Here is a 46807-nt window from a genome sequence, read left to right as displayed (position 1 = left end):
AACTCCCCCTCCTACTCGATTTGCTTCGGGCGTCTGACCGCTCAGGCCACGTACATCACCAGGTTCTCTGCCACGCAGGCAGGCTTGTCCTCTCCACGGATTTCCACGGTGGTTCGGTAGGTGGCCAGCGTGCGCTGATCATCCACCCTGGACACATCCAGCAATTCCATCTTGCTACGGATATCCGCCCCGGATTTCACCGCCGCAGGAAAGCGCAGTTTGTTGATGCCGTAATTAATGCTGGCGCCTTTGCCCTGCACGTCAATCACCTCCTGATTCAGCAGTGGAATCAGCGACACGGTCAGAAACCCATGGGCGACGGGGCTCTTCCACGGCGTTTCCCGCGTGGCCCGCTCCACGTCCACGTGAATCCACTGATGATCGCCCGTGGCGTCCGCAAACGCCTGAATCATCTCCTGGGTGACGGTTTTCCAAGGGCTGTGGCCAATGGTAGTGCCGCAAAAATGTTCAAGATCGTTTAATTCAACAGAGAGCATATCTGCTTCCATGGTGCACAAGGTGCAAAGTCAGAGACTCAAACAGCGTACCCGGGATTCTTGCTATCCAGAAGCCGAACCAATGCGGGCCAGGTCAACGCCGCCGCACTGCCAAGTTCCTGAGACTGGTCAGCGGTTGTCTGAATGGCCTGCTCTGACGGCATGCAGGTTGGCCCACAACTCTGGGCTTTGACCTGAATCTCGCAGGCCTTCATCAGAAAATACAGATAGGTGAACGTCTCCGGCACGTCCTTGCCCGCCGTCAGCACCCCGTGATTGCGCAGCATCATCATCGACTTGTCACCCAGATCCCTGATCAGCCGCTCCCGCTCATCCAGGTTCAGCGCCACACCTTCATAATCGTGATAGCTCAGATGATTCAGGCACAGCATCGCTGTCTGGCTCAGGGGCAACAGACCATCCCGGTGCGCCGACACAGCCACCCCATCCGGCGCGTGCAGGTGCATCACCGCTCCGGCATCCTCGCGGCCCATGTGAACGGCACTGTGAATGGTAAATCCAGCCGGGTTGACACGGGCGAGGCCGCCAGACTCCGCCACCTGGCCGTCCTTATCCACCTTCACCAGTGACGACGCGGTGATTTCATGGAACAGAAGCCCATAGGGGTTGATCAGGAAATGATGATCCGGCCCCGGCACCCGTGCCGAAAGGTGGGTGAACACCAGATCGTCCCAGCCAAACAGCGCCACCAGGCGATAGGCGGCGGCCAGCTCGGTACGGACCTTCCATTCGGCTTTTCTCAGATCCCGTTGTGATGACTGATCGTCTGTTGTCGTCATGATGAGAGCCTCAGCTGTCAGCCTGCCTGCAACAAAGTGGCGTATTGCTCCAGATGGTAATCGTCATCCCCCAACTGGTGATTGATGGCGATCAGCCGCTTCGCGTAGTGGGCAAAGTTGTACTCCCAGGTCATGCCGATACCACCGTGGGACTGAATGCCGGCCTCGGAGATGAATTGACCGGCACGGCCAATCACGTTCTTGGCGGCGGCCAGCACGCGGCGGCGTTCATCACTGGGTTCGCTGTCGGCGACGCTGGCGGCAAGAATTGCCATGGAACGAGCCTGCTCCAGTTCCGACATCATATCCACCATACGGTGCTGCAACACCTGGAACCGGCCGATAGGCACGCCAAACTGCTTGCGCTGTTTGAGGTAGTCCAGAGTCAGCTCATTGGCCATTTCCATGACACCCACAGCCTCGGCGCAGATGGCGGCGATAGCGCGACCGGCCTGATACTCGATCACCCCGGCAGCCTTGCCTTCTTCTCCCAGCAACGTGTCGGCACCGACCTGGACGTTGTTCAAGGTAATGTCACAGCCGCGGGAGCCGTCGATAGTGGGGTAAGCTCGGCGCTCAACGCCAGCGGTATCCGGGCTCAGGGCAAACAGGCTGATGCCGTCGGCATCGCGGGCGTCGCCTGAGGTGCGTGCGGACACCACGATCAGGTCGGCACAGTGGCCGCTGATCACCACGGCCTTGCGGCCGTTCAGAGCATAGCCCTCGCCGTTTTTCTCGGCACGGGTTTCCACGTTATTCAGGTCATAGAAGCTCTGGGGCTCTTGCAGGCCTACAGCGGCTTTCAGTTCGCCGCTGGCGATGCCGGCCAGCCAGGTGTCTTTCTGGCTGTCGTTGCCTGCCTGGCCAATCAGGCCGCCGCCCAGAATAATGGACTGCACATATGGCTCCAGGCAAAGCCCGCGGCCCAGCTCAGTCATAACGGACTGAACTTCCACACCGCTGCCGCCAAAGCCACCGAGTTCCTCGGAAAAAGGTACAGCGGTCAGGCCCAGCTCGCTAAGCTGCTGCCAGAAATCGGCGCTGAAGCCCAGTTCCGTCTCACTGAACGCCAGTCGTTTTTCAAAACTGTACTCACCGCGCACCAGCCGTTCCACGGTGTCCTGCAGCATCTGCTGCTCTTCATTAAGTCGGAAATCCATGGTCGTCTCCTTAAAGCCCGAGAATCATTTTCGACACGATGTTCTTCTGGATCTCATTGGATCCGCCGAAGATCGACAGCTTGCGGTTGTTGAAGTACTGGGCCGACAGGGGAGCGGCATCTTTATCCGACAGGAAGTCGCCCTCGTAATCCATATCCATCTCCTCTTCGAGGAACGGCAGGGCATAGGGCCCGATCGCGCGGCGGGCGAGATCATTGATGGCCTGGCGGATCTCGGTGCCTTTTACTTTCAGCATGGAACTTTCCGCACCCGGCACACCGCCACCTTCAACAGAGGCAATAATACGCAGGTTGCTGATGGCGGCTGCCGTGAGGTCGATTTCCACTTTGGCGATGCGCTGACTGAATGAGGGGTCCTCAAGCAGCGGCCGACCGTTTTTCAGGCGGCGTGATGCCAGGTTTTTCAGGTGCGACAGTGCTGCCTTGGACATACCGATACCGGCCAGGCCGGTGCGCTCGTAAGTCAGAAGATACTTGGCATAGGTCCAGCCTTTATCCTCTTCGCCCACCAGGTTCTCAACCGGCACCTTCACGTCCTCGAAGAACACTTCGTTAACTTCATGCTCACCATCCAGAGTGATGATGGGGCGCACGGTAATGCCCGGTGTGTCCATATCGATGAGCAGGAACGAAATACCTTCCTGGTTCTTGACCTCGGTGTTGGTACGCACCAGGCAGAAGATCATGTTGGCGTGCTGGCCCAGGGTGGTCCAGGTTTTCTGGCCGTTAACAATGTAATGGTCGCCATCACGCACAGCACGGGTTTTAAGAGACGCCAGGTCAGAGCCCGCGCCGGGTTCGGAATACCCCTGGCACCACCAGTCCTCGCCGCTGAGGATGCGCGGCAGGTACGTCTGCTTCTGTTCCTCGCTGCCGAACTTGATGATCACCGGCGCCACCATATTCACCCCGAACGGGATGGAGCGGGGAACGCCGTAACGGCAGGATTCTTCGTCCCAGATGTGCTTTTGCACGGGCGTCCACTCTACACCGCCGTACTCTTCCGGCCAGTGGGTCGCGTACCAGCCCTGCTCGCAAAGGATTTTCTGCCAGCGCTGATGGTCCTCTTTGGACAGGCGGCGGAATCCTTTCACTTTGGCGGCGATGTCGGCCGGCAGCTTTTCATCCAGGAACGCACGCACTTCGTCACGGAAGGCGAGTTCCTCGGCGGTGTAGTTCATGTTCATCGAATCAACCTCGTTAATGCATTACAGCGAAAATATATACCGCATAGCAGAATTACTCAATGATCTTTCATGGGTTGCTCGTCTGTCAATGCTAATGAAACAACAAAACACAGAGTAATTACCGATTTCATTAAAATTTGGTTTCACTCATTTGTTGATAACAAAAGTATTGTCTATATTCGAAAAAACGGAAGCTGGTACTGCTATGCGAAACCTAACAATCACAAAATACCGCACAGTGAAACAGCGTGATTGATTTGGTGTGTCCCAGTGCCGGCACCGGAACGTCCAATAACAACGACATGAAATCAACTCCGTTAAGAGGTTTGAGATGACAACAACAATACCTTCCCAAGTGCGTCCCTTGCTCCGAGCCGTGGTTATTGCCGGGCTGCCGCTGATGGCCATCGGTTCCGGCTCCGCGCTGGCGCAAAGCACTGAGCTGGACGAGCTGCGAGAGCGGGTCCAACAGCTGGAAAACAAACTGGAAGGCGCGGTGTCTACCGCGCCTGAATTGACAGAAGACAACCCCTATTTGCTGCGAGACGGCGACGGGATCAAGATTGGAAGCACAACGATTTCATTCGGTGGTTTTATCAAGGCCGACGCTATTTTTGGTTCCCACGGGAATGGCAGCCTGAACAGCTACAGCATTGGTTTGCCGAGAACCTTCGCGAGTGCCGCGGCTTCGGATGAAAGCGACTGGAAGACCGGTTTCTCGGCCCGGGAATCACGGATCAGTATCGGCACCAAAACCGAGGATGTCGTCGGTCACACGCTGACCACCTACCTGGAGATGGACTTTAACCAGGACCTTAACGACGGCATGAATGAAACCGGTAACGAGATCGTGTCCAACAGTTATTCCCCCCGTTTGCGCCAGGCCTACGGTTCCTGGAACGGCTGGGATTTTGGTCAGACCTACACCACGTTCACCGACCTGGCGGCCATGCCGGAAATCCTTGATCAGGGCAAGCAAGCGGCTTTTATCTACGCAACCCAGCCCATGATTCGCTACAACATGGCTGCGCCAGGCGGGAAGCTAATGGTTTCCCTGGAGAATCCCGAAGACGGCTACTACGGCAACTCCTACGACGATCAGTCCTACCCGGATCTCGCAATGCGGTATCAGATTCGAGGTAACTACGGGTTTTACTCCATTGCCGGTTTGCTGCGGAATTTTGAAGACAACGCAGCGGATGAAACCATAACTGACGGAGCCGTATCTTTGAGTGCCCGCATTCCGACGGTTGGCCGTGATGATCTGCGCCTGCAGTACAGCTATGGCGCGCTCGGCCGGTACATGGGCCTGCTGACTTACCCGGACGTGGATCTGGCAGCTCTCGCCCAAGGCGATGTCGAACCTCTCAAGACCTATGGTGCCACAGCGGCCTATCGCCACTTCTGGTCGCCTGCATGGCGTAGCACCCTGACGGTCTCGCACACGGAAATTGTTGATGATCTGGTCGCACCGCCTGCCGGAACGTTGAGTTACTTCGACTCGTCGACCTCGGTTCACGCCAACATACTATGGTCTGCCCACCGCAATCTGACGCTGGGGCTGGAGTACGCCTATTGGGATTTCGGTGAGATTGCCACCAGTAGCAGCATGCAGTATGAGCAGGTCATGGCCTCCGCGAAATTGAGCTTCTGATCGATAAACGTCTGACATAAACCAATTCTAAGGTGCTTTTATGCATCCTTGCCTCGGAGTGCTCCCCCGCTCCGGGGCTTTTTTGTGGGCATAAAAAAAGCAGAGCCGGAGCTCTGCTTTTTGGAGCTATGGGCAGCAGGATCAGCTGAAAGCCTGAATCCCGGTCTGTCCGCGGCCCAGAATCAGGGCGTGGACATCGTGAGTACCTTCATAGGTATTCACCGCCTCCAGGTTCATCACGTGGCGGATGACATGGTATTCGTCGGCGATACCATTGCCGCCGTGCATGTCACGGGCTACCCGTGCGATGTCCAGGGCCTTGCCGCAGTTGTTGCGCTTGAGCATGGAGATGGCGTCCGTCGAGTAGTTGCCGGCGTCTATCATACGGCCCAGTTGCAAGGCGCCCTGAAGGCCCAGGGTGATCTCGGTCTGCATATCCGCCAGCTTCTTCTGGATCAGCTGGTTGGCCGCCAGAGGCTTGCCAAACTGCTTGCGCTCGAGCGTGTAATTGAGGGCCGCGTGCCAGCAGAACTCGGCAGCGCCCATGGAGCCCCAGCTGATGCCGAAACGGGCCTTGTTCAGGCAACTGAAAGGACCTTTCAGACCTTCTACGTCGAGCTTGTTCTCGTCCGGGACAAAGACTTCGTCCATAAAGATGGACCCGGTCTCGGAAGCCCGCAGGGAAAACTTACCCTCAATCTTCGGCGTGTCCAGGCCCTTGGCACCTTCGCGTTCAATCACGAAACCGGTGATTTTGCCCTCGAGCTTGGCCCAGACCACACAAACATCGGCAATGGGGGAGTTGGTGATCCAGGTTTTGGAGCCACTGACCAGATAGCCGCCGTCGACTTTCTTGGCGCGGGTTTCCATGTTGCCCGGGTCAGACCCATGGTTGGGCTCGGTCAGGCCAAAGCAGCCCACTTTTTCGCCGGATGCCAGTTGGGGCAGGATGCGTTTTTTCAGGGCTTCCTGGCCAAAGGCGTGAATCGGGTGAATAACCAATGACGACTGGACACTCAGGGCTGAACGATAGGCGCTATCAACCCGTTCCACTTCGCGGGCAATCAGGCCGTAGCACACGTGGTTCAGGCCGGGGCCGCCGTATTCTTCCGGCAGGGTAGCGCCGAGCATGCCCAGATCGCCCATGTCGGTAAAAATGGAACGGTCGAACTTCTCATGCCGGTTCGCTTCGGTAATGCCGGGCATCAGGCGCTGATCGCAGAACGAACGGATACTGTCACGTACCTGACGCTCGGTTTCATCCAGTTGCTTGTCGAACTGCAGCAGGTCATCCCAGGGTGCGGAAGCCATGGTGTGTCTCCTCAGAAAATTAGTCGGTTGCTCTTTTAATCAGATACTCGCTCAATAACAGCCGCAATGCCTTGGCCAACGCCAATGCACATGCTGATTAATGCGTAACGTCCGCCACTGCGTTCAAGCTGGCGGGTGGCGGTCAATGCAATCCGTGCACCGGACGCCCCAAGGGGGTGGCCAACCGCAATGGCGCCACCGTTGGGGTTCAGCCTGGAATCGGTCGGGTCGATGCCCAGTTTGTGGGTGCAGCCAAGAACCTGGGCCGCAAAGGCTTCGTTGATCTCGATGACGTCCATATCGTTGATGCCAAGGCCCGCGCGGGCGAGGGCCTTCTCGCTGGCGGGTACCGGGCCGTAGCCCATGACCTGTGGCGGAACACCGGCGATCGCTGCGGATACAATACGGGCACGGGGCTGAATACCGGCCTTTTCGCCGGCTTTGCGAGAGCCGATGATCAGGGCCGCGGCGCCATCGTTGATGCCCGAGGCGTTGCCGGCAGTCACCACGCCTCCTTCGAACAGCGGGCGCAGGCCGGCCAGTGCCTCGTGGGTGGACTGAGGCCGCGGATGCTCATCGCTGTTCACGCTGACGGGTGGTTTTTTCCGGCCCTGAGGGACGTCAATGGGCATAATCTCTTCATTATAGAAGCCATCTTTCAGGGCAGCGTCGTATCGGGCCTGGCTCTGAGCGGCAAACTGATCCACGGTGTCCCGGCTGAGGTTGAGCTCCCTGGCAATGTTGTCGGCGGTTTCGGGCATGGTGTCGGCACCGAAGTCGGCCTCAATGCGAGGGTTGGGGAAGCGGGCCCCGATGGTGCTGTCAAAGGCACGAAAGTCGCGGCTGAACGGGCTTTCGCTCTTGGCCATCACAAACGGTGCCCGGCTCATGCTTTCAGCGCCGCCGGCGACAAACAGCTCGCCCTCATCGCAGCGAACCGCCCTGGCGGCGTCGATGATGGCTGCCAGGCCAGAGCCACACAGGCGGTTAACGGTCAGGCCACCGGTTTCAACAGGAAGGCCGGCCAACAGCCCGGCGTGGCGGGCCAGGTTTCGGGCGTCCTCGCCGGCCTGGTTGGTGCAACCGGCAATAACGTCTTCGTAGGCCTCAAGGGCAAAGGCGTTGCGCTCAACCAGCGCTTTGATAACGCTGGCCAGAAGGTTGTCGGGGCGAACCCTGGCCAGTGCGCCGGCGTGTCGACCGAAGGGTGTTCGTAGCCCATCGTAGATGAAAGCGCTCATGGCATCTCCCATTTGATCAGACATGGTTCCCATTGTGATCTTCCGTTTGTAAGGAGGGAAGGGGTGGGCTTGTCATGTCATTAGTGTTGATATAGTTTCGTATAGCGGAACTAAGTTTTGTATATTGGTTGTTGAAGACTAATCCGGGTCTGTTTGAAATGCAACCGATACCACCAACCAAGGTCAGTAATCTGCTATGAGCCGTTTTCTGGTTCCTGCTGCGGTTTTTCTGGAGCTTTTGGCGCTTTGCCTTTCCAGCATAAAGGTCAGTGCCTTTGCGGGTGTGTTGTTTGTGCTTTATTTCACGCTGGCGCTGAGGCGGCTGCAATCGTATTCCCGTTACCTGTTCCTGATCTCGCTGGTTGTGATCGGTTATCTGGGGTTTATCCGGCAACTGGCCGCCGAGGATCTGATTCGTGCCGCGTCCAACGCTGCCTTTTATGCAGCGTTCCTGGGAAGCCTGGGGATGATGCAATGCCTGGTTCGACGGCTTGAGGTGCTGCAGCGTATACACGACGTGTTGCTGGGTGGTCGCCCGGCGTTGCTGTACCCGAAATACGCGGTAGTGAGTTGTGGCATTGCATCAGTGCTGAGCTTCGGCGTGATGAACCTGCTTTGCGGTACGTTGTCGGATACCCTGCGGCAGCGGGGTATTACCGGGGCTTCGCGGGTGCGCTGGTTGCGCAGTGTGCTGATCAGTACATTGCGAGGATTTGCGCTGGTGCCGCTGGTTGCACCAACCAGTGTTGCGGTCGCCATTATTACCCGTGAAGTGCCCTCCCTGAGCTGGTCGGGCCTGCTGCCCTATGGCATTGGCAGCGCGGTGTTGCTGGTTCTGGTGGGGTGGGGGTTGGAGCACAAGCGTTTTCGTCGGGTCAGCGGTGAGCGCGAACCGCTGGAAGCCTGGCCGGCTGGAAGTGGGCGGTTGTTGTTGCTGGTATTGATCATCTTCACGGCGATGGGCCTGCTGGTGCAGTTAACGGAACTGAAAGTGTCAGTGGCCGCGATGCTGACGGTGCCGGTGGTCACCCTTCTTTATATGTTCTGGCACGATCGCTCGCCAGCTATGGCGGTACGTGAAGCCACCGACAATATGCTCGGTATGAGCAACGAAATGTCGATCTTCGCAGGTTCCGCCGGGTTGGGCGTGGCGTTGGTCTCGGTGATTCCGGCGGATGCCCTGGCAGGCATGGCGACTGGTGAGCTGGGCGTATTTTTACTGGCTGTGGGTGGGTTATTGATGATGCCGATGCTCTCAGCCATCGGCATCATCCCGATTACTGTGCTGAGTGTTCAGGCAGGGTTGATGCCGCAATTGGTCGCCGAGGGCGTGAACCCCCTGCCGATTGCGGTCGCCCTGGTGATTGGTTTCTCCCTTGCCATGATGCTGTCGCCGTTCGGCCCGGCCGTTATGCTGCTGTCACGATTCGGGCAGGTGTCACGCTGGGTGGTGGCGTTTGGTTGGAACGGCGCTTTTGTCCTGCTCTCCATTCCGTTGTTATTGCTGATGCTGTGGGGGATATTTGTGGTGGCGCCGGCCACTGGCTGACCGGCGCAAATGTATAGGGTTTCAATATCCTCGGCTGGGGTCCACGATGCCGGAAATCGGCTGACCGTTGTGGTGTGCCTGGATCTTACCGGTGATCTGCTCCAGGGTGGCCTCCCTCAGGGTGCGCGCCGAGATATGTGGCGTAATGGTGATCTCCGGCCGCTGCCAGAAGGGGTGATCCGCGGGCAGGGGTTCCTGGCGAAACACATCCAGGGACGCCCGGGCGACATGGCCGTCTTCGATGGCTTTGATCAGGTCCTCTTCCACCAGGTGTTCTCCCCGGCCCACGTTGATCACCACGGCATTGGGCATGAGTTGGCTGAGGTGCTTATGATTGAGGATGTCCCGGGTTTCGTCGGTCAGTGGAAGAGTGTTCACCAGAACCCTGGTTGATTGCAGGAAATCGGTCAGGTTTTCGGTACCGGAAAAGGTCGAGACGCCGTCCAGGTCGTGCTTGCTGCGGGCCCAGCCGTTGACCCGGTAATCCAGGCCGGCGAGGGTGCGCGCCACCCGCTTGCCAATATGGCCAAGGCCCATGACGCCTACGGGCCACTCACTGCGCTTGATCGGGCGATGGATTTTCCAGATACCCTGGCGTTGCTGCTCGCGGTAGGTTTCCATGCCCCGGCTGGCTTCCAGTAGCTGATGCAACACGTATTCCGCCATTTGCGCGGACATGCCGGCATCTTCCAGGCGCACGATGGGCAATTGAGGCGGCAGATTGGGCACGGCCAGCAACCCATCGATTCCCGCGCCCAGGTTAAACACGGCTTTAAGCTTTTTCTCGCGCTCAAACAGTTGTTCCGGTGGTTGCCAGACAATGGCGTAATCGGCATCCACCGCCGGGCCGTTGGCGTCCCATACGTGAACCTCGGCTTCCGGAAGCAGCTCCTTTATGGGAACGGTCCAGCGCTCCGGTTTGGGGTCTCCTGCGACAAATAGAACTTTCATGTGCTCTCCGGGGTTGTCATCGGCTTCTAATTCAGTTACCAAGTTTCACATTGCAGAATAATATACCGCAAACTATCCGTAAACCCGGGGTCTTGTGTCGCGATATTGGAAGAGAATTGAAACATAAAGGAAGAGTGTTTCATATTTGGCACGACTTTTGATAATGGTTTCTGGTACTTGATATCTGCAGCGATTAAAATACCGCATCTTTTCTTACTATCCGAACATAGCCCCGGTAGTCCGGGCACAGCGGATCAGGCGCAGCTGTTGGAGGACGCCCGTTTATGACAAAAGCACAAGCTACCCCGCCGGAACTCCTGGCAGCATCCGGTGATGGTGAACCGGTAAAGCCTGAGAAAGATCGCAAGTTTGTAGAGGCACTTTCCCGTGGCCTGGATGTGCTTCGCGCCTTTAGCCAGGGCTCGGTGATTCTGGGCAATCAGGACATCGCGCGCCTGACCGGGCTGCCGAAACCCACCGTTTCGCGCATGACCTACACCCTGACCAAGCTGGGTTACCTCAGTTATAACGCCCAGTTGGAAAAGTACCAGCTCAGCTCCGGTGTATTGGCTCTTGGTTACGCCTACGTTTCCAACCTTAAAGTGCGCCAGCTGGCTAAGCCTTACATGGACGAGTTTGCCCGTCAGACCAACATGTCCGTGGGCCTGACGTGCCGCGATCGTCTGCACATGATCTATGTGGAAAATCGCCTGCCGCCGGAAGCATCGCTGCTGCGTATGGATATCGGTCTGAAGCTGCCCATGGCCACGACATCGGCCGGGCGAGCCTACTACTGTGCCATTTCGGATAAAGGCCGCAAGGTCATCACGGACGCCATGGAAGCCAAATATGGTGACGCCTGGCCTGAGAAGCAGGAGGGCCTCGAACGTTCTATGGAAGACTACAAGAAGTATGGCTTCTGCCTGTCGCTTGGCGAGTGGGATCGCAACATCAACTCTGCGGGTGTGCCCATTCACCTGCAGGATGGCACCATTATGGCGCTGACTTGTGCGGCGCCTTCCTATCTGATTTCCGGGGAAAAGCTGCGGGAATCCATTGCTCACCAACTGGCGATGCTGGCCAGCGATATTGAATCGCTTGGTGTTTGATTTTGCGGGCTAACTGATAAAGCGTGGACCCGGACGGGGATCTCTCTCCGAAACCGTGCGGAGCCATGGATGGCGGAGCCGAGCGTACAGGGATGTATTTACAGCGTGTTTCGGAGAGAGATCCCCGTCCGGGCCTTCCCCGAGCCGATTTTCTCGAAAACCCCAGAATTCGTTCTGGGGTTTTTTTATGCCTGCATTTTAGTTCATGGTTGAAACCTGCCGAAAACTTGTATTAAATCGTGACTATGTTTCGCTTGTTAAAACTACATTCCATATATGGCGAGGAGATATTATGTCTGAGGTCGTGACTTATAACCGGGAAGGCTCCATTGGCGTGATCACCGTGAACTATCCGCCGGTGAACGCCCTCAGCCATGCGGTTCGTTCCGGCCTGGTGGCTGCACTGGAGCAGGGCCAGAAAGACGCCGACGCCAAGGTACTGTTGCTGGTGTGCGAAGGCCGCACTTTTATTGCCGGGGCCGACATTAGCGAGTTCGGCAAGCCCATGCAGGATCCGGGGCTGCCGTCCGTTGTTGACCAATATGAGAACTGCGACAAGCCAATTGTTGCGGCAATTCACGGCACTGCGCTGGGCGGTGGCCTGGAAACCGCTTTGGGTTGCCATTACCGGGTGGCCTTGAGCAGCGCCAAGGTGGGATTGCCGGAAGTAAAGCTGGGCTTGTTGCCCGGAGCCGGGGGCACTCAGCGCCTGCCACGTTTGACGGGTGCGCAGAAAGCCCTGGAAATGATCACTTCCGGTGAGTTTGTTGGCGCTAAAGACGCTCTGGCCCTGGGCATTGTTGATGCGGTTAAAGATGGCAATGACATCAAGGCCGTTGGCCTGGCCTACGCACAGAACATTGCCGATGAAGGAAAGCCAGTTCGTCGCGTACGGGATCTGACCGATAAGCTTGAGGCCGACAAGGGTAGCGAGGTGTTTGAACAGTTCCGCGCTGGCCTGCAGAAGAAAGCTCGGGGCCAGTTTTCCCCGTTCAAGTGCGTGGATGCGGTGGAAGCCGCCTTCAGCCTGCCCTTTGAAGACGGTATGAAGCGTGAGCGTGAACTGTTTATGGAGTGCATGGAGTCCCCACAGCGTGCGGGCCTGATTCATGCCTTCTTTGCCGAGCGGGAAGTCGCCAAAGTGAAAGGTCTTCCCAAGGAAACACCTGTTCGTGACATCCATAAAGTGGGTGTTATAGGTGCAGGCACCATGGGCGGCGGCATTGCCATGAACTTCGCCAACGCCGGGATACCCGTGACCATCGCCGAGGTCAAGCAGGAGGCGCTGGACAAGGGTCTGGCAGTGATTCGCCGAAACTACGAGAACACCGCGAAGAAAGGCCGTATCACCCAGGCCCAGGTTGAGGAGCGCATGAGCCTGATCAGCGGCACCCTGACCTATGACGATTTCAGCGATGTGGATCTGGTGATCGAGGCGGTGTTTGAAAGCATGGACCTGAAGAGAAAGATCTTCGGTCAGTTGGACGACGCCTGCAAACCGGGTGCGATTCTGGCGTCCAACACCTCCACCCTCAGTATTGATGACATTGCGGCGGCAACGAAACGTCCGCAGGACGTGATTGGCCTGCACTTCTTCAGCCCCGCCAACGTGATGAAGCTGCTGGAAATTGTGCGCGGCGAAAAAACCTCTGATGAGGTCAAGGCCACCGCCATGGCGCTGGCGAAGAAGATTCGCAAGGTCGGGGTCATGGTGGGCAACTGCTATGGCTTCGTTGGCAATCGCATGCTGCACAAGCGAGGTGCAGAGGCCATGGCGCTGGTCAACGAAGGTGCGAGCCCGGAACAGGTGGACAAGGTACTGACCGACTTGGGCTTCCCCATGGGGCAGTTTGCGATGTCGGACCTGGCCGGTATCGATATTGGCTACAGCATCCGTCAGGAACGTCGCAAGGCAGGTGAGGACGTGCCGGCGAGCTGGATGGATAAGCTGGCGGAGCAGGGGCGCCTTGGCCAGAAGACTCAGGCGGGCGTGTACAGATACGAAGAGGGTAACCGCAAGCCGATTCCCGATCCGGAAGTGGACCGGGTTATTGCCGAGTTCCGTCAGGAGCAGGGTATCAAGTCCCGCGAGATCACCGACCAGGAGATTCTGGAGCGGTGCATGTACGTGATGGTCAATGAGGGTGCCAAGATTCTGGAGGAGGGCATTGCGGACCGGTCTCTGGATATCGACATTACCTGGATCTATGGCTATGGCTTCCCGGCCTATCGGGGTGGGCCGATGTTCTGGGCGGATCAGATTGGTCTGGACAACATACTTGGCACCGTTGAACAGTTCTACGATGACCTGGGGGGCGATCAGTGGAAGCCGGCGGGGTTGTTGCAGGAACTGGTCAGTGAAGGACGCAAGTTTTCGGACCTTTAAAAGCCTGGCCTGCTGGTTTTGGGGCTGATCCCGAGGTTTGAGCCACCTACACGTTTACGAAGGAGTTTGTTATGTCTGATGCCGTTATTGTGTCCACTGCCCGTACCGGTCTTGGTAAATCCTACCGTGGCGCACTGAACAACACCCACAGCGTGGATCTGGCCGGCCATGTGATCCAGCAGGCTGTGCAGCGTGCGGGTATCGACCCGAATATTGTTGAAGATGTCATCCTCGGCGCTACGTTCCATGAAGGCGCCCAGGGCAAGAACATCGCTCGGCTGGCGGCGATTCGTGCCGGTCTGCCGGTGACGACGGCAGGGCTTTCGATCAACCGTTTCTGTAGTTCCGGCCTTCAGTCCATCGCTATTGCTGCCCAGCGGGTGGTGTCGGAGAAGGTACCGGCCATGGTGGCGGGTGGCGTCGAATCCATTTCCATGGTGCAGAACGAGAAGCTCAACAGCTTCCACGCTACCAACGATTGGCTGATGAAGAACAAGCCCGAGTTGTATCTGGCGATGATTGAGACCGCCGACATTGTCGCGCAGCGCTATGGCGTTAGCCGTGAGGCTCAGGACGAGTACGCGTTGATCTCCCAGCAGCGCACCGCCGCAGCTCAGGAAGCGGGTCGGTTTGACGATGAAATCGTGCCCTTTGACGCCACTATGATGGTGAAGGACAAGGAAACGGGGGATGTCAGTTATAAGGACGTCACCCTGACCCGTGACGAGTGCAACCGCCCCAACACCACTCTGGAAGGCCTCCAGGGCCTGAATCCGGTGCGCGGAGACAATCAGTTCGTCACCGCCGGTAACGCGTCCCAGCTGTCTGACGGTGCGTCCGTGTGTACGGTGATGAACAGCGCCTATGCCGAGAAAAACAACATCGAGCCCATGGGTATTTTCCGCGGCTTCGCGGTGGCGGGCTGTGAGCCGGATGAGATGGGTATTGGCCCTGTTTTCGCGATTCCACGCCTGTTGGAGCGGAATGGCCTGAAGATGGACGATATCGACCTGTGGGAATTGAACGAAGCCTTCGCGTCGCAGGTAGTTTACTGCCGTGATCGCCTGGGCATTCCCATGGAAAAGCTGAACGTCAACGGCGGCTCTATCTCCATTGGCCATCCCTACGGTGTCACGGGCTCTCGTTTGGCCGGTCATGCCCTGATCGAAGGTAAGCGCCGTGGTGCCAAGTATGTGGTCGTAACTATGTGCATCGGCGGTGGCCAGGGCGCGGCTGGTCTTTTCGAGGTGGTGTAAACAGAATGGACAGAAAAGCCAAAGCCGTCGTCTGCCGCGAATGGGGCCAACCCGTTCAGGTGGAAACCATTACCGTGGAAGGTCCGAGGCGGGACGAAATCACCATCAGGATCGGAGCCTGTGGCGTTTGCCATAGTGACCAGTCCGCCACCACCGGCAAAATTCCCTACCCCGCGCCCCTGGTGCTCGGTCACGAAGCCGCCGGTGTTGTTATTGAAGTGGGCGAGGGTGTCACCGCCTTCAAGGAAGGCGACCACGTGGTCAGTTCCTTTATTTCCATGTGCGGCAAATGCCGTCAGTGTGTTCGTGGCCGCCCGGTGCTCTGTGAAAACGCCCGGAAAGCAATGTTTACCCTGCCCGATGGCACTGTTCGCACCAAAGGCGCGGATGGTGAGGATCTCAACGTGTTCGGCGCCTGCGGCGTGATGGCGGAATATGCCACCATGCACGTGGACAACTGCGTCAAAGTGGATGAATCCGTGCCCATGCAGAACGCCGCTCTGGTGGGCTGCGCGGTGATGACCGGCGTTGGTGCCGTGTTCAACACCGCCAACGTTGAACCGGGGTCCCGCACGGCGGTATTCGGTATAGGCGGCGTGGGGCTGAACGCCATTCAGGGCTGCGTCACCGCCGGCGCGGAAATGATCGTGGCAGTGGACAACAACGCGAAAAAGCTGGAAATGGCCCGTGAGTTCGGTGCCACGCACACCGTCAATATCAGCGAGGTGGAGGACGGCGCCAAAGCCGTGAAAAAACTCACGGGCGGCGTGGACTACGCCTTCGAATGCGTGGGCGCCGGCGCAGTGGTTGAACAGGCCTACAAATGCCTGGGTCGGGGTGGTACCGCCGTGGTGGTGGGCGTTTCAGACCCAAAGGATAGAACTTCTATCACCACATTGACGCTTCCAGCCGACGAGAAAACCCTCAAGGGCAGCTGGCTGGGCTCCGCACGTCCACAATACGATTTCCCACGTATCCTGGGGCTCTACAAAGCGGGCAAACTCAAACTCGACGAACTTGTCACCCGCACTTACCACATTGATGACGCACCCCAGGCCTTCGATGATATGTTGGCTGGCAAGAACGCCCGTGGCGTGATCGTGTTCGACTGATTCAGGAGCAGAACCATGAATGATCTCAGCAAAAACTACATCAACGGCCAATGGCAGAACTGGAATGGAGAGACCATTGATGTTCACGAAGCGGCCACTGGCGACGTGATTGCCAAGGTTCCCGCCTCCGGTCGCGAGGAAATGGAAAAGGCCATCGCCGCTGCCAGCACTGCTTTCGAAAGCTGGTCGGAAAGCACACTGGAAAAGCGATTGCACGTTCTGGAGCAATTGCATGCCGGCCTGAAAGAACGGGCGGGTGAGATAGCCGAAACCGTATGCCGGGAAGTGGGTATGCCCATCAAACTGGCCACCGGCATTCAGGCGGGGCTGCCGGCCACCATCACCAAAAGCTACCTGAAAATGCTGCCCGAATTCACCTTTGCCGAACAGGTCGGCAACTCCGAGGTGCAGTACACGCCGGTGGGCGTGGTGGGATGCATCACCCCCTGGAACTACCCTCTGCACCAGGTCATCCTCAAGGTGGTTCCGGCCATTGCCGCCGGTTGCACGGTGGTGCTCAAGCCGTCTGAAATCGCGCCCCAGAGTGCCTATATCCTGGCGGATATTCTGGACCAGACAGACCTTCCCGAGGGTGTCTTCAATCTCGTCTGCGGCGAAGGCCATACAGTGGGCGACACGCTGATCAAGCACCCGGATGTCAACATGGTGTCGTTCACCGGCTCCACCCGCACCGGCAGCCTGATTGCCCACGCTGCCGCCGATGATTTCAAGCGCTTTGCCCTGGAGATGGGCGGCAAATCTGCATCGGTTATCCTGTCGGATGCTGACCTGGCGAAAGCGGTCAAGGGAACCGTCAACAACTGCCTGCTGAACTCAGGCCAGACCTGCACGGCGCTGACCCGCATGCTGGTTCCGGCCCAGAAGCATGACGAAGCCTGCGAACTGGCCGCTAACGCGGTGGCGAAAATGACGCCGGGCAATCCGCTGGAAGAAACCACACGCCTGGGCCCGCTGGCTTCCGCTCAACAGCGGGACAAGGTCATCGACTTTATCAACATTGGTATCAAAGAAGGCGCCACCCTGGTTGCTGGCGGCCCAGAAGCTCCGGAAGGCTGCGACAAGGGCTACTTCGTGAAGGCCACGGTGTTCGGTAACGTCAAACCCGACAGCCGCATTGCCCAGGAGGAAATCTTCGGCCCTGTGCTGTGCGTGATTCCTTATGAGGACGAAGCCGAGGCCATCGAGATCGCCAATGGCACCGCCTATGGCCTGTCCGGCGCTGTCTGGTCGGCCGATGACGCCCACGCGAAAAAAGTGGCAGGTAAACTGCGCACCGGGCAGGTGTTCGTCAACGGCGGGGACTTCAACCCGTTGGCGCCGTTTGGCGGCTTCGGCCACTCCGGTATCGGCCGCGAATTCGGCAAATGGGGACTTGAAGAGTTTCTGGAGGTGCGGTCCCTGCAGCTTTAAGCCTGCTCGTCAGCGGGCTGGGCCCGAGGTGGTGCCCTTTTCTTCTGGGAAAAAGAACTCGCTTCGCTCAGACATCTTTTTCCCGGCAGAAAAGGGCCCCACCCCGTGCCTGACGGACTTTGGCGGATAGGTCTCTGTTCAGGCTGTTCCGCCAAGCATTACACGAACAGCGGTACAGGCGTCCTCCAGTTCCTCTTCACGAGGTTCGCGGCCGTTAATGATGTCGCTGTACAGGCAGGATTCGGCCAGGCGCACCATGAAGTAGGACAGGCTGTTCACGTTCAGGGGTGGATTAATATGTCCGCCCGCAATCTGATCCCGAAGGGTGCGGGTGTTGGCCTCAACAGTACGGCTGTGAAGCGTGGACTGGGATGACGTCAGGATTTTGAGTGCGTACTCCGGGTCTTCGCGGATAAACCGCCGCAAAGGTTCAGAGTGCAACAGGGTGGAGTTAATGTGACGGTATACCCCGACGACAAAGTCGACGCCGTTCCCCGGTGTTGCGTTCAGCGCTTCCAGCCTCAGGGGTTCGTAGAGTGACCAGAGCACTTCCCCCAGCAGTAAATCCTTGTTGCCAACCCAGCGAAACAGGGTGGCCCTGCCAATATTCAATTCTGCAGACAGCGATGCCAGATGAATTCGTTCACCTTTCAGCCACATTCTCCGTGCACGCCGGAAGGCATCTGCTGGTGTCGCCCTTGTTGTTGTTTTTTCTGTCACTGCAACCTCGTATCGGTACTCGATTTCATTCTAACGACAAAACAGGAAGCCCGCTATGAAGACCAGAATCACCGAATTGTTTGGTATCCGTCACCCGATTATCCAGGGTGGCATGCATCACGTGGGTTATGCAGAGCTGGCAGCAGCCGTCTCCAACGCCGGTGGCCTTGGTATAATCACCGGGCTGACCCAGCCTACCCCGGAAGACCTGTCTCGGGAAATTGCACGTTGTGCTGAGATGACCGACCAGCCTTTCGGAGTAAACCTGACCTTCCTGCCATCCTTCAAGGCGCCCCCCTATCCGGACTATATCCAGGCCATTGTCGACGGTGGCGTCAAGGTGGTGGAAACCGCCGGGCGCAGTCCCGAGCAATACATGCCGCAGCTCAAGGCCGCGGGTATCAAGGTTATCCATAAATGCACCTCGGTGCGCCATGCCCTGAAGGCCGAAAAAATTGGTTGCGATGCGGTCAGTGTGGACGGCTTCGAATGTGGCGGCCACCCGGGCGAGGATGACATTCCCAACTTTATCCTGCTGCCCCGCGCTGCGGAAGAACTCACCATTCCATTTGTTGCGTCAGGCGGTATGGCGGATGGTCGCAGCCTGGTAGCCGCGATGGCACTGGGTGCAGAGGGCATGAACATGGGTACCCGTTTTCTGGCCACCACAGACGCCCCCATCCACAATAACGTCAAGCAGGCCATTGTCGAAGCGGACGAACTCCAGACCCGCCTCATTATGCGGAACCTCCGTAACACCGAGCGGGTAATGAACAACGCTGCCGTGGAAGAAATCATCCGCATCGAGCACGCGAAAGCCGGCACCGAAACCATTGATGACATTCGCCATCTGGTCACCGGTGTGAAAGGCAGATTGGTGCTTCAGGAAGGTAAGATGGATGAGGCCGCCTGGAGCTGTGGCATGGTGGCGGGGCTGATTCACGACATTCCCAGTTGTGAGGAACTGATTGGCCGCATTATGGATGAAGCAGACAATATTATCCGTCAACGCCTGCTGGGCAGCCTGGAGGCCTGATATCGGCGTGATACATTTGTGAACTTTTGGCTCTACACTGGTATCAACTAACGGTAATTTGCGAGCTTCCAGAGCCAGTAACTTATGACACGAAACGTACTGATTGTTGAGGATAACCCGGGTATCGGGGAGCTGGTGCGAATGCACGTGGCGGACCTTGGCATGAATGCCGTTCTCTGTGACCGGGGCGATACCGGGCTGGAGCGTTTTCGCGAAGGGGACATCGACCTGGTGGTGCTTGATCTGATGTTGCCTGGAATGGACGGTCTCTCGGTGTGTCGGGAGATTCGCTCCGGCCCCGGGTATGTGCCGGTGCTGATGTTGACAGCGAAAAGCACGGAGCTGGATCGTGTACTGGGGTTGGAGATGGGGGCGGACGATTACCTCACCAAACCCTTCAGCGTGGCCGAGCTGTCGGCACGGGTGAAAGCCCTGTTCCGGCGGGTGGACGCCATGTCGAGTTCGTCAGGCGAAACGTCCGGGCCCGAAGAGTTGGGTGAGTTGGACACCGAAGGCTTGCGTATCGATCCGGCCCGGCGCCGAGTGTTCGTATGGGAACAGGAGGTGGAACTGACGGCCCGCGAGTTCGACCTGCTCTGGCACTTTGCCAGCCACCCGGGACGTGTGTTCAGCCGGGTTCAGCTGCTGGACAAGGTCTGGGGCTATAACCACGAAGGGTACGAGCATACCGTCAATACCCACATTAACCGTCTGCGCGGCAAGATTGAGCAAGACCCGGCGCGACCGGAGTTTATCGAAACCGTCTGGGGGGTGGGCTATCGCTTCCGGGACTGAACCATGCTGAAGACACTCTACACCCGGTTGACGTTAGGTCTTTTCCTGCTCCTGTTGGCCGTTGGTCTGCTGTACACCTTTTTCAGCTTGTATTCCCTGCGGGAGTACAACGCGTCTGTTAATCAGGAGCTGCACCGGGATCTGGCGAAAGACCTGGTGGCAGACAGGAATCTGGTCAGTGAAGGGGAACTCGACCGCGGCGCCCTGAAAGAACTCTTTGCGCTGTACATGACCATCAATCCCAGCATTGAAATCTACCTGCTGGATTTGGACGGCACCATCCTCTCTTACTCCGCTGATCCGGCGAAGATCAAACGCAAGCAGGTCTCGCTCGAACCCATCCGCCGCCTGATGAACGATATGGACAGCTACCCGGTACTGGGCGACGACCCCCGCAGCCATGACCGGCAGAAAGTCTTTTCCGTAACACCGGTGCCGTCGGCTGAAAACCCTGAAGGGTATCTCTATGTGGTGCTGCGCGGCGAGGAATACGATGCTGCCGAAACCATGGCCCGGGGTGGCCAGTTGGTGGAGCTGAGCGCCTGGGCTCTGATTATCAGTCTGGCGGTGGTGATGATTGCGGGGCTGGCGGTCTTCCGGCTGCTGACACGCCGGCTGACCTTGCTGACCCGGCTGGTGGAAGATTTCGAGCACAGTGACATGAGTCGACAGGCCCTACAGAGCACCTGGCGGGACCGACGGCCAGTGGTGCGCGACGAAATTGACTACCTGGGTGCCACCTTTGATGACATGGCCAGCCGCATTGCATCCCAGATCGAACTGCTGACGGAAAAAGACGCCCAGCGCCGGCAACTGGTGGCCCAGGTGTCCCATGACCTGCGTACGCCGCTGGCCTCCATGCAGGGCTACATTGAAAGCCTCAAGCTACGGCGCGACCGGCTGACAGCGGAAGAACAGGACCGCTTTCTCGACATTGCCCTCAAGGAGGGCCGACGCCTGAGCCGCCTGGTGGACGAGCTGTTTGAGCTTGCGGCCCTCGAGGCCCGGGAAAAGCAGCCCGTGCCGGAACCCTTTCCGCTGGCTGAACTGGTGCACGACGTGGTCCAGAAGCATGGACAAGAGGCCAGCGCCCGGCAGTTGGAACTTGTGGTGGATGGCGATCCCGACCTCCCCCTGGCGTACGCTGACCTGGCCATGACCGAGCGGGTGCTGGATAACCTGATCGGCAATGCCATTGCTTACAGTCCCTCAGAGAGCCGTATTGAAGTGGTGTTAGGGCAGGCGGACGGACTGCCGCAGGTTTACGTTCACGACAGTGGCCCGGGTATTCCGGAGCAGGACCTGCCCCACATCTTCGACCCTTTCTACCGTGGCGAATCGTCCGGCGGTTCCGGCCATGCCGGCCTGGGGCTGGCCATCGCTCGCAGAATCATGACTCTTCAGGGCGGTGATATCAGCGTTGAGAACCTGAGCTCCGGCGGCGCATCTTTCTGCATATGCTTGCCGATAGGGCCACCCAAATAGGCTGCCTGCATCCGTAATGATCTCTCCGGCGTTATACAAACGTAATAAACTGGAGAAAGTGATGTGATGAATCCCGTGCAAACTGGTCACAGTATTCAAAAGGCAAGAGGTTAAGGTTATGAAACGGTATCTGTTACTGACGTCTATCGCGGCCGCGATCGCATTGACCGGTTTCCAGGTTGGGGCCTCCAAAGGGACGGAATCTCAATACGCCCCGGATGATCCAGGCCTGGCGGTTGCTACGTTCGCTGGTGGCTGCTTCTGGTGTGTGGAAGCGGCGTATGAAGAGAAAGTGCCCGGCGTTGTTGAGGCGGTGTCTGGTTATAGTGGCGGCGACGAGAAGAACCCGAACTATAAACAGGTAGCTGGTGGCCGCACAGGCCATACCGAGGCGGTCCAGGTGTACTACGACCCTGACACGATTACCTACGAAGGCCTGCTCCAGGCTCTGTGGCGTACGGCCAACCCAACCGACGTGAAAGGCCAGTATGTGGACCGGGGCAAACAGTACCGGCCGGCGATTTTCTATCACAACGACGCCCAGAAGCGCGCCGCCGAAGCCTCGATAAAGGCACTGGAAGAATCCGGCCGTTACGATCATCCGGTCAAGATTGAAGTGGTGCCTTTCGAAGCGTTCTACGATGCCGAGGAATACCATCAGGATTACTACAAGAAGAACCCGGTGCGCTACCAGTTCTACACCTTCAACTCCGGCCGCTACCAGTTTATCGAGAAAGTCTGGGGCGAGGACGAGAAAGTGGACTATGCGCAGTATCGCCCCGAGAACAACGGTGGTTCCGCACAGGCCACTGTTAACAAAGCATCTGAGGGCAATACCGGCATGAACCTCAGCCGGGTTGAGGCATTCAATCCGGACACGTTCACCAAGCCTGACGACAAAACACTCAAGGCACGGTTGACCGAGACGCAGTACGAAATCACCCAGGAGGATGGCACCGAGCCTGCCTATCGTAATGAGTATTACGATGAAAAACGGGCCGGTATCTACGTGGACATTGTGTCCGGCGAGCCGCTGTTCTCTTCCCGTGACAAGTATAAGTCCAACACTGGCTGGCCCAGCTTTACCAAGCCGATCAGCCCGGACATGGTGGTGGAGAAAGAGGACAACAGCTTCTTCATGACCCGTACGGAGATCCGTAGCCGCTATGCGGATTCCCACCTCGGGCATGTGTTCAACGACGGCCCGGCGCCAACGGGGTTGCGCTACTGCATGAACTCGGCCGCGCTCCGGTTCATCCCGTTGGAGAACATGGAGAAGGAAGGGTATGGCGCGCTGATCAGTGAAGTGAAAGAAGCCAGCCGTACCGCTTCCAACTAAAACAACCCGTTACAGCCAGAGATCCCCGATGGGGGTCTCTGGCGAAAAGTGATGCTGGACCTGCGCCATCAGCAACTCGGCGCTGGCCAGCGCATCCACCAGGGCATTGTGCGGTGGGTAGTGTGGCAGCCCATACCGCCGCCGGCTGTCTGCCAGCCGAATTGAGATCGGCTGCTGACCCTTCAACTTCTGCCACCAGGAGCGTTTCCGGTTCGGATGCAGGTAAGCCTCAATGGCCATGGTATCCATCACCGGAAAGCGTATGTCCTCCCCGATTCGCCACTTCAGTGCCATGTTCAGGAACGGACGTTCGATATTGCGGTAGTGCACCACCGGTACGCGCCCGGCCATGCTTTCCAGAAATTCGTCCAGTACGTCGGCCAGATCAGGGGCCTTGTCGATATCGGCATGGGTTATGCCATGTATCGTGATAGAGGTCTGGTGTAACGGCAGTTGCGGTTTCACCAGCCAGTGCCGCGAACCACCCAGTTGCACACGGTCAAGGGTAAAGGGCACCACACCGATACTGACGATGGAGTGACTGTCAGGGTCCAGGCCGGTGGTTTCGAAATCCACGGCTACAAACGGGGCGTCGCTCAGAGGCGTTTCCGGCGCCACACAACCTGCCTCGTAGAACGTCTTCAGTCGCGGGTCTTTCGTTTGTGTTGCCAGTTCCCGGTACTGTTCGGGCCAGGACAAAGTGTCGATCTGTGTTGCCTTACCATCAGACATTCCGGGTAGCCTGGGGGTTGTAGCGGAATTTGAGGAACTTTTGTGCCTGGCCGACCACCTGAAAAGCGTCTTTCAGGTGACTGCGTTCGAATGGCGAAAGGTCTTCCGGCCGCACATTGTTGTCCGGCTCTCTTCCTGCTTCGATGGAGAGGGCCTGATGTCGAATACGTACTATGGCAATAAACTCGAAGGCATCCCGAAGGTTATCAACGCCATCTTCCGGGATCAGTTTGGTTTGCCCAATGGCCTTGAGCCGGTTGAAGGTATTCTGTGCCCGTGAGCCACAGGCCAGGGCATGCACCCGGATCAGATCCGACACCGGTGCCGTGCCGCGACGCTTCAGGTTGAAGGTTTTGGCCTGCTTGCCGCTTTCCTCCATCACAAAGGTACGGAAAAAGCCCAGCGGTGGCGTGCGGTTGAGGGCGTTGCGGGCCAGCATGGCCAGGAAGCGCTGGCTATTGCTCGCTTTATCCGCAATGAAGGTTTTCAACTCTTCGGTATATTCGGTGCGGCCATGGATGCCGTCCAGGTCGAAGAAGATATTGCTATTGAGCAGCGCCTCCGCCTTGGGATTTTCGATCCAGTCGGCGAAGTATTCCTTCCACACCCGCAGCGGTTGTCGCCACTTCTGGTTGGTGGCCATGATATCGCCGGTGCAGTAACTGTAGCCGCACTCTGCCAGGCCATCACTGACGAACTTCGCCAGGGCGAGGAAATACTCGTCGTGCTGGGTCGGATCGAAGCTGTCGTCCAGCACCATGGCGTTGTCCTGGTCGGTGACAACGAGTTGTTCGTCCCGGGCCATGGAGCCGAGTGCCATAAAACAATAAGGCACGGGTGGTGGCCCCAGCTTTTCCTCTCCCAGCTCAAGCAGTCGTTGGCTGAAGGTGCGCCCGATGCCAGCCATGGCACTGCCGATCATATGGGAGTTCGCATCTTCACGGACCATGCGCACAAAGGTGTTGGGCACGTCCTTGCTCAGGCGCTTCAGGCCCTTCACATCCTGCTGATGATAGATGTTACTGACCAGATACAGGCTGCTCTGGGATTCGTGTTTGACGATGTCCGACAGTGCAATTACACCCCGCACCTTGTCACCCTCCATTACCGGCAGGTGGTGCACGTTGTTGTGCAGCATGGTCAGCATGGCCTCGAAAATGAAGGCGTCGGAACGGGTGGTGATCAGCTCTTCCGTCATGATGTCGCTGATGGGTGTTTCCGACGGCAGTGCCTCGCAGAGGGCGCGGGTGCGCAGGTCACGGTCGGTAATGATGCCTGAAAGCCGGGGCTGTTTGCCGCTCTCGTCCATCAGCAAGAGGGCCGACACTCCCCGGTCCGTCATGATTCGGGCGGCCTCCTGAAGGCGCACGGTGTTGGGCGCCATCACGGGCTCGCGGGAAATCAGCCGGGTCACCCGTGCTGTCATCGGTTGATTCGATTTCTCCCGCCGTGAAAGTGCCGACCGAAGACGTGAATGGTCTTCAATTTCGACAAAATCGGTGAAATTTTCGTCGTTTTCCCACAAATATTGAAATATTTCGTCGGGAATCAGGTAGATCAGGGAGTCTTCAATAGCCTTGGCCGGAAACCGCACGGTTTTGTTCATCAGCAGACCAAACTGACCGAAAATCTCACCTTCGGTAATGCGGTTGTATAGCTCGCCAGAGCGGCGATAAATCTCGACGGCGCCGCTGCGCACATAGTGCAGGTAGGTGTTTCGTTCGCCCAGCGTGAGAATGTCTGTGCCAGCGCGGAAATAGGCGACTTCGATGCTGGAGACAATACGATCCAGGACATTCTCCGGCATTTCATCAAACGGGGCGTGCTGGGCCAGGTGGTTGCGTATCTCGATCAGCTCTGCCTGCATTGTTCGCTTCCTTTTCGCACCGGTTACGCCTCTGGAATTTATCACGCAATATAGCAGTGGCGCTGTTTTACGGCCATGATGTTGGGCAAGATAGCGTTGGTTTACACACGAGAGGTTGGGTTTTGTCTGCTATTCATACACTGGTCCTTGGGGGCATTCGATCCGGCAAAACCGCGCTGGCGGAGCGTATTGCCTGTGACGCCGGTTCACCGGTGGTCTATGTTGCAACGGCGACCGCCGACGATGAAGAAATGACCCGGCGGGTGGCCCGCCACCGGCAGAATCGGCCGCCGGAATGGGGGTTGGCAGAAGAGCCCTTGAAGCTGGCCTCCCTGCTGGATGGTTACGCCAGGGAACCACAACCACCCTTGTTGCTGGTGGATTGCATGAGCCTGTGGGTGAGCAACCTGCTGTTTGCAGGCGATGAAGTGTTTGCCCGTGAGCGTACCGCCTTCCTGCGGGCACTGGAGAACTACCCGGGCCCAATCGTGATTGTCAGTAATGAAGTGGGCCTGGGTACCATCGGCATGGACCCGCTCACCCGCCGTTTCTGCGATGAACTGGGGTGGCTCAACCAGGATCTTGCCGCCCGTTGTGAGCGGGTGCTGATGAGCGTGGCGGGGCTGTCGCAAACGTTGAAAGGCTGATTATGCGCCGTGCGTTTGCAGGCAACTGAGCAGGCCATGCTCCGAGATGTCCACGCGGATACGGCTGCGGCAGGCGTAGGGTACCGTTAACGCTGAAAAAGAGCGTTCAGTGGGGATACCCATCACCTCCGCCAGGAGCATGCGAATCACGCCGCCATGGCACACCACGAGTACCCGCTTGCCTGCCGCTTGGGTTTGCCAATCCTGCCAGGCGCTGCTGACCCTTTGCCGGAACTCGGTGATAGCCTCACCACCGGGCGGAGGATAACGAACCGGGTCGCTCCAGAAGCGGGTCAGCGCCTCGGGCGTATCCGCCATGATGTTCTCGGAGGTTCTGCCCTCCCAGTCACCGAACGCAATCTCCCTCAGCCGTGGCTCCTGGTGCAACGGAATCTGACGTTGCTCCGCCAACTGTTCCGCGAAGAGGCGGCAGCGCAGCAGTGGGGAGGTGATGATCACATCCCACTGGTCATCGTCCCTGATAGCCGCGTTCATCTGCTGCCAGCCGGTGTCGCTCAGTGGATCATCCTTGCTGCCCCGGAACATGGGCCCGCCGGCAGGTTCACCATGACGGATCAGGTCGAAAAACGCAGTGGTGTTCTGGTTATTGGTCATCCCCGCTTCAGTCCTCGTCCTTGTCGGTCACGCCGGCGTCAGCGAAGCTGGCCATCTGGTTGTGCAGGGCACAGGCACTGCGAAGCAGCGGAACCGCCACCGCAGCGCCGCTGCCTTCACCCAGGCGCATACCCAGATCCAGCAACGGCCTGGCATTCATGGCGTCGAGCACCGCCTGGTGCCCCGGTTCCGCCGAACGATGGGCGAACACAAGCCAGTGCCGCAGTTGTGGTTGTTGGCGAACAGCTACTAAGGCGGCAACGGAAACAATGAATCCGTCCACCAGTACGGGAATGCCGCGCGCCGCGCTACCCAGAATGGCGCCTGCCAGCGCAGCAATCTCGAACCCGCCGAGGGAGGCCAGCACCGCCAGGGGATCGCGGTTGTTGCCATGCCTGGCCAACGCCTGGGCGATGACCTCACACTTTCGAGACACGCCGGCTGCGTCCAGCCCCGTGCCCGGCCCGGCCAGGTTTTCCGGGCTTTGTTCCAGCAACGCGCAGGCCACGGCGGTGGCACTGGTGGTATTGCCGATGCCCATATCGCCGCCCACAAACAGTCGGCACCCGTCATCCGCGGCGCGGGCGGCGGCCCTGTCACCACTGGCCAGCGCCTGTTCAAACTGGCCCGGCGTCATCGCGTCGGTTGTGGCCAGATTGGCGGTGCCCGCTGCGATCTGCTCATCACGTACATCGGTCAACGGCGGAACGTCGCCGACGGTTCCGAGATTTACCACTTCCAGCGAGGCTCCCAGTTCCCGAGCCAACACGCTGATAGCCGCACCCCCGCTGGCAAAGTTCGCAATCATCTGGGCGGTGACTTCCTGGGGGTACGCGGATACGCCCTCCGCACAGACGCCGTGATCCGCCGCGAAAACAGCGATGCGGACAGGGTCGACCTGCGGATGTTGCGTGCGCTGAAGGCCCGCCAGTGTAATCGCTACGTCTTCCAGCTGCCCCAGAGACCCCCGGGGCTTGGTAAGCACGTGTTGGCGTTGCCGTGCCCGCTCAGAAAAATGGGTGTCGGAGGGTGGCAACGGCTGTGTCCAGCAGGAAGGCAGCGGCATGGTTGGATCCTGAGGTGGCAAAGTGTCGGGAGCCGAAGATGGTCTACCCGGCCTGAAAAAGTGTCAAGGATAGCAGCCACTCGGTTAGACTTCCTTTCGATCACGACAACCCACCGCCCGCTCGAAGAGACATTGCTGATTTGAACGCCTTCATTCTTGCCGTGACAGCTTGTTGTATCGCCGTCGTATTGGACCGCTGGCTGGGTGAGCCGCGACGGTGGCACCCGCTCGTTGGCTTTGGGCATGTCGCCGCCTTCCTCGAACAGAGAATGAATCGTCTACCTGAGCGAATGGCGGGATCGATGGTTCTCGGGTTCCTGGCCCTGTTCATCGCTGTGATACCCGTACTGGCGGCAGCCGAGTGGTTGCGCTGGTGGTTGGGGAACTGGGAATACTTGCTGGTTCAGGCTGTGGTGCTGTATTTCGCCCTGTCCATTCGTGGCCTGACGGAGCACGGCCGGGCAGTGTCTGACGCGTTGCATGGGGGCGACCTTGAGAATGCCCGGGCACAGGTCGGTCGTATCGTCAGTCGTGATGCAGCGGCGCTTGATGACAGTGGCGTAGCAACAGCCGCGACCGAGTCCATGTTGGAAAACGGCGCCGATGCCGTGTTCGCCAGCCTGTTCTGGTTTCTCGTAGCCGGCGTTCCGGGCGTATTGCTTCACCGGCTGGTGAACACCCTGGACGCTATGTGGGGGTATCGAACTGATCGCTACCAGTATTTTGGCCGCGCTGCGGCGAGGCTGGACGACGTATTGAACTGGGTACCCGCTCGCCTCACGGCGCTGACCTACAGCCTGCTTGGCGATGTCCGTGGCGGCTTTCGTTGCTGGCGGGCACAGGCGCCGGCCTGGGACAGCCCGAACGCCGGCCCGGTCATGGCGGCAGGGGCCGGGGCTTTGAGAGTTGTACTCGGTGGCCCTGCGCCCTACGCCTCAGGCATCAAGCAACGGCCCATGCTCGGTGAAGGTGAACCGGCATCGGCCGAGACCATTGATGCGGCGATCCAACTTGTACATCGCGGCGTGTGGTTGTGGCTCGGGCTGTTGGCCGCGGTCGCCATTATCGGATGGATAACCAGCGCCGCGCCTTGAAGGTGTCAGCCTGCCGCTTCAGATTCCCGTGTTTCGCTGGCCGGTATGGTCAACATCAGCAGGAAGCCAATCACCAGGAACACCAGAATGGTGCTCATGCCCCAGCGCTGGCTGTCAGTAACGGCCGTGACCCATCCCACCAACAGCGGGCCAGCAAACGCGGTGGCTTTGCCAGAGAACGCGAACAGGCCGAACATCTGCGTTTGCAGGTGCGGCGGCGCAATGCGGGCCAGGTGAGAGCGGCTGGCGGACTGCAATGGCCCCACGAAGATGCCCAGGATCATGCCCCATACCCAGAACGCGGTGGCGCCGTCCACTACCAGAATGGCGAGGGCACTGCAGCCCAATCCCACCAGTGACAGCAGGATGGTGTTGCGCCCGCCGAGGGCGTCATCCACCCAGGCGAAGCCCAGTGCGCCCAGGCCGGCGGTGACGTTCAGGGCGATGGCGAATTGCAGTACTTCCGTAGAGCCCATATTGAACGTACCCGCCGCGTACACCCCGCCGAAGGTAAAGATAGTGGCCAGGCCATCGGTGTAGAGCATGCGGGCGATCAGGAAGCGCACGATGTCCTTGTACTGGCGAACCTGGGCGATGGACTCCTTCAGTTGCCGGAACCCGGCGCGGGTGGCGGCGGCAATTCCCAGGCCGGTGGATGGGCGGTCGGGAACAAAGATAAAGGCCGGCAGGGCAAATACCAGATACCACACCGCTACCAGCACAAACGTGGCACGCACGTGCTCGGCGCTGTCCCGATTGAGGTCGAACAGGTTGGCATCGGCTTCGATAAAGCCATACAGCGCCACGATAAGGCTCAGCACGCCGCCGGTGTAACCCAGCCCCCAGGCCCAGCCTGACCAGCGCCCGGTTCGCGCCGGGCTTGCGAGATCCGGCAGCATGGAGTTGTAGAAAATGAACGCAAACTCGGCGCCGAGTGTACCCAGGCCGACCCACAGTGCTGCGTTCCAGAACTGATTCTGCTCCGGCTTGACCGTCCACAACATGGCGCAGGAGACCACGCAAAGCAGGGTGAAGCTGATAAACCAGGGTTTACGACGGCCGGACTGGTCTGCAATGGCCCCCAATATCGGTGCCAGGATTGCGATGAACACACCGGCAATGCCAACGATGTTGCCCCAGGCTTCCGTGCCTTTTACCTCGTCCTGCACCACTGACACGCTGAAGTACTGAGCGAAGACAAAGGTCAGAATGATGGTGAAAAAGGCGCTGTTGGCCCAGTCGTAGAGCGCCCAGGACCAGAGCGCGCGTTTGTCTTCCGGCTTGCCCTGTGTGGGGGCGACAGGCGATTGCGATGACATGTGGGGCTGGGCTCCTGATCCTTACACGATAAATCCGTGCGGTGATTGTCGCCATTATCGCCACAAATGCACAGCCCCGTGGGGTTAAACCCTCTTCAGGTTCCGTGATTCGTGGTCCAGCAACCACGCCTTGCGTTCCAGGCCGCCGGCGTAGCCCGTCAACGTACCATTGGCTCCGATCACCCGGTGGCAGGGGATCAGAATGGCAATGGGGTTGAGGGCATTGGCACGAGCCACGGCACGCACCGCCTTCGGGTTGCCCAGGGTGTTTGCCAGCGCGCTGTACGAGCGGTGCTCACCCGCTGGAATCCCGGTCAGCCCCTGCCAGACCTGCTGTTGGAACTCAGTGCCGGTCAAGCGGATGTCCTTCCACGGCAGGGGCTTGATCACCCCTGAGAAGTAGGCGTCCAGCCACTCGATAATGGTCCCGGGGGCGCTGTTCGGTTGCTCGCGCCACTCCGGCTGCCGGAACCGGCGGTTTTGCAGCATATGCATGCGCTCTTCGTTGTCGTCGAAGTCCAGGTGCACCAGTTGGTCATCCACCGTGGCCAGGCTCAGGGGGCCAACGGGACTGGGGAAGCGGCTGACATGAATTTGAGTTGTCATGATGGTGTCTCCTGCCGGGGTGGATGGGTGTTCAGTGATGTCCACAGGTACTGCGCTGCGTAAGCCCGCCATGGCCGCCAGCGTTCGGCGTGGCGCGTCAGGGCTTTGGCGTCCCGCGGGCCGCCCAGATGGGCCGAGGCCTTGAGTATGCCCAGATCGCTGGCGGGAAACGCGTCTGGATCCCCCAGGCCGCGCAGGGCCAGGTAGTGGAGTGTCCAGGGGCCGATGCCCCGCATGGGTGCCAATTGCGCCAGTAGGGTGTTGCCATCCTGCTCGGCAAAACCGGGTTCGGCAAACCGGGCGGTGATTCGTGCCAGGGTGTCTGCACGGCTGCCGGGCATACCCAGTTTGTTCAACGGCTGGCCGACGAGTGCTGCCGGTTCCGGGAATCTATGGGTAATACCCGTGCCCCCGGCAAGATCGTCGGGAAGGGGCCGCCCATAACGAGCCACCAGCCGCCCGGCCAGGGTTCGCGCCGCGGAGAGGGACACCTGCTGCCCCAGAATGGCCCGAACCGCAAACTCGAACCGGTCCCAACTGCCCGGAACGCGCAGGCCGGGATGCCGTGCGACCAGTGGTTCCAATAGCGGGTCCTGCGCCAGGTGTTCGCTGATGCCGGGCAGGTCCGCATCCAGATCAAGCAAACGGCGTATCCGCGCACTCACCTCCAGAATGGTCTGCCGCGCCGGCCCACGAAGGATAACCTGCACCCCCGGGGGATTGTCGCTTGGGCGGCAGATGACCAGCCCCGGTTGCCCAGCAATGCAGAGCGATCGCGCGTAGTGGTGCGCGCCAACCGCTTCCAGGCCCGGAATGGCCCGTGCCCGAAAGAAGGTCAGTAACTGCTCACTGTCGAACGGTGGCCGGGCCCGCAGGAACAGAACCAGGTCGTCGTGTGCCGGCAGAAAAAGATCGTCTGCACCGTTCTGTGTGGCTTTGAGTGGTGGCTTGAGACCTCTGCGGAATGCCGTCGGTGCATTGCCGTAGGCTTCTTTCAGGGTGTGGTTGAAGCGTCTCAAGCTGCTGAAACCGGCAATCTCCGCGATCTCCGTCATGCTGAGGTTGCTGTCGACAATCAACTGCCGGGCCCGCAGTAAGCGCCGGGCCTGGGCGTGTTGTTGTGGGGTGGCTCCGGTGTGGCGTTTGTAGAGCTGGCGCAGGTAGCGGTCGGTAATGCCCAGCCGCTCGGCCAGGTCCGCCACGGAGCCGTTATCCAGAGCACCTTCGTCCACCAGCCGTACTGCCCGGGCCACGGTGGTGTGAACCCCGGCGGCAGCCGGGCTACCAGGTGCCGCTTCTGGCCGGCACCGCAGGCAGGGTCGAAAGCCGTTGGCCATGGCCGTTTCTGCAGACGGGTAAAAACGCACATTCCCCCGCTTGGGCGTCACCGCCGGGCAAATGGGGCGGCAGAAAATCCCGGTGGTCAACACAGCGGTGTAGAAGCGACCGTCGAATCGGGCGTCACGGGTTTTCAGTGCCTGGTAGCAAAGGTCATCGTTTAATGTGTCCATGATGGAAAGTGTACCAGCGGAACCCGGAAAAACTCGCCGGATTCGGAACTGACCGTTGAACCTTTACATCGCAAGCCCAAGCAGCAGGACCAGTTCCGCAAACACCACGCTGGCCCCGAGGGTATCGCCGGTATAGCCACCCAGTTGCCGGCGCAGGTACCCGCCCCAGACAATGGCCGTACCCAGCGTGGCGATAACGAGCCACAGCAGGGCTTCGGTCTCAAACGGGATGAGGGCCAGAGAGACAATGGCGGTGAACACGGTGGCAATCGCCAGTCGTGAACGCGAGAAGTCTTCCGCTACCGGCTTGCTCTTGCTCTTGTCCGGGTCGGTCACATACGGCAGGAAGCCCATGATCATCAGTGGCGCGAGACGCGACACCATCGGGGCCAGGATCAGCGCCAGCCACACCGGTTGAGCTTCAGCCAGCAGCGCAAGTTTCAGCACCAACGCGACCACCAGCGCCACCGTACCGTAGGTGCCGATGCGGCTGTCCTTCATGATCCGCAACCTGGCTTCCAGGGTATACCCGCCGCCCAACGCGTCGACACTGTCGGCCAATCCATCCTCGTGGAACGCGCCGGTAATCCACAGGTGAAAACCGAGGATGAGGATAAGACTGACCAGCGGGCTCCAAAGCTGCACAACAACCATGTACAGCCCTGCATAGATGACGCCGAGCACCAGCCCAACCAGAGGGAAATAGACACTGCACTGATTCATCAGGCGGGGGGAATAGTCGATACGCACCAGCATGGGAATGCGTGTCAGGAAACCGATGGCCAGCCAGAAGGCCTGCCATTCCCTGGAAACGAGAGGTTTCAGTTGGCTCAATGCGCTGTCCTGCCTTTGGAGTTGGTGTGAGTCTGCGGCCAGTTTAGCATTAACGTTGCGTGAGCCTGTTCCGCACCGGAAATTCGGCGTTACCCGTGGCCCCTGATCGGCGAACAGGCTTGGTCTAAAACCGACCTCGCAGCCTGGAGTTATACGAACCGGTTCGCAAAACTCCAGGCAAGGGGCGGCAAATCGTTATAAGTATCTGATACTGTTGAAGCTGGTTTAGAGCATTGTGGAGTTATACGCCCTTATTCGTGGGTGCGTTAGAGACCAAGGAGGGCGTATAACTCCGGCGGTAGCCGTGGTGTTTCCTGTTTAGGTTTTGATTCTAAAGAAATTTATTGGATTGGAAGGGGCGGCTGGAATTGGAGTTATACGAATGGATGATATACGAACGGGTTCGTATAATACGCTGTTAGCTGGTAGTGCCTTGGTCTTTTTGTGGTGGTTGGGTGCCATCGGGCCTTGGCCTCAAATTGGCAGGAAGACCGATGGTTTCCGTGGTTTGCCAAGGCCGTCAAAGTTCGTCGTCTTGTTGGTAGCTCAACGGGTTTTGGTGTTGGTATAAAGGTAGGTGTTTGCGTTGCGGGGCCGTCCGTCGAAACTTGGTTCCTTGCTTACCTGTTACTCTGAAGTTCAGGTTCATTCACCGCATCAAAGGCGGTGGTCTTAATCACGGTGCATCGGCGTATGGCGGTGCCAGGGCAGCGGAGCATGCCGTCATGTTGTTAGCCAGGGATTGGTCCTTCTCGTTACCCCCAGCTAACCAGTCGCTTAAGTTCGTTCCCGGCCTGACGGCCGTCCACCGGACGCCCTTGTCAGGGCGCCGCTTAGCTTCGCGTTAGCTGGTAAGGCCTTGCTTCTTTTTTAGCGACTCTGTGCCAATGGCCTTGGCCGTAAGCAGGTAGCAAAACCGGTAATGTCGGGTGTTCGCCAAGGCCGTCAGCATTCGCGTCTTGCTAGCAGCCCAATCAGTTGTTGGCGCTGGTATAGAAATCGGTACTTGCCTTGCGGGGCCGTTCGCCGAAAACCGGGTTCAGCCCTGCTACTCTAAAGTTCAGGTTCATTCGCCGCATCATTGGCGGTGGTTTTCATCACGGTGCATCAGCAGGTGGTTGGTGCCAGGGCAACGGAGTAGGCCGTCATGTTGGTTGCCAGCGGCTATGCCTCCAGTTGCCCCCAGCTAACCAGTCGTGCCAGCGGACGCGCTTGCGCGCGCCCCTGCACTCAGCGTTAGATTATCAGTTTGATTTGGGCAGAGTTACATGAAGAAGTGGCTTACAGAAAACAAAATATATTTTGAAACGGCCGCGGCTTCTTTATTGGGGGTCATGGCCGTCTTGGTCTCAATATCGCAGGTGTTACTGTCTTGGAAACAAACCGAGCTGGCAGAAGCCCAGCTGATTGTCGCGGAGCAATCCATAAGCCCGAGCATTCATGCATTCGTGGTTCAAGTTAGAAATCCGGAAACGGGACGTTTTTCTGAGGAAGAGCTCAGAGTCTATAATCTGGGAGCCCCGGCATTAGCAGCGGATATATCCAACGCGGTGTGGTTGCGCGTCAAGCTATACCCGGAAGATACCGGCAAGAACATTATCGAGGCAGAATTACCGATGCGCGGCTATTTTTCCGCTACAGAAGTCACTCAGGATCCCGAAGGCCTGATGTTTACATTGAAAGGTCATAGGAACAGTAAAAAACTAATAGATCTCACGAATACGTTCGAGCAGTATGCTGAAAAACAGGGTTTTTATGCAGAATTTAAGTTGAGTAGATTTTTTGAAATCTCCTACCGAGATAGTTTGGGCCAAGAACGCACAGACTACTATTCTGTGTTGCCGTTGCGAGGAGCCCTTCAAGTCATCGAAGATATTGGAAAGGCTAAGCTTTCTGGCTATCGAAATAGCATTGGAAGTGATGATTCAATTGACATTGATAACGTTACTAAAGAAGAGCTATTGAATAAAATTTTAAATTTCTAGGTTTTATCGTTGATCAAATATCTAAAAAATGGCTGTTGTCGAACATACCTATGCCACGCTCCGGCACACCGCAAAGCCAAACGTTAGAGCGCGACTGGAACAAAAGGACATAGCGAGTACTAATGGAAATTGCACTTGAGGAAATGCCATTTTACAAGCGATGGGGCTACAAAATTGCGGGCGCAGGTCTTATTCCTGCAATCGTAAGTGCGATAGGTTTTGCCTATATAGGGATACCTGAAAGCCTGCAAATTACTGTTAGACGCTGGCTTCCCGAAGTTTTGAGAGAGCATCTTTTGTTATTGTGTTCTGCAGGAACTTGGCTAATTATAGTTCTTGTTGTGAGCGTTGTATGCCTGATCTGGAGCGGCCTCGGAAGTCATGTGACCTTGGCGTTGATGAGGCGAAAGTGTAAGGAACTATACGAGTCTTATTCTGCTCTAAAGCAGGAGAGTGAGAGCAAATCAATCAATTGCTATCGACTTTTTAGTAATTGGCTATATTCGTACAGCAACCATCTTGGTTTAACTGTTAATGAGAGAGTGAGCTTGTACAAATTGGATATGAACTTGTTCTCTTGTATTGGCCGGTACTCTGAGAATGAGATCTACAACAGCAAGCCCTCTCGACTTTATCCAAGAGAGCAAGGTGGGATATCTCGAGCTTGGGAAGTGGGGGTTTTTGAAGACGCTGATGCCCCAGATCCTGAAGAAGATCTTCAAAAATGGATTGACTATAATGTGAAAAACTACAGTTTCACAGAAGAAGAGTTAAAAAAAATACGAATGAAAAGCCGCGCATTCTATGGAGTAAGGCTAAAAAATTCGAAGAATGAAACGACTGCGGTTTTATTATTTGAATCTCTGAATAATAACGGGTTGCCATTTGGCAAGCTAAGGCGATTGCTAAACGATCAAGAAAAAACGAATCTAACTGCTCTAATTGAGTCTTTAGATGAGCATATTCCAACTCTGGAGTCTGCCAGAGAGGAGGGCTTTTAATGAAAAGCGTGATCTCTAATATCGTAAAGTATTTGTTAAAAGAGTACCCGCACAAAACGGAGCTTTCGGCATCTAGGCTTACCAAGATGATATATTTGATGGACTGGAAAAGCGCAATAGATCATGGGCGGCAAATAACAGATGCAAAGTGGCACTTTAATCACTACGGGCCTTACGTTGATGACTTTGTGAAGCTAGCTAGGGATGACAAGGAGATATCCGTAGAAAATACTGCCAATTTTTATGGTGGGAGAAAACAGCTATTCAAACTCTCTTCAAGCTACAAAGGGAGCATAGAACTCACAGAAGAACAAAAGAAAATTGCTGATTTTGTTATTGATGCAACTAAACAAAAAAACTATGAGGACTTTATTCAACTTGTTTACTCTACATTTCCAGTGATCTCAAATGATCGATACAGTGATTTAGACTTAGTCGATTCGGCGACAAGATATAAAGCCCTGCTCGCAAATAGCTCTAACAAGTCACGGAAGGCGGACGCGTAAGACGCGCCGCTTCGTTCAGCGTTAGGCACTTAGTATGGACACTGATCAAATGGCTCGTAAAGTCCTTGAGGAACTGCGAAAGAGAGCGGCAGCAAGCGAAGATGGATCGATCTACGGTGATCGCGACAGGGCGCTGCGAGATATAGACTTCTTGCTCAGCAATCCATCGACTGATGGCGTGAGGGGCCTTTTGTTACCCACTGCCAATCTTCAGGAGTTATCCATAGAAAATGGCTGGGGCGACGAGTTCAACGAGCTGGCGTCTCAACTGGAGTCAAAGCTTGGTATTTCTTAGTTGCCGGGCGGTCGTCAGATAATGCCTAAACAAATGTTAGGCAAGAACTCAATCTTAGGAATCTGAATGGAAAATCGTGTTCCACTGCCGACGGATAATATCTACAAGTTCTATGCCTTGTTTGGCGTTCTACTTATTATTTTCTCAATCGGCGCAATGCTTTACGTGAATCAGTCAACCAACGACTTGGCTTTCGAGGTGGCCGTCGAATATGAAACGTTGAAAGCTGACCCGGTGCGTTCTGTGGCAGATGAGGCTCGATTCACTGTTCTAGAAAAGAAGCTCGAAATTGCGGGGCTGAATAAGAAGACTTTCATGTTTTGTCTTGGGGTGATCATTACAGTCGGGAGCTTCATGGTCTGGTACGGGTTTAGGAAATGGCACACCGAAGTCCAGCCCGTGCAGGATGAAATAGCAAGGCTGAATCTCTTGAAGCTAAGACGGGAAGTCGGGGAACACGGCGATGCCTAACCATCGCAGGCACGGCGACGTCTTTTCCATTGCGGCTTCGCCTTCATTCCAAAGCCGCGCATGCTGCGGGCGTTAAGCGTCTATGGAGAATTGATGAAGTATCTCTCATTGTTGTTTTTTTTGATCCTAGTTGGTTGTACCAATGTACCGACAAACACTGGACCACGTGATATTGCAAGAGAACAGATGTTTATCTCAAATACATCCTCTTACTTTTGCGTTGGAAACAAGAACTTTCTCCCTTGTATAAACCCGGAAGTGGAGCTGGAATCTAAGTCATGCACGGAATACGTGGTTCAAAATTCTCGGAAATGCGCTAGTAAATTTATCCATGGAGCGGACTTAGCTGATGGGGCTGCTAAAGAAACTATTGGGGTCGAATTTACCCAATGCGCAATGGTAGAAATGCTTGAAAGGGAAGGTGTCGGTTACTCTGACTTTAAGCAATGTTTTAACGACAACTACTCCGAGTCCGCTGTCCATCAAAAACTTAACCAGTAGGTGAAGCCGACCGGTACTACGCTGCGCTTCGCACCAGCGGCTTACCTTGGCGTTAAGCTTTCTTAGAGGATGCACCATGGAAGTGATATTAATGCAGTTCTTTTCCGCATTGGTAGGAGCTTTGGTGGTCTACATTTTCGGAGTACGAAAGTCCTCTATCGATGTGAGGAACGCCTTTTTTCAGAAGCAACTATCCGAGTTTTACTCTCCGATCGCCGGTTACCGCAAGCGCATACAATCCAAAAGCGAAATTCGAGAAAAAGTGTCTTCAGTTGCTCAAGAGGCATGGAAAGAGGCCGTAGCCAAAAGGAATCCAGCTTGGGAAACTAAAGATGAGCGAGAAAAAGAATTCGAGCCATATGGAAAGATCATAGAGTACGATAACGCGCAATTGCGCGAAGAACTCATCCCTCTGTATCGCGAAATACTGCGTATTTTCACAGAAAAATATTGGCTCGCCGATGAAGATACACGAGAGTATTACGAATCCTTTTCGGAGTTTATTGAGATTTGGGAGCGCTATCTGTCTGAAGCGCTGCCTTCAAATGTTCTAATAAAGCTGCATCATTCGGAAGAAGAGCTTCATGGTTTCTATGAGCATGTTGAGAGAAAGCTCTCTCATCTTCAGCATGCGATTGTTTCTCCGAGTTTCTGGAAGGTATGGCTTTGAATCAGCTTAACCAGGGGCTGCAGCTGATTGCTTTTCCGGCGCGGTGCGCCTCCAAATCGGCCGCTGAACCCTGGCGTTAATTGTCTATAGGAGACCCCGTGAACGACTCTGTCAAAGAAGATACCGAATCCAAAAAAGAAGCTCAGTTGTTAACGAGAGAGGATTCCGAGAAAGAGCTCGAAGGAATATCGGCAATCCTGGAAGGGGTGGTCACACCTTTTGCCCAGGCGCAGGAAACCTCCGAAAAAGAGGCAACGAAAAGGGCTAGTATCGTTGCAACTGTCGCCAATCGTGCAATTCTTGCGCTTTTCGGAATTGCATTCATGATCCTTGTATTGGCGGGCTACGCTCTCAGTCAGGGCAATGAATCCATGGCGGAGAAAATGGTAATTGCCATGCTTGCGTTTTTTGGTGGTCTTGGCGCTGGAAAGGCATCCGGTAAATAAACAACTAACAAGGCGCAGCAGTTCGCGGCCGATGGCCGCCGGACGGCTTTCAGCCGCCGCTGTGCTTCAGCGTTAGATTGAATTGGCTATGAAGAGTTGTACGGAAGGTTTGTTAAGGGAACTCAAGGAAGCACTCGCTGAAATTGGGCTCCATGATGATGTGGAATGCTTTCGCCTATGGGAAAAGCAATTGGCTTCTAATGACTATTCCGCAAGATCCTCTGCGGCTAAGAAAATAACGGACAGGTGCCATCCAAAATGGTTGGGCGATCTCAATCTCAACGTCCAAGGATCGGGTTCGTATCCGGTGTATGAGTTCTTTGATCGTTTAATCGATGCAGTTCAATCAGAGGTGTGACGTGTCCGAGCAATCTAACAATGCCAGTCACGGCGACGGTTACTACATTGCGGCTGCGCCTCCATTCCGTAACCGCGCGTGCTGAGCGGCGTTAGAAATCAGGGAGAGATCGAGGTGATTGCTCGAATTTGGAAAGGATGGACCACTCATGATAATGCCTCGGCCTACGAGGATCTTTTCAAGAATAATGTCCTTCCAAAAGTTACCCAGGGAGTGGACGGATACATTAGTACCAACTTGCTACGCCGCGAAACTGGTGACAATGTGGAATTCACAACTATATTCTGGTTTGAATCGCTTGAAGCGGTAAAAAGCTTTGCTGGCCCGAACTTCGAGCAGGCGGTAGTCCCGGAACAGGTAAAAGCACTGGTGTCGCACTACGAGGAAACCGTTCATCACCATGACGTTGCTTTGTAGGTTTCTAACAAGTGACTGTGGTGTCAATTCCATAAATTAAGCCATTTCACCTCGCCAGGGTTCCTGGTTTTTGATCATGGTATTGAGCACCACAATCATCTTTCTCATACAGGCAACGAGGGCGACTTTGGGGATCTTTCCCTGAGCCTTCAGACGCTCGTAGAAGCGTTTGAAACCCGGATTGCATTGGATGGATGAGAGCATGGCCATGAACATGACTGTGCGGATTCTATGGCGTCCTCCCCGTATTCTTCGTTTGCCGTTGAGCTTACCTCTGTCCCGGTTGATGGGCGCGACACCGACCAGTGCAGCTATCTCTTTTCGATTGAGAGAACCGAGTTCTGGAAGCTCACTGAGCAGGGTGTAGGCGAGGACTTTGCCGACGCTCGGAATGCTGGTCAGGATCTCCGTTTTGATACGCCAGTGGTCTACCTTGGCGACTTCCTGTTCGATCTGTCGGGTGATGGTTTCGATCTGAGCCTGCAGTATCTTTGGCAAGCTTTTAATGGAGCGATGAAGGGTTTTCGGGAGTATCTGGATACGGTTTTTTCCATGGTGGACATTTCCAGAAGCTGAGAGCGTCGGACTAGCAAGTCCTTAATTTTCTGGGATGTTTTGTCTGAACCTCCACAGGAAGGCTTTTTCTTCGCTGCGCAAAGCCGCTGTTATGGTGCTTTACGTATATTTCGTCTACATTTTTCAGGTGGTGCCAATATAGTTGGAGGGCAATAAACATGGAGGTTTTCGGTGCGCTAGCACTTTAATCCTGGAGAAAGGCCATGAAAAAAATAATGCTAACGTTGGTTCTTGTACTACTCACGACGACGGCGTTCGCCCATGGGGGCGGTTGCCGGAAAGACAGTCCTCCCGGGCAATGCTGTCACGCAGGCTCACAGCCCTATCATTGCCACTAAAAGCATTTCTTCCAGCGGAGGGCACCAAAAGCGTACCGCTTATGGTGCCCTCCGCTGGCGCTCCGGCGTCACTGATGCAGTCTTGATTATTATACGGCATTGCCGTATATTTTGGTCATGCTATTCATCGAAACCTCAACGTTCACCAAGTTGTTGTCGAACTACCTCACGGATGAGGAGTACCGAGGACTTCAGAACTACCTTTTGCAGAAGCCGGATGCCGGGGATCTGATTAAAGGTTCAGGTGGTGTTCGCAAGGTTCGGTGGGCACCGGCGGGTTCGGGAAAGAGCGGTGGTATCAGAGCCATTTATTACTGGAAGAAATCTGACCACGAGATATGGATGCTCACGCTGTACAGTAAATCAGAGCGTGCCAGTATTCCTGGTCATACGCTTAAACAGATAGCGGAGGCAATCAAAAATGGGTGACAGGAACCTTGGGGCAGAGATTCTTGACGGTATCAATGAAATCAAGCAATTCAAAAAGGGCAAACTGGCGCTGCGCACTCATGAGTTGTCAGAGCCATCGCCCCCACAAGTTATTCGGTTGAAGCTGAAAATGTCCCAGTCAGCCTTTGCAGGCCTCATGGGAGTGAGCGTCCGGACCCTCCAGGATTGGGAGCAAGGGCGTCGAGAGCCGCAAGGCCCAGCAGTTGCGTTGTTGCGTATTGCCGAACAGCACCCTGAAGTCTTTAACCAGTTGCATTGAGCCTCTTAGTGCAAGGTATAACAAGTCACGCAAGGCGGACGTGCTGACGCACGCCGCTTCGTTTCGCGTTATAGCCTAAAACCAAAATGAAAATTGGTCGATTGAAATCGAAACTCCTTACAAGTCTTATCGTTGGTCTGATAATGCCCTGGGCCTATTTTCTGGTCGTCACTGTTGGTCCGGTAAGGGAAATCAGCGAATCAGGAGAAGTAATCGGAAAATCAGGAGTCGCTGGCTTCATCGAGTTTCACGGTCTTGCCGAGGCCTTGGGGATCTATGTCCAAGCAAGTGCTGTGTGTGGTGTGCTTGCTTTCGGTGTATGTTGGCTCAACGAGGCTATAGCTCATGCTCTCAAGCCAAACCTATAACCATTTGCATCGGTACGCGGCCGGTGGCCGCAGGACGCCACTGACTTGGTCCGCGTTAGACTTCACACATCATTTCCCCCGGAAACCACATGCAACTACGTGCAGTTCTATTTGACCACGACGGCACGCTCGTCAATTCCGAGCCCATCCATTACAGAATGTGGGCGCAGGTTCTTCGACGCTACGGGCCAACAAGTTTAATCGCTATTTTTCTGCGGTCGTTTCAGGAGATGACGTCCGAGCAAGTAAGCCTGCACCTGACTGCTATTTATTAGCACTCCAACGGCTTGGTGTCTCCTCTGGTGAATGTCTGGCAATTGAAGATACGCAACATGGGCTTGAAGCTGCCTCTAAGGCTGGTATCGACTGTGTGGCACTGCCTGCATATTCTGGCCCATTCCGATCACTGATTCCGGTTTAATCCGATCACCCATTCTGGAACTTTCCGATCATTGATTCTGGTTTTATCCGATCATTTTTGCCGATTTTCCAGAATCGGTGATCGGAATCCAGAATGACGGGTCACTGGCTTCCAAATACCAATCTAACGCATTGATTTGATTCGAACCCTGCTAACCTCCCCGCCTTTCCCGAGGCAAGGAGTGTGAGCAGTGGCCAAGATGAGACTAACAATGCGCAAAATTAAAGACATTCTGCGTCTTCGGCATGAGGCTGGGTTGAGCTATCGGGCCATCGCCCAGTCGCTCAATATTGGCTACGGCACCGTGGTGGATTACCTGACCAGAGCCAAGCAGGCAGGACTCAGTTGGCCCATTCCCGAAGACCTGTGTGAGCGTGATCTCGGTCGGCTCCTCTTTCCAACCCAACCGGTGACTGGCCAGCGGCGTTTTGCGGAACCAGACTTCCCCGCCATCCACCTGGAACTCAAAAACAAGACGGTGACCAAGCAGCTGCTGTGGCAGGAATATCGCCAGCAGCATCCCGAAGACGGCTACAGCTATGCCCAGTTCTGCCATCGCTACAAGTCCTGGCTTGGACGTCAGCAACGCAGCATGCGCCAGTCACACCGGGCCGGGGAGAAGCTGTTCGTTGACTATTGCGGTCCCACGTTAATCGTCGTGAACCCGGATACGGGCGAAGCCCGCACGGCTCAGGTCTTTGTGGCGGTGCTGGGAGCGTCCAATTACACCTTCGCCTGCGCTCACTGGAGCCAGGGCCAGGCAGATTGGCTGGACGCCCACGTGCGGGCCTTTGAGTTCTTCGGCGGGGTCCCGGAGTTGGTCGTTCCGGACAATCTGAAAAGTGCTGTTCGCAAATCCCACCGTTACGAGCCAGTGATCAATCCCAGCTACCAGCAGCTGGCCGCGCACTACCACACCGCCATCGTTCCGGCGCGTCCCTACAAGCCCAAGGACAAAGCCAAGGCTGAAGTGGCGGTCCAGATCGTCGAGCGCTGGATCATGGCCCGACTGCGTCATCAGTCGTTCTTTACCCTCTTCTCACTCAACCAGGCCATCCGCTTCCTGCTGGAGGATCTCAACCAGCGGCCGTTTAAGAAGCTACCTGGCTCCCGCGCCAGTCAGTTCGAACAGCTGGATAAGCCGGCCCTGCGTTCACTGCCCACCCAGCCTTATGAGTACGCTGAAATCAAGCAGGCCCGCGTTCATATCGATTGCCACATCGAGTATGACAAGCACTACTACTCGGTTCCTCACCATCTGGTAAAGCAGGCAGTGGAGGTTCAGAGCAGCAGCCGTGTGGTGGCCATCTACAGCCAGGGCAAGCGACTGGCCAGCCACCCGCGCAGTTACCGCCAGGGTGGCCACACCACCTGCCCGGAACACATGCCGCCCTCCCACAAGGCCATCCACGACTGGTCACCGGAGCGCTTCCTCAGTTGGGCCGACGATATCGGTGAAGCCACCCGCGAGGTGGTGAGCCACTTGCTGAAAGAAAAGCGCCACCAGGAACAGAGCTTCCGCCGAGTTCTGGCGTTGCTGGGCAATGCCAGGAAATACGACCGTGACCGGCTCAACAAAGCCTGCGCCCGGGCCTTGGCCATCCACTCGCCAACCCGCAGCAGCGTGGAGTCCATTCTCAAGCAGGGGCTGGATCAACAGCCTCTGACAGCGGAGGAGGCACCCACTCAGGACGAGCTATTCCTGGATCACCACGAAAACCTGCGCGGTGAAGAGTACTACCACTAACCGACATTAGAGAGACTGAAATGCTTACCAACCAAACCCTGAACACCTTACGCAGCCTGAAGCTCACCGGCATGGCCGAAGGCCTGGAGCAACAACTGGCGCAACCCTCTACCCATTCTGAACTGGGCTTTGAGGAACGCCTTGCCCTGATGGTCGACCGGGAGACCACGCACCGCAACAATAACAAGGTGGCCCGTCTGCTCAAGGCCGCCCGCCTGAAAGTCCAGGCCCACCCTGAAGAGATCGATTACCAGCACCCGCGCGGCCTGCAACGCAGCCAGTTCGCCGATCTGCTCAGCAGTCACTGGATCCATCAGCACCAGAACGTCCTCATCACCGGACCCACCGGCTGCGGCAAGACCTACCTGGGCTGTGCCCTGGCGAACCAGGCCTGCCGTCACGGCTTATCCGTGCGCTACTTCCGGACTTCCCGGCTGTTGGAGTCGCTCAGTATTGCTCATGGCGATGGGCGCTTCGCCAAGCTAATCCAGCAGTTGGCCAAAACGGATTTACTGGTACTGGACGACTGGGGACTGGAGAAAATGACCTTGAGTCAGCGGAACGATTTACTGGAAATCATGGAAGACCGCCATGGCCAACGTTCCACCCTGATCACCAGCCAACTGCCGATCGGTCAATGGCACAAAGCCATCGGCGACGCGACTCTGGCAGACGCGATTCTCGACCGCCTTTTACACAACAGTCACAAGTTGAATCTGAAAGGGGAATCCATGAGAAAAGCCATGAGCAAAATGGGGCATTCCGATCACTCCGAGTGATAGGATGACCCTCGGCGCGTTAGGTTGAACAGGTGATCGGAATAAACCGGAACGGGTGATCGAAATCGCCAGAATACGCACTGCCTACGGAAATGTCTAAAAATCAGGACTTTAATTTGGCAGTTGCGGTTCTCGGCGGTATGCCGGAAGCAGTCGGGTACGTGCGTAACGCCCTTTATAGTGTTGAAGCCTAAACGCTGTTTGCTGGGCGAGCCCTCAATCAAGGAGTTTCATAGCATGTATGTCCCGAGTCATTTCAAAGAAGACGATATCGGCAAGCTTCAGCAATATATTCGTGACTACGGGTTTGGTCTGCTGGTAGTAGCAGATGAGGGTGGAATTGAGGCGAACCATGTCCCCTTTCATTTGATTTCTGAAAACGATGACTCGCTTGGGCAGCTGCAGTGCCATCTGGCTCGAAGCAATCCTGTCTGGCAGCGTCTGTATAATGGAGTTCGAGTTCTTGTGGTTTTTCAGGGCCCTGATGCCTACGTTTCACCCTCGTGGTATGAGAACAAGGCAGAAACAGGCCGGGTTGTTCCAACGTGGAACTATTTGGCCGTCCATGCAGAAGGGACTGCTCGCGTTGTTGAGGATTCGACCTGGCTAACACACCATCTCCATCGACTTACAGATCAACATGAGTCGGGCATGGACAGTCCCTGGTCCGTTAAGGGAAGCTTCAAACTGCGTTTCAACGTCAAAGACCTGGAGGAGGCCTTGGCGGAAATTAGAGCATGGGGAATCGACGCTGACATCACAGAAAACCCTTGGGGCAGGACTATCAACATCAGTGATCCCGATGGCAACCGGGTAGGTGTCAGAGATGAAGCCGGCTTTGTCCGTCAGATCCACGCTAGAAAAACCGCTTAAGTACGTTCCCGGCCTTTCGGTGGTCCACCGGACGGTCTTTTCTTCGCTTCGCGGCTCACAAATTGCCGCTTAGCTTCGCGTCATGTGCTTAAGGAGAAGCAAATTGGACATAAGGAATCTACCCTTTGGGGTTACTGACTGGTCTGAAGTTGAGAGGACTGAACACACAGGGGAGCAGGGAGTTGCTTATTGGCAGACCCGCACTTTCGGCGATATCCGGGTTCGTATGGTCGAGTACAGCCCCGGCTATCTGGCTGATCATTGGTGCGCCAAAGGGCATATCCTGCTCTGCCTGGAAGGTGAACTCCACACTGAGTTAAAGGACGGGCGTTGCTTTGTGCTCAAGCCGGGTTCTAGTTATCAGGTAGCGGACGACGCCGAGCTTCATCGCTCCTCGACCGAGCGGGGCGCAAAGCTCTTCGTGGTGGATTGAAACTCACTATTCAAGCGGTCAGTCGCTCAACGATCCGCCGCACCCACGGCGCCACAATGGCGACTGTCGGAAAAACTGCCGCAAAAGCGGCGGTGAGAACTCCTGGGTGTTGTTTTCAGCAACCGATAGCCCAGGAGCAACCTACGCCCCCCAAAAGGCGTTCGGGGAGGACTGCAAGCCAGCCCCGGCTTGTTAGTATCTGGCAATACCCTTTCCGGAACGGCCTATGGTCCCCAGTTCAGGCCCCGTGCGCCAGCGGTTGATGACCCTGGCCTGGCCCATCATTATCCAGTTCTATCTGTTTCAGCTCACCGGCGTGGTGGACAACCTGATGGTGGGTCAGTTCGGTGAGCAGACCATCGCAGCGCTGGGAATCTGCCTGCAGCTGAATTTCCTGGTGGTGCTTTGCTACGCGGCCCTGACCGAGGGTGGCGCCGTGATTACCGCCCAGTTGCGTGGCGCCCGGAAGCACGCCGAGATCCGTGAGACCCTGGCAACCCTGCTGACCGCCGGCCTGTTTACGGGCGTGGCCATTGGGGCTCTCTATGTTGTCTTTGGCGAGTCGCTTCTGGCTTTGCTGACT

Annotated in this window: 45 protein-coding genes and 2 pseudogenes (1 of these 47 only partly in view); 30 read left to right on the top strand and 17 right to left on the bottom strand. The window is 56.6% G+C overall.

What is annotated here, in order from left to right; translation table 11 throughout:
• Positions 1-41 precede the first annotated feature (41 nt).
• Genes B2590_RS18275 through B2590_RS18260 form a run of 4 tightly spaced genes read right to left on the bottom strand, consistent with a single transcriptional unit; the run spans position 42 to position 3664 of the window.
• Positions 42-497 carry a MaoC family dehydratase gene (locus B2590_RS18275; protein WP_127402355.1) on the bottom strand — a complete coding sequence of 152 codons (456 nt, stop codon included), beginning with the start codon at positions 495-497 and terminating at the stop codon, positions 42-44.
• 38 nt (positions 498-535) lie between these two features.
• Positions 536-1297: a class II aldolase/adducin family protein gene (locus B2590_RS18270; RefSeq protein WP_127402354.1), complete on the bottom strand. Its 762-nt coding sequence runs from the start codon at positions 1295-1297 to the stop codon at positions 536-538.
• Positions 1298-1314: 17 nt separating this feature from the next.
• On the bottom strand, positions 1315-2457 hold the full coding sequence (locus B2590_RS18265; protein ID WP_127402353.1) for an acyl-CoA dehydrogenase family protein: 1143 nt from the start codon (positions 2455-2457) through the stop codon (positions 1315-1317).
• A 10-nt stretch (positions 2458-2467) separates the two neighbouring features.
• The gene (locus tag B2590_RS18260; protein ID WP_085681904.1) at positions 2468-3664 is read right to left on the bottom strand and encodes an acyl-CoA dehydrogenase family protein; all 1197 of its coding nucleotides are present in this window, start codon (positions 3662-3664) and stop codon (positions 2468-2470) included.
• A 331-nt stretch (positions 3665-3995) separates the two neighbouring features.
• On the opposite strand from B2590_RS18260, the gene B2590_RS18255 reads away from it, so the two are divergent.
• Positions 3996-5318 (top strand): DcaP family trimeric outer membrane transporter, encoded by a 1323-nt coding sequence (locus B2590_RS18255; protein ID WP_227544296.1) that lies wholly within the window; start codon positions 3996-3998, stop codon positions 5316-5318.
• A gap of 141 nt (positions 5319-5459) precedes the next feature.
• Here B2590_RS18255 and B2590_RS18250 read toward each other — a convergent pair whose 3' ends face one another.
• Both B2590_RS18250 and B2590_RS18245 read right to left on the bottom strand, forming a co-directional pair.
• Positions 5460-6629 (bottom strand): acyl-CoA dehydrogenase, encoded by a 1170-nt coding sequence (locus B2590_RS18250; RefSeq protein WP_036202119.1) that lies wholly within the window; start codon positions 6627-6629, stop codon positions 5460-5462.
• Positions 6630-6664: 35 nt separating this feature from the next.
• Complete coding sequence (locus tag B2590_RS18245) at positions 6665-7870, bottom strand: 3-oxoadipyl-CoA thiolase (RefSeq protein WP_036205534.1); 1206 nt, start codon at positions 7868-7870, stop codon at positions 6665-6667.
• A gap of 196 nt (positions 7871-8066) precedes the next feature.
• On the opposite strand from B2590_RS18245, the gene B2590_RS18240 reads away from it, so the two are divergent.
• Positions 8067-9419 carry a hypothetical protein gene (locus tag B2590_RS18240; RefSeq protein ID WP_127402352.1) on the top strand — a complete coding sequence of 451 codons (1353 nt, stop codon included), beginning with the start codon at positions 8067-8069 and terminating at the stop codon, positions 9417-9419.
• 21 nt (positions 9420-9440) lie between these two features.
• Here B2590_RS18240 and B2590_RS18235 read toward each other — a convergent pair whose 3' ends face one another.
• Positions 9441-10370: a 2-hydroxyacid dehydrogenase gene (locus tag B2590_RS18235; protein ID WP_127402351.1), complete on the bottom strand. Its 930-nt coding sequence runs from the start codon at positions 10368-10370 to the stop codon at positions 9441-9443.
• 284 nt (positions 10371-10654) lie between these two features.
• Between B2590_RS18235 and B2590_RS18230 the strand changes: the two genes are divergently transcribed.
• From B2590_RS18230 to B2590_RS18210, 5 genes are all read left to right on the top strand, one after another.
• Positions 10655-11479 (top strand): IclR family transcriptional regulator, encoded by an 825-nt coding sequence (locus B2590_RS18230; protein ID WP_041335593.1) that lies wholly within the window; start codon positions 10655-10657, stop codon positions 11477-11479.
• Positions 11480-11771: 292 nt separating this feature from the next.
• Positions 11772-13865, top strand: coding sequence for a 3-hydroxyacyl-CoA dehydrogenase NAD-binding domain-containing protein (locus B2590_RS18225; protein WP_286810114.1), 2094 nt, complete (start codon positions 11772-11774; stop codon positions 13863-13865).
• A 71-nt stretch (positions 13866-13936) separates the two neighbouring features.
• Positions 13937-15121 (top strand): acetyl-CoA C-acyltransferase, encoded by a 1185-nt coding sequence (locus B2590_RS18220; RefSeq protein WP_075195532.1) that lies wholly within the window; start codon positions 13937-13939, stop codon positions 15119-15121.
• A gap of 5 nt (positions 15122-15126) precedes the next feature.
• Positions 15127-16233 (top strand): zinc-binding dehydrogenase, encoded by a 1107-nt coding sequence (locus B2590_RS18215; protein ID WP_036202135.1) that lies wholly within the window; start codon positions 15127-15129, stop codon positions 16231-16233.
• 15 nt (positions 16234-16248) lie between these two features.
• A complete protein-coding gene (locus B2590_RS18210; protein ID WP_286810113.1) occupies positions 16249-17664 on the top strand; it encodes an aldehyde dehydrogenase family protein in 1416 nt (471 codons plus the stop codon).
• Positions 17665-17802: 138 nt separating this feature from the next.
• Here the strand turns inward: B2590_RS18210 and B2590_RS18205 are convergent, their stop codons facing one another.
• Complete coding sequence (locus B2590_RS18205; protein WP_174447638.1) at positions 17803-18324, bottom strand: QsdR family transcriptional regulator; 522 nt, start codon at positions 18322-18324, stop codon at positions 17803-17805.
• Between the two features lie 115 nt (positions 18325-18439).
• Between B2590_RS18205 and B2590_RS18200 the strand changes: the two genes are divergently transcribed.
• From B2590_RS18200 to msrB, 4 genes are all read left to right on the top strand, one after another.
• The gene (locus tag B2590_RS18200; protein WP_075195530.1) at positions 18440-19420 is read left to right on the top strand and encodes an NAD(P)H-dependent flavin oxidoreductase; all 981 of its coding nucleotides are present in this window, start codon (positions 18440-18442) and stop codon (positions 19418-19420) included.
• A gap of 84 nt (positions 19421-19504) precedes the next feature.
• Positions 19505-20215, top strand: coding sequence for a response regulator transcription factor (locus B2590_RS18195; RefSeq protein WP_036202148.1), 711 nt, complete (start codon positions 19505-19507; stop codon positions 20213-20215).
• 3 nt (positions 20216-20218) lie between these two features.
• The gene (locus tag B2590_RS18190) at positions 20219-21700 is read left to right on the top strand and encodes a sensor histidine kinase (protein ID WP_286810112.1); all 1482 of its coding nucleotides are present in this window, start codon (positions 20219-20221) and stop codon (positions 21698-21700) included.
• Positions 21701-21818: 118 nt separating this feature from the next.
• Complete coding sequence (gene msrB / locus B2590_RS18185) at positions 21819-23039, top strand: peptide-methionine (R)-S-oxide reductase MsrB (RefSeq protein ID WP_286810111.1); 1221 nt, start codon at positions 21819-21821, stop codon at positions 23037-23039.
• Positions 23040-23048: 9 nt separating this feature from the next.
• On the opposite strand, the gene B2590_RS18180 is transcribed toward msrB, so the two are convergent.
• Together B2590_RS18180 and B2590_RS18175 are read right to left on the bottom strand one after the other, a co-directional pair.
• Positions 23049-23771 carry a 3'-5' exonuclease gene (locus B2590_RS18180; RefSeq protein ID WP_286810110.1) on the bottom strand — a complete coding sequence of 241 codons (723 nt, stop codon included), beginning with the start codon at positions 23769-23771 and terminating at the stop codon, positions 23049-23051.
• Positions 23764-25638, bottom strand: a complete 1875-nt coding sequence (locus tag B2590_RS18175; protein ID WP_286810109.1) for a putative nucleotidyltransferase substrate binding domain-containing protein — start codon at positions 25636-25638, stop codon at positions 23764-23766. The genes B2590_RS18180 and B2590_RS18175 overlap by 8 nt, the downstream gene beginning before the upstream one ends.
• Before the next feature lie 131 nt (positions 25639-25769).
• On the opposite strand from B2590_RS18175, the gene cobU reads away from it, so the two are divergent.
• Positions 25770-26285, top strand: a complete 516-nt coding sequence (gene cobU, locus B2590_RS18170) for a bifunctional adenosylcobinamide kinase/adenosylcobinamide-phosphate guanylyltransferase (RefSeq protein WP_085682073.1) — start codon at positions 25770-25772, stop codon at positions 26283-26285.
• Here cobU and B2590_RS18165 read toward each other — a convergent pair whose 3' ends face one another.
• Both B2590_RS18165 and cobT read right to left on the bottom strand, forming a co-directional pair.
• Positions 26286-26900, bottom strand: coding sequence for a histidine phosphatase family protein (locus B2590_RS18165; protein ID WP_126810828.1), 615 nt, complete (start codon positions 26898-26900; stop codon positions 26286-26288).
• A gap of 7 nt (positions 26901-26907) precedes the next feature.
• Positions 26908-27966, bottom strand: coding sequence for a nicotinate-nucleotide--dimethylbenzimidazole phosphoribosyltransferase (gene cobT / locus B2590_RS18160; RefSeq protein ID WP_127402349.1), 1059 nt, complete (start codon positions 27964-27966; stop codon positions 26908-26910).
• Between the two features lie 152 nt (positions 27967-28118).
• Between cobT and cbiB the strand changes: the two genes are divergently transcribed.
• Positions 28119-29060 carry an adenosylcobinamide-phosphate synthase CbiB gene (gene cbiB / locus B2590_RS18155; protein ID WP_126813049.1) on the top strand — a complete coding sequence of 314 codons (942 nt, stop codon included), beginning with the start codon at positions 28119-28121 and terminating at the stop codon, positions 29058-29060.
• 5 nt (positions 29061-29065) lie between these two features.
• On the opposite strand, the gene B2590_RS18150 is transcribed toward cbiB, so the two are convergent.
• The 4 genes from B2590_RS18150 to cobS form a co-directional block, all read right to left on the bottom strand.
• Complete coding sequence (locus tag B2590_RS18150; RefSeq protein ID WP_126810826.1) at positions 29066-30379, bottom strand: MFS transporter; 1314 nt, start codon at positions 30377-30379, stop codon at positions 29066-29068.
• Positions 30380-30463: 84 nt separating this feature from the next.
• Positions 30464-30985 (bottom strand): methylated-DNA--[protein]-cysteine S-methyltransferase, encoded by a 522-nt coding sequence (locus B2590_RS18145; protein ID WP_126810825.1) that lies wholly within the window; start codon positions 30983-30985, stop codon positions 30464-30466.
• The gene (locus B2590_RS18140; protein WP_286810108.1) at positions 30982-32496 is read right to left on the bottom strand and encodes a DNA-3-methyladenine glycosylase 2 family protein; all 1515 of its coding nucleotides are present in this window, start codon (positions 32494-32496) and stop codon (positions 30982-30984) included. The genes B2590_RS18145 and B2590_RS18140 overlap by 4 nt, the downstream gene beginning before the upstream one ends.
• A gap of 63 nt (positions 32497-32559) precedes the next feature.
• Positions 32560-33330, bottom strand: a complete 771-nt coding sequence (cobS, locus tag B2590_RS18135) for an adenosylcobinamide-GDP ribazoletransferase (RefSeq protein ID WP_286810107.1) — start codon at positions 33328-33330, stop codon at positions 32560-32562.
• Between the two features lie 1268 nt (positions 33331-34598).
• On the opposite strand from cobS, the gene B2590_RS18130 reads away from it, so the two are divergent.
• The 8 genes from B2590_RS18130 to B2590_RS18095 all read left to right on the top strand — a co-directional run bounded on the left by B2590_RS18130 (position 34599) and on the right by B2590_RS18095 (position 39980).
• Positions 34599-35315, top strand: coding sequence for a hypothetical protein (locus B2590_RS18130; protein ID WP_286810106.1), 717 nt, complete (start codon positions 34599-34601; stop codon positions 35313-35315).
• A 122-nt stretch (positions 35316-35437) separates the two neighbouring features.
• The gene (locus B2590_RS18125) at positions 35438-36316 is read left to right on the top strand and encodes a hypothetical protein (protein WP_286810105.1); all 879 of its coding nucleotides are present in this window, start codon (positions 35438-35440) and stop codon (positions 36314-36316) included.
• Positions 36316-36822 (top strand): Panacea domain-containing protein, encoded by a 507-nt coding sequence (locus B2590_RS18120; RefSeq protein WP_286810104.1) that lies wholly within the window; start codon positions 36316-36318, stop codon positions 36820-36822. The genes B2590_RS18125 and B2590_RS18120 overlap by 1 nt, the downstream gene beginning before the upstream one ends.
• Positions 36823-36856: 34 nt before the next feature.
• The gene (locus B2590_RS18115; protein WP_286810103.1) at positions 36857-37117 is read left to right on the top strand and encodes a hypothetical protein; all 261 of its coding nucleotides are present in this window, start codon (positions 36857-36859) and stop codon (positions 37115-37117) included.
• Between the two features lie 66 nt (positions 37118-37183).
• Positions 37184-37588: a hypothetical protein gene (locus B2590_RS18110; protein WP_286810102.1), complete on the top strand. Its 405-nt coding sequence runs from the start codon at positions 37184-37186 to the stop codon at positions 37586-37588.
• 577 nt (positions 37589-38165) lie between these two features.
• Positions 38166-38759 carry a hypothetical protein gene (locus tag B2590_RS18105; protein WP_286810101.1) on the top strand — a complete coding sequence of 198 codons (594 nt, stop codon included), beginning with the start codon at positions 38166-38168 and terminating at the stop codon, positions 38757-38759.
• Positions 38760-38857: 98 nt separating this feature from the next.
• Entirely contained in the window at positions 38858-39205 is a 348-nt protein-coding gene (locus tag B2590_RS18100) for a hypothetical protein (RefSeq protein ID WP_286810100.1), read from the top strand.
• A 472-nt stretch (positions 39206-39677) separates the two neighbouring features.
• Positions 39678-39980 (top strand): antibiotic biosynthesis monooxygenase family protein, encoded by a 303-nt coding sequence (locus tag B2590_RS18095; protein WP_286810099.1) that lies wholly within the window; start codon positions 39678-39680, stop codon positions 39978-39980.
• 36 nt (positions 39981-40016) lie between these two features.
• Here B2590_RS18095 and B2590_RS18090 read toward each other — a convergent pair whose 3' ends face one another.
• Entirely contained in the window at positions 40017-40478 is a 462-nt protein-coding gene (locus B2590_RS18090; RefSeq protein WP_286810098.1) for a transposase, read from the bottom strand.
• A 533-nt stretch (positions 40479-41011) separates the two neighbouring features.
• On the opposite strand from B2590_RS18090, the gene B2590_RS18085 reads away from it, so the two are divergent.
• From B2590_RS18085 to B2590_RS18055, 9 genes and pseudogenes are all read left to right on the top strand, one after another.
• The gene (locus tag B2590_RS18085) at positions 41012-41323 is read left to right on the top strand and encodes a type II toxin-antitoxin system RelE/ParE family toxin (RefSeq protein ID WP_036205540.1); all 312 of its coding nucleotides are present in this window, start codon (positions 41012-41014) and stop codon (positions 41321-41323) included.
• Positions 41316-41603, top strand: coding sequence for a helix-turn-helix domain-containing protein (locus B2590_RS18080; protein ID WP_036202194.1), 288 nt, complete (start codon positions 41316-41318; stop codon positions 41601-41603). Before B2590_RS18085 ends, B2590_RS18080 begins: the two co-directional genes overlap by 8 nt.
• A 457-nt stretch (positions 41604-42060) precedes the next feature.
• Positions 42061-42219: pseudogene (locus B2590_RS19305) on the top strand (HAD hydrolase-like protein); the annotation flags it as partial.
• A pseudogene (locus tag B2590_RS19300) lies at positions 42147-42392 on the top strand (HAD family hydrolase); the annotation flags it as partial. The pseudogenes B2590_RS19305 and B2590_RS19300, both read left to right, overlap by 73 nt.
• 211 nt (positions 42393-42603) lie before the next feature.
• Positions 42604-44139: an IS21 family transposase gene (gene istA / locus B2590_RS18075; protein ID WP_286810097.1), complete on the top strand. Its 1536-nt coding sequence runs from the start codon at positions 42604-42606 to the stop codon at positions 44137-44139.
• 20 nt (positions 44140-44159) lie between these two features.
• Positions 44160-44918, top strand: a complete 759-nt coding sequence (istB, locus tag B2590_RS18070; RefSeq protein ID WP_286810096.1) for an IS21-like element helper ATPase IstB — start codon at positions 44160-44162, stop codon at positions 44916-44918.
• A gap of 237 nt (positions 44919-45155) precedes the next feature.
• Positions 45156-45791, top strand: a complete 636-nt coding sequence (locus B2590_RS18065; RefSeq protein WP_199447659.1) for an FMN-binding negative transcriptional regulator — start codon at positions 45156-45158, stop codon at positions 45789-45791.
• Between the two features lie 103 nt (positions 45792-45894).
• The gene (locus tag B2590_RS18060; RefSeq protein ID WP_199447658.1) at positions 45895-46224 is read left to right on the top strand and encodes a DHCW motif cupin fold protein; all 330 of its coding nucleotides are present in this window, start codon (positions 45895-45897) and stop codon (positions 46222-46224) included.
• A 226-nt stretch (positions 46225-46450) separates the two neighbouring features.
• A protein-coding gene (locus B2590_RS18055) for an MATE family efflux transporter (protein ID WP_286810095.1) crosses the window boundary here: on the top strand, positions 46451-46807 show its start. It continues 1026 nt past the right edge of the window; the window shows 357 of its 1383 coding nt (coding positions 1-357); the start codon lies at positions 46451-46453; its stop codon lies beyond the right edge, outside the window.

Origin of the sequence: Marinobacter sp. UBA3604, assembly GCF_002375325.1 — a bacterium.
Lineage (GTDB): Bacteria > Pseudomonadota > Gammaproteobacteria > Pseudomonadales > Oleiphilaceae > Marinobacter > Marinobacter salarius.
The sequence above is the reverse complement of the archived record's forward strand: the minus strand, read 5'-3'. Positions and strand labels throughout refer to the sequence as shown.

Excerpts from the sequence above, each read along its gene's own strand:
- B2590_RS18275 (WP_127402355.1), bottom strand. The coding sequence starts at position 497 with ATGCTCTCTGTTGAATTAAACGATCTTGAACATTTTTGCGGCACTACC.
- B2590_RS18270 (WP_127402354.1), bottom strand. The coding sequence starts at position 1,297 with ATGACGACAACAGACGATCAGTCATCACAACGGGATCTGAGAAAAGCC.
- B2590_RS18265 (WP_127402353.1), bottom strand. The coding sequence starts at position 2,457 with ATGGATTTCCGACTTAATGAAGAGCAGCAGATGCTGCAGGACACCGTG.
- B2590_RS18260 (WP_085681904.1), bottom strand. The coding sequence starts at position 3,664 with ATGAACATGAACTACACCGCCGAGGAACTCGCCTTCCGTGACGAAGTG.
- B2590_RS18255 (WP_227544296.1), top strand. The coding sequence starts at position 3,996 with ATGACAACAACAATACCTTCCCAAGTGCGTCCCTTGCTCCGAGCCGTG.
- B2590_RS18250 (WP_036202119.1), bottom strand. The coding sequence starts at position 6,629 with ATGGCTTCCGCACCCTGGGATGACCTGCTGCAGTTCGACAAGCAACTG.
- B2590_RS18245 (WP_036205534.1), bottom strand. The coding sequence starts at position 7,870 with ATGAGCGCTTTCATCTACGATGGGCTACGAACACCCTTCGGTCGACAC.
- B2590_RS18240 (WP_127402352.1), top strand. The coding sequence starts at position 8,067 with ATGAGCCGTTTTCTGGTTCCTGCTGCGGTTTTTCTGGAGCTTTTGGCG.
- B2590_RS18235 (WP_127402351.1), bottom strand. The coding sequence starts at position 10,370 with ATGAAAGTTCTATTTGTCGCAGGAGACCCCAAACCGGAGCGCTGGACC.
- B2590_RS18230 (WP_041335593.1), top strand. The coding sequence starts at position 10,655 with ATGACAAAAGCACAAGCTACCCCGCCGGAACTCCTGGCAGCATCCGGT.
- B2590_RS18225 (WP_286810114.1), top strand. The coding sequence starts at position 11,772 with ATGTCTGAGGTCGTGACTTATAACCGGGAAGGCTCCATTGGCGTGATC.
- B2590_RS18220 (WP_075195532.1), top strand. The coding sequence starts at position 13,937 with ATGTCTGATGCCGTTATTGTGTCCACTGCCCGTACCGGTCTTGGTAAA.
- B2590_RS18215 (WP_036202135.1), top strand. The coding sequence starts at position 15,127 with ATGGACAGAAAAGCCAAAGCCGTCGTCTGCCGCGAATGGGGCCAACCC.
- B2590_RS18210 (WP_286810113.1), top strand. The coding sequence starts at position 16,249 with ATGAATGATCTCAGCAAAAACTACATCAACGGCCAATGGCAGAACTGG.
- B2590_RS18205 (WP_174447638.1), bottom strand. The coding sequence starts at position 18,324 with ATGTGGCTGAAAGGTGAACGAATTCATCTGGCATCGCTGTCTGCAGAA.
- B2590_RS18200 (WP_075195530.1), top strand. The coding sequence starts at position 18,440 with ATGAAGACCAGAATCACCGAATTGTTTGGTATCCGTCACCCGATTATC.
- B2590_RS18195 (WP_036202148.1), top strand. The coding sequence starts at position 19,505 with ATGACACGAAACGTACTGATTGTTGAGGATAACCCGGGTATCGGGGAG.
- B2590_RS18190 (WP_286810112.1), top strand. The coding sequence starts at position 20,219 with ATGCTGAAGACACTCTACACCCGGTTGACGTTAGGTCTTTTCCTGCTC.
- msrB (WP_286810111.1), top strand. The coding sequence starts at position 21,819 with ATGAAACGGTATCTGTTACTGACGTCTATCGCGGCCGCGATCGCATTG.
- B2590_RS18180 (WP_286810110.1), bottom strand. The coding sequence starts at position 23,771 with ATGTCTGATGGTAAGGCAACACAGATCGACACTTTGTCCTGGCCCGAA.
- B2590_RS18175 (WP_286810109.1), bottom strand. The coding sequence starts at position 25,638 with ATGCAGGCAGAGCTGATCGAGATACGCAACCACCTGGCCCAGCACGCC.
- B2590_RS18165 (WP_126810828.1), bottom strand. The coding sequence starts at position 26,900 with ATGACCAATAACCAGAACACCACTGCGTTTTTCGACCTGATCCGTCAT.
- cobT (WP_127402349.1), bottom strand. The coding sequence starts at position 27,966 with ATGCCGCTGCCTTCCTGCTGGACACAGCCGTTGCCACCCTCCGACACC.
- B2590_RS18150 (WP_126810826.1), bottom strand. The coding sequence starts at position 30,379 with ATGTCATCGCAATCGCCTGTCGCCCCCACACAGGGCAAGCCGGAAGAC.
- B2590_RS18145 (WP_126810825.1), bottom strand. The coding sequence starts at position 30,985 with ATGACAACTCAAATTCATGTCAGCCGCTTCCCCAGTCCCGTTGGCCCC.
- B2590_RS18140 (WP_286810108.1), bottom strand. The coding sequence starts at position 32,496 with ATGGACACATTAAACGATGACCTTTGCTACCAGGCACTGAAAACCCGT.
- B2590_RS18130 (WP_286810106.1), top strand. The coding sequence starts at position 34,599 with ATGAAGAAGTGGCTTACAGAAAACAAAATATATTTTGAAACGGCCGCG.
- B2590_RS18125 (WP_286810105.1), top strand. The coding sequence starts at position 35,438 with ATGGAAATTGCACTTGAGGAAATGCCATTTTACAAGCGATGGGGCTAC.
- B2590_RS18120 (WP_286810104.1), top strand. The coding sequence starts at position 36,316 with ATGAAAAGCGTGATCTCTAATATCGTAAAGTATTTGTTAAAAGAGTAC.
- B2590_RS18115 (WP_286810103.1), top strand. The coding sequence starts at position 36,857 with ATGGACACTGATCAAATGGCTCGTAAAGTCCTTGAGGAACTGCGAAAG.
- B2590_RS18110 (WP_286810102.1), top strand. The coding sequence starts at position 37,184 with ATGGAAAATCGTGTTCCACTGCCGACGGATAATATCTACAAGTTCTAT.
- B2590_RS18105 (WP_286810101.1), top strand. The coding sequence starts at position 38,166 with ATGGAAGTGATATTAATGCAGTTCTTTTCCGCATTGGTAGGAGCTTTG.
- B2590_RS18085 (WP_036205540.1), top strand. The coding sequence starts at position 41,012 with ATGCTATTCATCGAAACCTCAACGTTCACCAAGTTGTTGTCGAACTAC.
- B2590_RS18080 (WP_036202194.1), top strand. The coding sequence starts at position 41,316 with ATGGGTGACAGGAACCTTGGGGCAGAGATTCTTGACGGTATCAATGAA.
- istA (WP_286810097.1), top strand. The coding sequence starts at position 42,604 with ATGCGCAAAATTAAAGACATTCTGCGTCTTCGGCATGAGGCTGGGTTG.
- istB (WP_286810096.1), top strand. The coding sequence starts at position 44,160 with ATGCTTACCAACCAAACCCTGAACACCTTACGCAGCCTGAAGCTCACC.
- B2590_RS18065 (WP_199447659.1), top strand. The coding sequence starts at position 45,156 with ATGTATGTCCCGAGTCATTTCAAAGAAGACGATATCGGCAAGCTTCAG.